The sequence below is a fragment of the Balneatrix alpica DSM 16621 genome (assembly GCF_000619885.1).
Classification (GTDB): domain Bacteria; phylum Pseudomonadota; class Gammaproteobacteria; order Pseudomonadales; family Balneatricaceae; genus Balneatrix; species Balneatrix alpica.
On sequence record NZ_JHUZ01000011.1, the window covers coordinates 115,344 to 173,014 of the forward strand.

General features: G+C 54.8%; 50 protein-coding genes (2 of these 50 cut by a window edge). 28 read left to right on the plus strand and 22 right to left on the minus strand.

Annotated elements, in window-relative coordinates; genetic code table 11:
• From bamA to rpsB, 8 genes are all read right to left on the minus strand, one after another.
• Positions 1-1,598, minus strand: the 5' portion of a protein-coding gene (bamA, locus tag Q334_RS0104605) for an outer membrane protein assembly factor BamA (protein WP_027312178.1). It extends 757 nt beyond the left edge of the window; the window shows 1,598 of its 2,355 coding nt (coding positions 1-1,598); the start codon lies at positions 1,596-1,598; the stop codon falls past the left edge of the window.
• A 42-nt stretch (positions 1,599-1,640) separates the two neighbouring features.
• Positions 1,641-2,981 carry an RIP metalloprotease RseP gene (rseP, locus tag Q334_RS0104610; RefSeq protein ID WP_027312179.1) on the minus strand — a complete coding sequence of 447 codons (1,341 nt, stop codon included), beginning with the start codon at positions 2,979-2,981 and terminating at the stop codon, positions 1,641-1,643.
• Positions 2,982-2,984: 3 nt separating this feature from the next.
• On the minus strand, positions 2,985-3,785 hold the full coding sequence (locus tag Q334_RS0104615; RefSeq protein ID WP_027312180.1) for a phosphatidate cytidylyltransferase: 801 nt from the start codon (positions 3,783-3,785) through the stop codon (positions 2,985-2,987).
• A gap of 19 nt (positions 3,786-3,804) precedes the next feature.
• Complete coding sequence (uppS, locus tag Q334_RS0104620) at positions 3,805-4,539, minus strand: polyprenyl diphosphate synthase (RefSeq protein ID WP_027312181.1); 735 nt, start codon at positions 4,537-4,539, stop codon at positions 3,805-3,807.
• An 85-nt stretch (positions 4,540-4,624) separates the two neighbouring features.
• The gene (gene frr / locus Q334_RS0104625) at positions 4,625-5,182 is read right to left on the minus strand and encodes a ribosome recycling factor (RefSeq protein ID WP_027312182.1); all 558 of its coding nucleotides are present in this window, start codon (positions 5,180-5,182) and stop codon (positions 4,625-4,627) included.
• 18 nt (positions 5,183-5,200) lie between these two features.
• Positions 5,201-5,935 carry a UMP kinase gene (pyrH, locus tag Q334_RS0104630; protein ID WP_027312183.1) on the minus strand — a complete coding sequence of 245 codons (735 nt, stop codon included), beginning with the start codon at positions 5,933-5,935 and terminating at the stop codon, positions 5,201-5,203.
• A gap of 81 nt (positions 5,936-6,016) precedes the next feature.
• Positions 6,017-6,871, minus strand: a complete 855-nt coding sequence (gene tsf / locus Q334_RS0104635) for a translation elongation factor Ts (RefSeq protein ID WP_027312184.1) — start codon at positions 6,869-6,871, stop codon at positions 6,017-6,019.
• 99 nt (positions 6,872-6,970) lie between these two features.
• Positions 6,971-7,714: a 30S ribosomal protein S2 gene (gene rpsB / locus Q334_RS0104640; RefSeq protein WP_027312185.1), complete on the minus strand. Its 744-nt coding sequence runs from the start codon at positions 7,712-7,714 to the stop codon at positions 6,971-6,973.
• Positions 7,715-7,933: 219 nt separating this feature from the next.
• On the opposite strand from rpsB, the gene map reads away from it, so the two are divergent.
• The 9 genes from map to Q334_RS0104685 all read left to right on the plus strand — a co-directional run bounded on the left by map (position 7,934) and on the right by Q334_RS0104685 (position 17,270).
• Positions 7,934-8,761: a type I methionyl aminopeptidase gene (map, locus tag Q334_RS0104645; protein ID WP_281172995.1), complete on the plus strand. Its 828-nt coding sequence runs from the start codon at positions 7,934-7,936 to the stop codon at positions 8,759-8,761.
• A 23-nt stretch (positions 8,762-8,784) separates the two neighbouring features.
• Positions 8,785-11,481, plus strand: a complete 2,697-nt coding sequence (locus tag Q334_RS0104650; protein ID WP_035460792.1) for a [protein-PII] uridylyltransferase — start codon at positions 8,785-8,787, stop codon at positions 11,479-11,481.
• Between the two features lie 17 nt (positions 11,482-11,498).
• Entirely contained in the window at positions 11,499-11,849 is a 351-nt protein-coding gene (locus Q334_RS0104655) for an ArsC family reductase (RefSeq protein WP_027312188.1), read from the plus strand.
• 24 nt (positions 11,850-11,873) lie between these two features.
• Positions 11,874-12,908: a 2,3,4,5-tetrahydropyridine-2,6-dicarboxylate N-succinyltransferase gene (gene dapD, locus Q334_RS0104660; RefSeq protein ID WP_027312189.1), complete on the plus strand. Its 1,035-nt coding sequence runs from the start codon at positions 11,874-11,876 to the stop codon at positions 12,906-12,908.
• Between the two features lie 125 nt (positions 12,909-13,033).
• Complete coding sequence (locus Q334_RS18015) at positions 13,034-14,626, plus strand: methyl-accepting chemotaxis protein (RefSeq protein ID WP_051527522.1); 1,593 nt, start codon at positions 13,034-13,036, stop codon at positions 14,624-14,626.
• A gap of 39 nt (positions 14,627-14,665) precedes the next feature.
• Complete coding sequence (locus tag Q334_RS0104670; protein ID WP_027312190.1) at positions 14,666-15,448, plus strand: ATP-binding protein; 783 nt, start codon at positions 14,666-14,668, stop codon at positions 15,446-15,448.
• A gap of 11 nt (positions 15,449-15,459) precedes the next feature.
• The gene (gene dapE, locus Q334_RS0104675; RefSeq protein ID WP_027312191.1) at positions 15,460-16,608 is read left to right on the plus strand and encodes a succinyl-diaminopimelate desuccinylase; all 1,149 of its coding nucleotides are present in this window, start codon (positions 15,460-15,462) and stop codon (positions 16,606-16,608) included.
• A 1-nt stretch (position 16,609) separates the two neighbouring features.
• Positions 16,610-16,876: a hypothetical protein gene (locus tag Q334_RS0104680; protein ID WP_027312192.1), complete on the plus strand. Its 267-nt coding sequence runs from the start codon at positions 16,610-16,612 to the stop codon at positions 16,874-16,876.
• Between the two features lie 28 nt (positions 16,877-16,904).
• Positions 16,905-17,270 carry a hypothetical protein gene (locus Q334_RS0104685; RefSeq protein ID WP_027312193.1) on the plus strand — a complete coding sequence of 122 codons (366 nt, stop codon included), beginning with the start codon at positions 16,905-16,907 and terminating at the stop codon, positions 17,268-17,270.
• A 255-nt stretch (positions 17,271-17,525) separates the two neighbouring features.
• On the opposite strand, the gene Q334_RS0104690 is transcribed toward Q334_RS0104685, so the two are convergent.
• Positions 17,526-17,945, minus strand: coding sequence for a DUF3010 family protein (locus tag Q334_RS0104690; protein ID WP_027312194.1), 420 nt, complete (start codon positions 17,943-17,945; stop codon positions 17,526-17,528).
• Positions 17,946-18,186: 241 nt separating this feature from the next.
• Here Q334_RS0104690 and Q334_RS18020 point away from each other — a divergent pair, with 241 nt between their 5' ends.
• Positions 18,187-18,609, plus strand: coding sequence for an acyl-CoA thioesterase (locus tag Q334_RS18020; protein ID WP_035460793.1), 423 nt, complete (start codon positions 18,187-18,189; stop codon positions 18,607-18,609).
• A gap of 55 nt (positions 18,610-18,664) precedes the next feature.
• Here Q334_RS18020 and Q334_RS0104700 read toward each other — a convergent pair whose 3' ends face one another.
• Both Q334_RS0104700 and Q334_RS0104705 read right to left on the minus strand, forming a co-directional pair.
• Positions 18,665-19,678: an AraC family transcriptional regulator gene (locus Q334_RS0104700; protein ID WP_027312195.1), complete on the minus strand. Its 1,014-nt coding sequence runs from the start codon at positions 19,676-19,678 to the stop codon at positions 18,665-18,667.
• A 120-nt stretch (positions 19,679-19,798) separates the two neighbouring features.
• A complete protein-coding gene (locus Q334_RS0104705) occupies positions 19,799-20,833 on the minus strand; it encodes a methyltransferase (protein ID WP_027312196.1) in 1,035 nt (344 codons plus the stop codon).
• 428 nt (positions 20,834-21,261) lie between these two features.
• On the opposite strand from Q334_RS0104705, the gene Q334_RS18025 reads away from it, so the two are divergent.
• The 4 genes from Q334_RS18025 to Q334_RS18035 all read left to right on the plus strand — a co-directional run bounded on the left by Q334_RS18025 (position 21,262) and on the right by Q334_RS18035 (position 24,927).
• Positions 21,262-21,498, plus strand: a complete 237-nt coding sequence (locus tag Q334_RS18025) for a hypothetical protein (protein ID WP_035460796.1) — start codon at positions 21,262-21,264, stop codon at positions 21,496-21,498.
• An 87-nt stretch (positions 21,499-21,585) separates the two neighbouring features.
• On the plus strand, positions 21,586-23,004 hold the full coding sequence (locus Q334_RS18030; RefSeq protein WP_155888954.1) for a sensor histidine kinase: 1,419 nt from the start codon (positions 21,586-21,588) through the stop codon (positions 23,002-23,004).
• Positions 22,997-23,557, plus strand: a complete 561-nt coding sequence (locus tag Q334_RS0104720; RefSeq protein ID WP_027312197.1) for a hypothetical protein — start codon at positions 22,997-22,999, stop codon at positions 23,555-23,557. Before Q334_RS18030 ends, Q334_RS0104720 begins: the two co-directional genes overlap by 8 nt.
• Positions 23,557-24,927, plus strand: a complete 1,371-nt coding sequence (locus Q334_RS18035) for a sigma 54-interacting transcriptional regulator (protein ID WP_035460801.1) — start codon at positions 23,557-23,559, stop codon at positions 24,925-24,927. The genes Q334_RS0104720 and Q334_RS18035 overlap by 1 nt, the downstream gene beginning before the upstream one ends.
• Before the next feature lie 82 nt (positions 24,928-25,009).
• On the opposite strand, the gene Q334_RS0104730 is transcribed toward Q334_RS18035, so the two are convergent.
• Positions 25,010-25,888, minus strand: a complete 879-nt coding sequence (locus Q334_RS0104730; RefSeq protein WP_027312198.1) for a MurR/RpiR family transcriptional regulator — start codon at positions 25,886-25,888, stop codon at positions 25,010-25,012.
• A gap of 208 nt (positions 25,889-26,096) precedes the next feature.
• Between Q334_RS0104730 and zwf the strand changes: the two genes are divergently transcribed.
• From zwf to Q334_RS0104745, 3 genes are read left to right on the plus strand one after another with little or no spacing between them, the layout of a single operon-like run.
• Entirely contained in the window at positions 26,097-27,575 is a 1,479-nt protein-coding gene (gene zwf / locus Q334_RS0104735; RefSeq protein WP_027312199.1) for a glucose-6-phosphate dehydrogenase, read from the plus strand.
• The gene (gene pgl / locus Q334_RS0104740; protein ID WP_027312200.1) at positions 27,562-28,269 is read left to right on the plus strand and encodes a 6-phosphogluconolactonase; all 708 of its coding nucleotides are present in this window, start codon (positions 27,562-27,564) and stop codon (positions 28,267-28,269) included. Before zwf ends, pgl begins: the two co-directional genes overlap by 14 nt.
• A gap of 29 nt (positions 28,270-28,298) precedes the next feature.
• Positions 28,299-28,955 (plus strand): bifunctional 4-hydroxy-2-oxoglutarate aldolase/2-dehydro-3-deoxy-phosphogluconate aldolase, encoded by a 657-nt coding sequence (locus Q334_RS0104745; protein WP_051527525.1) that lies wholly within the window; start codon positions 28,299-28,301, stop codon positions 28,953-28,955.
• Positions 28,956-29,030: 75 nt separating this feature from the next.
• Here the strand turns inward: Q334_RS0104745 and Q334_RS0104750 are convergent, their stop codons facing one another.
• Complete coding sequence (locus Q334_RS0104750) at positions 29,031-29,450, minus strand: organic hydroperoxide resistance protein (RefSeq protein ID WP_027312202.1); 420 nt, start codon at positions 29,448-29,450, stop codon at positions 29,031-29,033.
• A gap of 124 nt (positions 29,451-29,574) precedes the next feature.
• Between Q334_RS0104750 and Q334_RS0104755 the strand changes: the two genes are divergently transcribed.
• Positions 29,575-30,006, plus strand: coding sequence for a MarR family winged helix-turn-helix transcriptional regulator (locus tag Q334_RS0104755; protein WP_035460803.1), 432 nt, complete (start codon positions 29,575-29,577; stop codon positions 30,004-30,006).
• A 15-nt stretch (positions 30,007-30,021) separates the two neighbouring features.
• Here the strand turns inward: Q334_RS0104755 and Q334_RS0104760 are convergent, their stop codons facing one another.
• The 3 genes from Q334_RS0104760 to Q334_RS0104770 form a co-directional block, all read right to left on the minus strand.
• Positions 30,022-30,852, minus strand: a complete 831-nt coding sequence (locus Q334_RS0104760; protein WP_035460804.1) for a D-hexose-6-phosphate mutarotase — start codon at positions 30,850-30,852, stop codon at positions 30,022-30,024.
• A gap of 3 nt (positions 30,853-30,855) precedes the next feature.
• Positions 30,856-32,499, minus strand: coding sequence for a glucose-6-phosphate isomerase (gene pgi / locus Q334_RS0104765; protein ID WP_035460806.1), 1,644 nt, complete (start codon positions 32,497-32,499; stop codon positions 30,856-30,858).
• A 352-nt stretch (positions 32,500-32,851) separates the two neighbouring features.
• A complete protein-coding gene (locus tag Q334_RS0104770) occupies positions 32,852-33,613 on the minus strand; it encodes a GntR family transcriptional regulator (protein ID WP_027312206.1) in 762 nt (253 codons plus the stop codon).
• A gap of 156 nt (positions 33,614-33,769) precedes the next feature.
• On the opposite strand from Q334_RS0104770, the gene Q334_RS0104775 reads away from it, so the two are divergent.
• Positions 33,770-37,048: an ATP-binding protein gene (locus Q334_RS0104775; protein WP_027312207.1), complete on the plus strand. Its 3,279-nt coding sequence runs from the start codon at positions 33,770-33,772 to the stop codon at positions 37,046-37,048.
• A gap of 47 nt (positions 37,049-37,095) precedes the next feature.
• Here Q334_RS0104775 and nagZ read toward each other — a convergent pair whose 3' ends face one another.
• Positions 37,096-38,115: a beta-N-acetylhexosaminidase gene (gene nagZ / locus Q334_RS0104780; RefSeq protein WP_027312208.1), complete on the minus strand. Its 1,020-nt coding sequence runs from the start codon at positions 38,113-38,115 to the stop codon at positions 37,096-37,098.
• 348 nt (positions 38,116-38,463) lie between these two features.
• Here nagZ and Q334_RS0104785 point away from each other — a divergent pair, with 348 nt between their 5' ends.
• From Q334_RS0104785 to Q334_RS0104810, 6 genes are all read left to right on the plus strand, one after another.
• Complete coding sequence (locus Q334_RS0104785; RefSeq protein ID WP_035460808.1) at positions 38,464-40,143, plus strand: ABC transporter substrate-binding protein; 1,680 nt, start codon at positions 38,464-38,466, stop codon at positions 40,141-40,143.
• A 124-nt stretch (positions 40,144-40,267) separates the two neighbouring features.
• Complete coding sequence (locus Q334_RS0104790) at positions 40,268-41,257, plus strand: ABC transporter permease (RefSeq protein ID WP_027312210.1); 990 nt, start codon at positions 40,268-40,270, stop codon at positions 41,255-41,257.
• Complete coding sequence (locus tag Q334_RS0104795) at positions 41,254-42,147, plus strand: ABC transporter permease (protein WP_035460810.1); 894 nt, start codon at positions 41,254-41,256, stop codon at positions 42,145-42,147. The genes Q334_RS0104790 and Q334_RS0104795 overlap by 4 nt, the downstream gene beginning before the upstream one ends.
• Positions 42,144-43,175 (plus strand): ABC transporter ATP-binding protein, encoded by a 1,032-nt coding sequence (locus tag Q334_RS18040; protein ID WP_035460812.1) that lies wholly within the window; start codon positions 42,144-42,146, stop codon positions 43,173-43,175. Before Q334_RS0104795 ends, Q334_RS18040 begins: the two co-directional genes overlap by 4 nt.
• The gene (locus Q334_RS0104805) at positions 43,175-44,152 is read left to right on the plus strand and encodes an ABC transporter ATP-binding protein (protein ID WP_035460814.1); all 978 of its coding nucleotides are present in this window, start codon (positions 43,175-43,177) and stop codon (positions 44,150-44,152) included. The genes Q334_RS18040 and Q334_RS0104805 overlap by 1 nt, the downstream gene beginning before the upstream one ends.
• Positions 44,153-44,306: 154 nt before the next feature.
• Positions 44,307-45,680: an OprD family outer membrane porin gene (locus Q334_RS0104810; protein ID WP_027312213.1), complete on the plus strand. Its 1,374-nt coding sequence runs from the start codon at positions 44,307-44,309 to the stop codon at positions 45,678-45,680.
• A 151-nt stretch (positions 45,681-45,831) separates the two neighbouring features.
• On the opposite strand, the gene Q334_RS0104815 is transcribed toward Q334_RS0104810, so the two are convergent.
• From Q334_RS0104815 to edd, 3 genes are all read right to left on the minus strand, one after another.
• Positions 45,832-46,992 (minus strand): GGDEF domain-containing protein, encoded by a 1,161-nt coding sequence (locus Q334_RS0104815; protein ID WP_027312214.1) that lies wholly within the window; start codon positions 46,990-46,992, stop codon positions 45,832-45,834.
• A 179-nt stretch (positions 46,993-47,171) separates the two neighbouring features.
• Entirely contained in the window at positions 47,172-48,131 is a 960-nt protein-coding gene (locus Q334_RS0104820; RefSeq protein ID WP_027312215.1) for a glucokinase, read from the minus strand.
• Positions 48,124-49,953 carry a phosphogluconate dehydratase gene (gene edd, locus Q334_RS0104825; RefSeq protein ID WP_027312216.1) on the minus strand — a complete coding sequence of 610 codons (1,830 nt, stop codon included), beginning with the start codon at positions 49,951-49,953 and terminating at the stop codon, positions 48,124-48,126. The genes Q334_RS0104820 and edd overlap by 8 nt, the downstream gene beginning before the upstream one ends.
• A 160-nt stretch (positions 49,954-50,113) precedes the next feature.
• Here edd and gap point away from each other — a divergent pair, with 160 nt between their 5' ends.
• From gap to Q334_RS0104840, 3 genes are all read left to right on the plus strand, one after another.
• Entirely contained in the window at positions 50,114-51,127 is a 1,014-nt protein-coding gene (gap, locus tag Q334_RS0104830; RefSeq protein WP_027312217.1) for a type I glyceraldehyde-3-phosphate dehydrogenase, read from the plus strand.
• 68 nt (positions 51,128-51,195) lie between these two features.
• A complete protein-coding gene (pyk, locus tag Q334_RS0104835; protein WP_027312218.1) occupies positions 51,196-52,644 on the plus strand; it encodes a pyruvate kinase in 1,449 nt (482 codons plus the stop codon).
• A gap of 78 nt (positions 52,645-52,722) precedes the next feature.
• The gene (locus tag Q334_RS0104840; RefSeq protein WP_027312219.1) at positions 52,723-53,619 is read left to right on the plus strand and encodes an aldo/keto reductase; all 897 of its coding nucleotides are present in this window, start codon (positions 52,723-52,725) and stop codon (positions 53,617-53,619) included.
• Here Q334_RS0104840 and Q334_RS19840 read toward each other — a convergent pair.
• Both Q334_RS19840 and Q334_RS0104850 read right to left on the minus strand, forming a co-directional pair.
• The gene (locus tag Q334_RS19840; RefSeq protein ID WP_051527526.1) at positions 53,616-57,074 is read right to left on the minus strand and encodes a sensor domain-containing phosphodiesterase; all 3,459 of its coding nucleotides are present in this window, start codon (positions 57,072-57,074) and stop codon (positions 53,616-53,618) included. The two genes, Q334_RS0104840 and Q334_RS19840, sit on opposite strands and share 4 nt — an antisense overlap.
• A gap of 152 nt (positions 57,075-57,226) precedes the next feature.
• Positions 57,227-57,671: the 3' portion of an NnrS family protein gene (locus Q334_RS0104850; protein WP_051527527.1), read on the minus strand. 749 nt of this gene lie beyond the right edge of the window; the window shows 445 of its 1,194 coding nt (coding positions 750-1,194); its start codon lies beyond the right edge, outside the window; it ends in the stop codon at positions 57,227-57,229.

Sequence of the window (57,671 nt, forward strand, 5' to 3'; positions counted from 1 at the left end):
TTTTCGTATCCCAGGGTAGCTGCAATTTTTGCATCTTCAGAGACGGGATAACCAAAGGTCATATTAGCGCCATAGGAGTTACGCTGATAATCACTGACGTCCTCCTTGGCATAGTCCGTTTCACGGTAAAAGACCTCAAAGCCGCGGGAAACCCCATCTACCGTATAGAATGGATCAAGGTAAGAAACTGAATAATCCGTCCGCACAGCCGACTTGGTTAAAGACAAACCAACTTCATTGCCTGACCCCAAGAAGTTCTTTTGACTCACTTCAAAGCCAAAAATCAAACCTTCGCCCTGAGCAAAACCGACCGAAGCGGACAGGGAGCCAGAAGGTTGCTCCACGACTGAATAATTCAGATCTACCTGATCAGGCGCACCTGCAACTGGAACCATCTCCATATTTACTTCAGAGAAATAACCGAGTCGTTCCAGTCGCTCTTTCGACTTGTCAATCTTAGCGGTATCAACCACTGCCGCTTCCATTTGACGCATTTCACGGCGCAGCACTTCATCTGCGGTTACAGTGTTTCCAGTAAAGTTAATCCGGCGCACGTAAGAACGCGTCTGAGGATCTACAAAGAAGGTGATGTCTACCACCTTATCTTTTTCATGTAGAACGGGAATGGGGTTAACGTTGGCAAAAGCAAAGCCCAGGGTACCCAACTTGGCTTTGATTCGATCCGCATCATCATTCAATGACTTACGGGAGAACAACTCACCTTCTTTGCTTTCAATCAAAGACTGCAGTTCTTCTGCTGTAACAGGCAACGCGCCCTCTAGGCTCAATTTACCCAAGTTGTACTTTTCACCCTCAGTCACATTGACCGTGATAAAAATACTCTCTTTATCTGGACTGATGGCAACCTGAGTCGAGTCAACATTGAAATTAATATAGCCACGATCTTGATAGTAAGAGCGCAGACGCTCTAAATCACCCGCCAGCTTCTCGCGTGAATATTTGTCGTCATCGGTAATAAACGACAACCAGTTACTGGTACGCAAAGTAAACTGCTTTAGCAGGTCTTCTTTATCAAACGCTTTATTACCAACGATGTTCACATGAGCAATGGAAGCAACACTACCTTCCTTAACTTTGATATTGATCTTGACCCTGTTGTTGGCCATCGACTCAATACTGGTGTCTACTTTGGCACCATAACGGCCCTGCGAGACATATTGACGCTCCAGCTCTGCCTGGATGCGATCCAAGGTAGCACGCTGGAAAATTTCACCTTCACTCAGACCTTGCTTCTTCAACGCATCAAGTAGCTTATCTGTCTTGATAATCTTGTTGCCTTCAATGTTAAGCACACTGATCGCAGGGCGCTCTTGTAACCCCACCAGCAACACACCACCCTCACGGGCAATCGTCACATTTTGAAAGTTACCTGTTGCGAAAAGCTTACGAATAGCGGCAGCAACAGCTTGCTCATCCACTTGGTCGCCCACTGCAATACCGAGGGAACTGAATACATTGCCAGGCGCCAGACGCTGCAGGCCATCCACGCGTATGTCAGTGACTTGAAAGATTTCTGCGTGAGCGGCAGCGGCTGCTAGCCAGCTCCCCATCACCATTGCTTGGAGTAGTTGCTTCATGCTTTTCCGTGGCGTCATTGCTTGCACCAAATGTGCGCCATATTACAAACGCATCAAATCATTGTACAGAGCCAGCACCATCACCCCCATCAACACGGCCATTCCCAAACGCAGGAATAGTCCCTGAACAGCAGCAGATACCGGCTTTCCCCTAAGTATTTCAATGGTATAAAAAAGCAGGTGCCCACCATCTAACATTGGGATGGGCAATAGGTTCAATACTCCCAGACTAATACTGAGATAAGCAAGAAAGGCAACAAAACTCTCCAGGCCAGACGAGGCTGAGTGGCTTGCCGCCTTGGCAATCGTAATAGGCCCACCTAGGCTTTCAACTGAGATGAGCCCCTTTAGCATCTTGCCAACAGACTCAAATACAAGCCAGGTTAACCCACTGGTTTTTTGCCAAGCTTCCTGCAACGCAGCAATAGGACCAAATTGCTGAGTACGCAACATCGACTCCGGCCAGCTTGGCATTGCTACTGCAGCACCAATAAATCCTTGCTGTTGCCCATTGTGCTCACGTGCATCAGGAATCAACTGTAGTTCCAGTACCGCGCTCCCTCGCTGCACCTCAATCAGCATCAGTTGCTGAGGGTGGGCCTGCACCATTGCAACCCACTGCTGCCAACTGTCTATCGACGTACCATTAGCGCTCAGGATTAAATCACCAGCCAACAAACCAGCCCGCTGAGCAGCGCCATCACCAATCACTTCAGCAATGCGCGCCTCTAACTGTGGCCGCCAAGGCGCGACCCCTAACCCTGCCAGCAAATCTGGCTGACTTTCATTAAGTAACCAGCGATCAAACTTTAGCTGATAATAACGCTCACCACCTTGCTCAGTACGGGTTTTTAACCCCAAGAGCGCACTTTCACCTAGATGCGCAGCTAACTGCACGTTCAGCTCTTCCCAAGAACGGATAGGCTGCCCAGCCAGTTCAATAATTTCTTCCCCCACCTGCAGTCCTGCTTGCTCCGCCGGAGAGGAGGGATGCACTGCTCCAACTACAGGGGCAACAGTTTGTACCCCCCAGACAAAAATCGCCCAATATGCCAACAGGGCAAACAACAGATTAATAAGCGGTCCAGCAGCGACAATAGCAAAGCGCTGATATACAGATTTACGACTAAAAGCCTGCTCAAGCAGCTCTTCTGGCACCTGATCTTCACGTTCATCCAACATGCGCACATATCCCCCAAGGGGAATCGCCGCCACACAAAACTCGGTGCCCTGCCGATCCTTCCAACTAAAGAGCGGCTTGCCAAAACCAACCGAAAAGCGCAACACCTTTACGCCACAACGCCGAGCCACCCAAAAATGACCAAACTCGTGAATGGTAACCAGGATCCCCAGAGTCAGAATTAGCGCTAACACACTCTGCACAACTTAACTCCCAACCAACCAACCAAGCCAAATCAAGGCCGCGACAAAACAAGGCAAGGCTGCAGTCAAGCTATCGATACGATCCAATACTCCGCCATGCCCGGGCAGTAATGTACCACTATCTTTGACGCCAACCATGCGCTTACACATACTCTCCAGCAAATCGCCGAGGATCGAAACCAAAGTAATCAACCAACTCAGCAGCAACAACGCTCCTATGTTTGCAGATAGCACACCACTGCCAATAAAGATCAACACCAGTAGTGACACTGCCAACATAGCGCCCGCCACCCCTTCCCAGGTTTTGCCTGGACTCACCGCCGGAGCTAGCTTGCGCTTACCAAAACGTTTACCCGCAACATACGCGCCAGTATCAGCAAGCCATACCAGCAAGAGCAAAAATAGCAGCCACCAATGCCCACCGGACTGATTAAGATGCACTAACGCTGACCACATGGGCAACAACACCAACCCCCCCATCAACGCCAACCACCAGGGAGTAGACCATTGCTGTTGGGGATAACGGCATACCGCCCAAAATGCCCACCCCCAGAACACCACTGCGGCTGTCAGCACCCAAGTGGTCGGCATTAAGGCCACCAATAACAAAGACGAGGTCAACAAAGTCGCATAACTGTAGCGCCCCAACCATTGCCGCCACCCACAGAGCACAGCCCATTCACGCGCAGCCAGAAAAACCACGGCCGCGCCAAACAGCTTGAAGGCCACCCCCTCTAACACAAACAGTCCAAATAGCATCAAAGGCGCAAGCACCAAGGCGGTCAGAAAGCGGGCTTTAAACATTCGTTGTTATTCTCTTCAGTTATTGTTCTTTGAGTTGCTCGCTAGTACAGCCAAAACGCCGCTCACGACGGGCAAATGCTTGCAACGCCTCCTGCATAGCCTCTTCACGAAAGTCCGGCCACAGCAATGGAGAGAAATAAAACTCTGCATAAGCTAACTGCCACAGCATAAAATTACTGATGCGTTGCTCACCACTAGTACGAATACAGAGATCAGGCGCAGGCAGATCACTCAAACACAGATGCTGCGCAAGAGTTTGTTCAGTCACTTCTGCAGGCGTTATATGTCCTTGCGCGACCTTTTCCGCCAGCATACGACTAGCTTGGGCGATATCCCACTGCCCGCCATAGTTCACCGCGACAACCAACTGCATTTCCTGATTATCACGCGTATAAGCCTCCGCCGCCTCAATCAACTTAACCAGCTTCGGCTGCAATGGTGTACGATCACCGATCACACGCAATCGAATACCATGTCGATGTAGTTCTTCTACCTCACGCTGCAAGGCACTGATAAACAGCTCCATCAAGGCTCGCACTTCTGTTGCGGGGCGCTTCCAGTTCTCACTACTAAAAGCAAATAGCGTGAGCACTTCCACCTTGGCTCTAGCACAAACCTCAATCACTGCCCGTACCGACTTCACTCCCGCTTTATGCCCCGCCACCCCTGGCAGCAAGCGTTTTTTCGCCCAGCGGTTATTGCCATCCATAATGATGGCAACATGTCTAGGCACCACGTTCAGCATAGAGTCCATCTTTATCACTTGATTTGAGTGAACGCCCGCTCACCAGAAAAACAAGGGCAGCCTTACGGCTACCCCCTCAGTACATCCTGGCGGATCAAATGACCATCAGGTCAGCTTCTTTTGCTTCCAGACGCTTATCAACCTGACCTACATAGGTATCAGTTAACTTCTGAATCTGGTCTTCTGCACGACGCAGATCATCTTCAGAAATTTCCTTTTCTTTCAGCATATCCTTAAACATCGCATTAGCATCACGCCGGATGTTACGGATAGCGACTCGTGCATTTTCCGCTTCTTGGCGAGCCTGCTTAATATAGCCCTTACGGGTTTCTTCCGTCAGCGGCGGCATGGGTACACGAATCCAGTCGCCACTTGTATTGGGGTTAAGACCCAAGTCTGACTTGAGAATAGCCTTCTCAATCTCAGTGACCATTTTCTTTTCCCAGGGAGAGATCAACAAGGTTCGCGCATCTTCAACCGTGACGTTTGCCACCTGATTCAGCGGCATATCACTACCGTAATAATTCACACGAATGCTATCGAGAATGGCAGGCGTTGCACGTCCGGTACGGATTTTATTGAATTGCTGATCCAGCGCTTCAATACTCTTCTGCATGCGCTGTTCAGCATCCTGTTTAATGTCATTGATCATTAGAGTCTCCCAAAATTCTTAACAGCTACGAGTGATCAAAGTACCTTCATTACCACCTGTAACGATAGCAGCCAAGGCACCAGGACGATTCATATTAAACACTCGCACTGGCATATCATGGTCGCGAGTCAGGCAAATAGCCGTCAAATCCATTACCCCAAGCTGACGCTCCAACACTTCATCATAGGTCAGGTGGTCATACTTGGTTGCATTCGGGTCTTTCACCGGGTCGGCAGTATATACACCATCCACTTTGGTGGCTTTTAGCACAACGTCCGCTTCAATCTCAATAGCGCGCAAGCAGGCGGCCGAGTCAGTAGTAAAGAAAGGATTGCCGGTACCCGCTGCAAAAATCACAACGTCTCCCTGCTTAAGGGAACGAATCGCTCCGCGGCGATCATAGTGATCCACCACCCCACTCATTGGGATAGCAGACATCACTCGAGTAGCAATATTCGAACGCTCCAGCGCATCACGCATGGCCAACGCATTCATGACGGTAGCCAACATTCCCATGTGGTCGCCTGTTACACGATCCATCCCCGCTGCATCCAACGCCGCCCCCCGGAAAAGGTTACCACCACCGATAACCAAACCGACCTGCACGCCAATTCCGACCAGCTGCCCAATCTCCAGCGCCATTCGATTCAACACCTTGGGGTCAATCCCAAAGCTCTCATCTCCCATCAGGGCCTCGCCTGACAGCTTGAGCAATATACGCTTATATTTGGCTTGATTTTTCTCGGTCGGCATCTGCGGACTCCAGACTCAGTTGGACGGACTTTATCGGGGAGGGGGACCACCACGGCATAACCGTGGTGGTCAATAGCAGGATTACTGCTTGAGCTGCTCAGCAACTTCCTGAGCGAAGTCTTTCTTCTCGACCTCGATACCTTCGCCTACTTCAAAGCGAACGAAGGATACAACGGTAGCGCCAGCTTGCTTAGCCAGATCACCAACCTTGATCTCGGGATTCTTAACGAAAGGCTGCTCGACCAGGCTGTTTTCTGCCAGGTATTTCTGGATGCGGCCCTGAACCATCTTCTCGATAATTTCAGCAGGCTTACCAGACTCTTGCGCCTGAGCGATAAAAATTTCCTTCTCTTTCTCGATAACCTCAGCAGGCATCTCAGAGGGATTAGCAACCTGAGGGTTGTTAGCAGCAACGTGCATAGCGATATCTTTCGCCAGCTCTTCAGTACCGCCCTGCAAAGCAACCAATACCGCAATACGGTTGTTGCTGTGTACGTAGCTACCTACTACATCAGCCTCAATCTGGCTCAAACGACGAACACCAATGTTCTCACCGATTTTCTGTACCAGTGCCTGACGAGCAGTTTCCAGCTCGCCCGCCATCAGTTCAGCCACGTCAGTCGCCTTGCTGGCGAAAGCTTGCTCAACAACAGACTGAGTGAACGCCAGGAAGTTGTCGTCACGCGCAACGAAATCAGTTTCAGAGTTAACTTCAACTACTACGCCACGATTGCCTTCAACTTTCACTGCAACCACACCGTCAGCGGCGGTGCGGCCAGCTTTTTTGGCGGCCTTCAGGGAGCTGGATTTACGCAGGTTTTCAATGGCCAGATCGATGTCGCCATTTGCTTCAACCAGCGCAGCCTTACACTCCATCATGCCCAGGCCAGTACGCTCACGCAGGTCTTTCACCATTGAAGCAGAAATAGCTGCCATGTCGGATTCCTCTCTTACTTGATATTGAATTCAGGATCAGGGGTTTGAAAAAGGGGAGCCTTGCTCCCCCTTCCTAACACACCTACTCAGTAAAACGTATTACTGAGCAGCCGCTTCTGCGTCTTCGCTGACTTCAACGAACTCGCTCTTTTCGCCGCCAGCTGCTTCTGCACCTTCCAGAACCGCATCGGCCATGGACTTGGTGTAGATTTCGATAGCGCGCAGAGCGTCATCGTTACCGGGGATCACATAATCCACACCAGCAGGATCGCTGTTGGTATCAACTACTGCGATAACCGGAATACCCAGCTTGTTGGCTTCCAGAATTGCGTTGCGCTCATGCTCAACGTCGATGATGAACAGTGCATCGGGCAGACCACCCATATCCTTGATACCGCCGATGGACAGCTCCAGCTTTTCCATCTCACGCTTACGCATCAGGGCTTCTTTCTTGGTCAGCTTGTCGAAGGTACCGTCGGTCATCTGAGCTTCGAGCTCACGGAAACGGCGGATAGACTGACGAATGGTCTTGTAGTTAGTCAGCATGCCACCCAACCAGCGATGGTTAACGTAAGGCATACCGGCACGCACGGCTTCTTGCTTGATCACTTCAGAAGCAGCACGCTTAGTACCAACAAACAGAACCTTGTTCTTCTTGCTGGCAAGATTCTTGGCCACATCCAATGCCTCATTCATCATGGGCAGGGTGTGTTCCAGGTTAATAATGTGAATCTTGTTGCGAGCACCGAAGATGTACTTGGACATCTTGGGGTTCCAGTAGCGAGTCTGGTGACCGAAGTGAACACCTGCTTTCAGCAGGTCGCGCATGGTAACTTTAGCCATGTTTATTCCTTAAAAGGGTTAGGCCTCCATGTACCCCTTTTACCGACCCTTACGGGCACCCTCGGCAAAGGTTGCAGTACATGTGTGATCTATAAGGTTTAGGTTTAATGTTTAAGCCGCAAGGCGGACCGAGCCAACTTAAGCGCCGGAGTTATACCACATTTCCCTGCCAAGCAAAAGTTAGCAGACGGTTTTTCCCCATCCTGGAATCTGTGTACAATGCCGTCAGCAGCTGCCTGGCAGCCCCCTTTTCCGGAGCCAAGATTCTCAACAATGAGCGTTATCATCAAAACCACGGAAGACATCGCCAAGATGCGCGTGGCCGGTCGTTTGGCCGCCGAAGTGCTGGAAATGATCGAACCCCACATTCAGCCTGGGGTGACGACTAACGAGCTAAATCAAATTTGCCATGACTATATTGTCAATGTGCAGAAAGCTATTCCCGCACCTTTGAACTACCACGGTTTCCCCAAGTCCATCTGCACCTCTGTTAATCAGGTGGTATGTCACGGCATCCCTAATGACAAGCCCCTTAAACAAGGTGACATCATTAACGTGGATATCACCGTCATCAAAGATGGCTACCATGGTGATACCAGCAAGATGTTCCATGTTGGCAAGCCCCTACCTCACGCCCAGCGTCTGGTGGAAATCACTCAAGAGTGCCTTTACCTGGGGATTCGCATGGTCAAACCCGGTGTGCGCCTGGGGGATATCGGTCATGCCATTCAACAACACGCCGAAAGCAACCACTATTCCGTGGTACGTGAATATTGCGGCCATGGCATTGGCCAAGAGTTTCATGAAGAGCCCCAGGTGCTGCATTACGGTAAACCTGGTACTGGCTTAGAGTTACAGGCGGGCATGATTTTCACCATTGAGCCGATGATTAATGCTGGCAAGCGCCACGTCAAACTATCCAAACGTGATGGCTGGACAGTGGAAACCGTTGATCGCCGTCTGTCGGCCCAATGGGAACATACCCTGCTGGTCACTGCAGATGGTTATGAAGTACTCACCCGCCGCCAGGAAGAAACCAACATCTAATCGTTTGATCGATTGAGGCGAGCATGACCCTGCCCGTGGCTGTATACCCGGAGGATCCGGAGTTATTCGACCCTGCCAGCTTCCAGCAACAGTTGCTGGGTGCTCGCCACGCTGTTCCCGTTTTCCGCCAGGCCCTGGCCAATGCCAGACAAGTGCTGGATCAGCGCTTCCGTGACCAGATTAATATCCGTTCGCTGATCAACGGCCGCGCCTGGTTCCTCGACCAACTGCTTCTGCAAGCCTGGCGCCTTCACCGCCTCCCGGAAGACGGGCCGATGAGTCTGATTGCCGTTGGCGGTTATGGTCGCGGCGAACTACATCCTCACTCAGATATCGACTTACTGGTTCTGCAAGCCGATGGTGTAGATTGCCAACCCTATGAAGAAGCGCTGTCAGCATTCCTGACCTTCTTATGGGATTTACGTCTTGCCGTTGGCAGTAGCGTCCGCAGTCAAAGCGAATGCTACCAACAGGCCAAAAATGACCTCACCATTGCCACCAATTTGCTCGAAGCCCGTACTCTGATTGGCGATGATCAGCTCAGACAGTGTATGCAGACCCGAGTCACCTCAGCCGATGCCTGGAGCTCCAAGGCCTTTTTCCTGGCCAAGTGTGAAGAGCAGCGCCAGCGTTACGACCGCGCCCAGCAGGTTGGCTCCAATCTTGAGCCCAATGTCAAAAATGCCCCAGGCGGGCTGCGCGACATTCATACCATTGGCTGGGTAGCTAAACGTCACTTTGGCGCTGAGTCCCTGGCCGAGCTGGTTGATCACGGCTTTCTCACCGATGCTGAGCTGGAGTCGATTCAGCAAGGCCTGGAATATCTGTGGACGGTTCGCTACGCCCTGCACATGCTGACCAATCGGGAAGAAGATCGCCTGCTGTTTGATTACCAACAAGAACTGGCTGACCTTTTTGGTTATCAGAATCAGCCTGGCGCTCTGGCTGTTGAGCAGTTTATGAGCAAGTACTACCGCATTGCCGGCTACTTCGCTGAGCTCAACGACATGCTGTTGCAGTACTTCCAGGAAGCCATTCTGGAAGACGGCGACAACCGGCACATTGTGCCAATCAACAATCGCTTCCAACTCTGTAACGGTCGTTTACAGGTCACCAACGACAAGGTATTTCAGCGCTACCCCTTTGCCTTGATGGAACTGTTCGTGCTGCGTGCCCAGCACCCTGAAGCCCAAGGCGTGCGTGCCTCCACGATTCGCCTGCTACGCCAGCATCGCCACCTGATTGACGATAAGTTCCGCCATGATCTGCGCAACACCAGCCTGTTTATGGAGCTGCTGCGCACTCCGGAAGGAGTATCTACCGAACTCAACCGAATGCGTCGCTACGGTGTATTAGGGCGTTATATTCCCGCTTTTGCCCATGTTATCGGGCAGATGCAGCATGACCTGTTCCACATCTACACCGTCGATGCCCATACCATGAAGACGATCCTGATCATGCGCCAGTTCCGCCATGCGGAAGTCGCCGATCGTTTCCCGGTAGTCGCCTCGATTATTCATCGCCTGCCTAAAATCGAATTACTCTACCTGACTGGTCTCTTTCACGATATCGCCAAGGGCCGTGGCGGCGATCACTCCGAGCTGGGCGCAGAGGAAGTACAGGAGTTTTGTCAGCTACACCGCCTCCCCAAATGGGATACCGCCCTGGTGGTCTGGCTGGTGCGCAATCACCTGCTGATGTCGATGACCGCACAGCGCAAAGATATTTCCGATCCCCAGGTGATTAAAGCCTTTGCCTTACAGGTCAAAGATCCGACCCAGCTGGATTACCTGTATGTGCTGACGGTGGCAGACATTAACGCCACCAACCCCAGCCTATGGAACTCCTGGCGTGCCGCCCTGCTGCGCCAGCTTTATACCTCAACCAAGGCTCTGCTGCGCCGTGGCCTGGATGAACCCCTGAATATTCAGGAATGGATTCAGGACATTCAAAAAGATGCGCTGGATCTACTGGAACAGCAGGGCTTTGCCAAAGAGCAGGTCGAGCGTCACTGGCAGCTCCTGCCGGATGATTACTTTCTACGCGAAAGCGTCCGCGACATCGTCTGGCACACAGCCAGCATCCTGCAGCACCAGGACCCAACCCGCCCATTGATCCTGGTACGGGAAACCACCGAGCGCAACCACGAGGGCGGCACCCAGATCTTTATCTACACCCTCGACCAGGATGACCTCTTCGCCGCTACCACGGCAGCCTTAAGCCAGCTCAACCTGAATATCCACGATGCCCGCATTATCACCTCCAAAGATGGCTTTGGTCTGGATACCTTCATTGTTCTCAATGAAGACAATCAGCCCCTTGGTGATCATCCGGAACGCATCGCTGCGATCTGCGCCTACCTTGAGGAGGTGCTCTGTGCCCCCGATGATTTCCCTGAGATAGTGCGCAAGCGCGTCCCGCGCCAGTACAAACACTTCACCCTGCCCACCCAGGTCAATATCAGTGACGATCCCTTCCACCATCGTACGGTGTTAGAGGTCATCTCCCCCGACCGACCAGGCCTGCTCGCCACCCTCGGGCGGATTTTTTACGAGTTTGATGTGTTTGTCCAAAACGCCAAAATCGCCAGCATGGGTGAGCGGGTAGAGGACGTATTCTTTATCACCGATCAAGAAGGGCAACCCTTACGAGACCCGGCGCTACGTGACAACCTGCGCCAGGAAATCTGCAAACAACTGGATGAGTTAGCCCAGAGTTAACCGGCACAGGAGCAAGCATGCTGACGCTTTACGGCATCCCTAACTGCGACACCGTGAAAAAAGCCCGCAAGTGGCTAGAAGGCCAACAACTGGACTACCGCTTTCATGACTTCCGCAAAGACGGCTTAGACAACGCACAACTGCAGCAGTGGTGTAAGCAACTCGGCTGGGAAGCTCTGATCAACACCCGCGGCACCACCTGGCGCAAGCTCAGTGACAGCGAACGCCAAGTCAGTAATAGCGAGCAAGCCATTGCCCTGATGCTGGCCAACCCCAGCCTGATCAAGCGTCCCGTGCTGGACACCGGCACCACCCTGCACCTTGGCTTTAAGCCCGAACTCTACCAGAGCTGGTTACAACCAGCCTGACCTCTTTGAAGACAGGAGATCCACATGAGCACTTCTTACCTGGCCCTGGGTATTGGCGTTGCCAGTTATTCCCAAGCTGGCACCCTGCTGGAAGCCTTTTTTCCACAACCGCTACTGCACCCCGCCGCAGAGCTGGTGCAGGTGATCAGCAGCCACCTCGACTTTAGTGACAGCAACACCCAAACCCTGAGCGAAGCCCAGCTGCCCGCGCTGGCCACCGCGCTAGCCCAGGCAGGATTTGAACACCAGGCCGAACTGATTGCCCTGGGCCAAGGAGCCCAGCGTCCGCTCTTGATCACCCTGCTACAACAGGATCAGGCACCCAGCCACACTGCTGAGGTTTATCTGAAGCTACATCTGCTGTCTCACCGCCTGGCACAACCCCATCAGCTCAATCTGACTGGCATGTTTGCCCTGCTGCCCAACGTTGCCTGGACCAACCAGGGGCCGATCGCCATTGATGAACTGCCCGCCCGCCAACTACAGGCCCGCCTGCAGGGCGAGTGGCTGACGGTAATCTCCGTCGATAAATTCCCCCGCATGGCTGACTACGTTGTGCCAACAGGCGTGCGCATTGCCGATGCAGACCGAGTCCGCCTGGGAGCTCACCTCAGCCAGGGCACCACCATCATGCATGAAGGCTTTGTCAACTTTAACGCCGGCACCCTGGGCAACAGCATGGTAGAAGGCCGCATCTCCGCAGGCGTCGTGGTTGGCAATGGCTCCGACCTCGGTGGCGGCTGCTCCACCATGGGCACCCTGTCCGGTGGCAATAATGTGGTGATCTCCGTCGGTGAAAACTGCCTGCTGGGTGCCAATGCCGGCCTCGGCATCCCCCTAGGTGATCGTTGCACCCTGGAAGCCGGCCTGTACATTACCGGCGGTTCCAAAGTCAGCCTGCTGGATGACCAGGGGCAGGAAGTCAAAGTGGTTAAGGCCGCAGAACTGGCCGGCCAGTCCGACTTACTGTTCCGCCGCAACTCCCAAAGCGGACGCATCGAGTGCAAGACTAACAAAAGCGCCATTGCACTAAACGAAGCCCTGCACAGCCATAACTAATATTTCGCTGACAATTTTGCTCACAACGGGGCCAAATGTGCCCCGTTTTGTTATTTACACCCCAGCACACTTTGCCTAGTTTTTAGTAGCTTCCGCCACCAACAATAAATAGAGAACGGCTCAGCATGAAACTCGCACGCAAAGTTGGCTTAAGTTACTTCTTTATTGCCCTCACCCTCGTGACTGCCACCCTGATGGGCCTCTGGGTTGAACGTCAGCTCAGCCAGGCACTGGACTATCTGACTGGCCCAGCCAAAACCAGTGCCGATGGAATTATGAACACCAGCCTGGCGATTCAGCGGGAAACCATCTCGTTATACCGACTGTTATTGGAGCCCGACGATCCCGATGCTTTGGCCAAACTGGAAGAGGCCGGACAGCTGGCACAACAAGGGATGGACGCGGTAGTGCAGGCAGGTCTGATCCAGGGCGATGAAATCAGCAAGCTGCAGGAGCTGCTCAGCACCTATGCTGAAGCACGCCAAGGTTGGCTGGATCAACGCTTTATGGGAGCCGTTGCCGATGGTCTGTTCAACACCCTATCGGATAATTCTGTTGTGCTGCTGACCTACCTGCAGCAACTGCAGGGTAGTAGCCAGGATCGCGTCAACACCTACATGGCCAAACTCCCCGCCATCAAGGCGTTAGGCCAGCAAACCCTATGGCTAACCGCACTACTCGGCATCCTCATCATTGCCATCAGTTACTGGCTGGTACAGAAATGGATTGTAGCCCCCGTTATCGCTACCGCCGCCAGCTTGCAAAAACTCAGTCAGGGTAATGCTGATCTGAGTGTACGTCTTGAAGTACGCTCCAACGATGAAACCGGCCAGCTGGCCAAAGGCTTCAACAGCTTTATCGAACGTATCCGCAACCTGATCCAGCACATGCAGGAAACCATGCAAGATGCGGTCAGCGCCAACCATGAACTCAGCCGCCAGGCCCAGGCCACCAGCACCCAGGTAGAACAGCAATATGAAGAGATTGCCCAGGCCTCCCTTGCGGTAAAAGAGATGTCTGACTCCATTCAAAGCGTCGCCTCCCATACTGCCGATGCCTCCCAGGCTTCCAATGCCGCCAAGAGCGCTGCAGACAAGGTGGAAACCAGCACCCAGCAAACTCTCGCCACCCTCAATACTCTGGATCGGGAGATGCAGCAGGCGGTGGCGGAAAGCCAAAAGCTGGCGCAAGAGAGCGATGCGATCCGTTCTGTGCTGGATGTGATTCGTGGCATTGCCGAACAAACTAACCTGCTGGCGCTCAATGCGGCGATTGAAGCCGCCCGCGCCGGTGAGTCCGGTCGCGGTTTTGCTGTGGTGGCCGATGAGGTCCGTACCCTGGCCCAGCGCACCGCCGACTCTACCCAGGAGATTGAGCAGATCATCGAGCGACTATTGAGCGGTGTACGCAATACCCGTCACGCCATGGAAAGCAGTCGCGAGTTTGCCCAAACCAGCGTCCGGGATGTACACCTCAACACCCAGAGTATTGAAACCATTCTCAGCGCCATCGCTAATATGCGTGACATGAATTACCAAATTGCCAGTGCCAGTGAGCAGCAGAGCCAGGTAGCCCATGGTGTCAGCGACCAATTGGCGCAAATTCAGCAGCTCTCGGCCCGTACCCGGCAGCAGATGCAACAGGCACGGGATGCCGAAGCCTCTGCCTCTGAACGACTCAAACTGCTCCAGCAGGAACTAAGTCAGTTTATTGTCTAAAGCTGAATCAGTATGATGGCCCCTCACAGGAGGGGCCCTATGCATAGCAATTCCCACAGCATTGATTGGCAACACACCCTGGCCGCGATCTGGCGGCCACAGCGTCAGGCCTTACGCCCTGTACGCCGTCTTGATCCCATTCGCCTGGAACAGTTACTTGGTATTGAACGCCAGAAGCAGGCCATGCTCGACAATACCGCGCGCTTTCTGCGCGGACAGGAATCCAATCACGCCCTACTCTGGGGGGCAAGAGGTACAGGCAAGTCCTCGTTATTAAAAGCCCTGCTCAATCACTTTGCCGCCGAAGGACTACGGATGATCCAGGTCGATAAGGATGACCTGCTCTGGCTACCGGAGATAGTCGACCAACTGGAAGACGCTACCCCCTATCGCTTCATCATCTTTTGTGATGATCTGTCCTTTGAAGCCGGTGATGCCAGCTACAAGCCACTGAAAACCTTACTGGATGGCAGTCTGGAACTGCCGCCCGAGCACATCCGCATTTATGCCAGCTCCAATCGTCGCCACCTGGTGCCGGAGCAGCAAAGTGACAACCTTGGCACCCAGGTGGTCGACACTGAACTCCACTACGGTGACGCGGTTGAGGATAAACTCGCCCTCTCCGATCGCTTTGGCTTATGGCTATCGTTTTATCCACCGAGCTGGGACGCTTATCTCGCGATCGTGGATCAACTCTTTCACGACTACCAGGGTGATCGCGCCGAACTGCATGCCGCCGCCAAGCGTTTTGCCATGGGCCGTGCCAGCCATAGCGGCCGCACTGCCCGCCAGTTTTTTCAGTCTTACCGAACCCATAACTAAGAAACCTGATGATGACTAGCCACTCCCCTACCCTTGAGCTCGCCATGGAGCTAATTCGCCGCCCTTCTGTCACTCCAGAGGATTTTGGCTGCCAGGAACTGATGATTGAACGCCTGCAGGCGCTCGGCTTTAGTATTGAACGTCTGCGCTTTGAAGATACCGATAACTTCTGGGCCCGACGTGGCACCGATGGCCCCTTGCTCTGCTTTGCCGGCCATACCGATGTGGTGCCCCCCGGCCCACTCGACAAATGGGATAGCCCTCCCTTCGAGCCCAGTATCCGTGAAGGTTATCTCTATGGCCGAGGTGCCGCTGACATGAAAGGCAGTCTGGCGGCTATGGTGGTTGCAGTAGAACGCTTTGTGAAACATCATCCCGATCACCAGGGATCGATTGCTTTTTTAATCACCAGTGACGAAGAAGGCCCCTTTATTAACGGCACCGTCCGGGTAGTCGACACCTTAGAGGCACGGCAGGAAAAGATTACCTGGTGTATCGTGGGTGAACCCTCCAGCAGCCATAAAGTCGGCGACATTATTAAGAATGGTCGCCGCGGCTCCCTCAGCGGCCACTTAAAAGTGAAGGGTATTCAAGGTCATGTGGCCTACCCCGAGCAGGTCAGCAACCCGATCCACCGCCTTGCCCCGGCACTGGCGGAGCTAGCCAACACCGAGTGGGATCAGGGCAATGCCTTCTTCCCGCCGACCAGCTTCCAGGTCTCCAATATCCATGCCGGCACCGGCGCGACCAACGTCGTTCCCGGCGAGGTCGAACTACACTTCAACTTCCGTTACTCCACAGAGCTGGATGCCGATACCCTGCAGCACCGAGTACACCAGTGCCTGGATCAACATGGGCTGGAATACAGTCTCGACTGGACCCGCAATGGTCAGCCCTTCCTCACGGCTGAGGGCGAACTGGTGCAGGCCGCCCAGGCCAGTATCCAAGCTGTGACCGGCTATGCAACGGAGCTATCCACCGCCGGCGGTACCTCAGATGGGCGTTTTATTGCGCCTACTGGCGCCCAGGTAGTAGAGCTTGGCCCAGTCAACGCCACCATTCATAAGCTGAATGAATGTACCAAGGTGGAGGAACTGGAGCTGCTCACCGATATCTATGAAAATATCCTGGCCCGTTTGCTGGCCCCCAGCCGGAACTAATATGGCCAACCGCCTGCCTTGGTTAAATTCGGTGCGGCGTCGCTCGGAGCATGCCATCCGCTATCTGCTCTGGCTGATGTGCGCCGTACTGGCATTTTTTCTCGGCACCGCGCTAGTAATGGTATACGACTGGTTTGCCCTGCCCCCTTTGGGGCAGGAGCTACTGCATCTATTGGGTATGCTGTTGCTTGGTGGGGGTGGCCTCGCCGGCCTCTATGCCTATATCATGATCCTATTGATTTGGCTGGTTCGTTTTCTCGATAGCTGAGTATTTTTAACGCCTGCGGATACCCTAGATGGCAAGACATCCCGATATTGAAGTCTACTTAAAAGACGTCGACACTCCCCGCATCCTCGACTGGCTTAGCCAGCGCCTGGGTGATATAGAAGCCGTTCAGCAGCGTGGACTGAGCCAGCAACTCAGGGTGGCAGGCATGACGGTAGTCTTAGTGGAACAAGCCGCTGGCAAGCGCTTTACCAGTCTGTTTTTTGACTCTGCCCATACCCCTTGGGAAACCGATCAAGCCTGCGCCGAAGAGATCAGCCAAGCACTTGATTGCCAAGTACGCTGTATTGCCGGAAGTTGGGCCGAAGAACAAGACCCGGATGAATGGCTACATATCGAAAAAGGGCAGTGCAAAAAAATTATCTGGCGCAGTTAAGCTGAATCAGCAAACGCCACGCCACCTTCACTACAGCCTTTGCAGCATTAGCGTAAAACACTGCAACCTAACTCGTTTATCCCCAGCCCAGGCCATGCCCGGGCTACATCCTTTGCCATCAACCAATTTGAGCAATCCTTGTTACAGGCACAGAAGTTACCCCCAAAAAGCCTGAACACTCCTGTGGATAACCTCTTCACAACAATCGTAAAACTGCTGCCAGCCCAGTCAGCACAAGGGTTCTACGGCTACTGGTTATTTTTTATGTAATCCTAACCAGGCATAGGCACTCAGGAATGCTTGACGCTGAAATGCCTTCAAGCCCACTTCAGGCAGGGGATGCTCATCAACAAAGTTATTCACATCTGCATGGCTGATTAAAGCGGTGGGCACCTCCTTGATCAGCTGAATCGCCGCTTCCAGCTTAAAGCTCATGGCCGACCCCATAAAACGTCCTTTATGGGGACGCTCTAATACCACGACCTGCTCAATCTGGTAATCATGTAACAGCTTGCTGAAGGCATATTGGAACTTACGAATTTCATCGACCTGGTTATCTACCCGCAGTGTGAACTTATTAGTACGGCAGGGCAGCCAGTGATAGAGGCCACGGTCCAGGGCCACCATAGCCACCACCGCCTCATTACCTTTTAATTCCACACCACAAACTCGCATAACCACCTCCAAAACTAACAGGGGCGCCATTGTAACTGGCCACCCCAAGGCAATCCATCCACATAAACCCTGTATAGCTTTGTGGATAAGATGACGATAATCCAGCTTAAGCCAGTAATGCCCTTTTATCGCCAAACATGTTCATTTTTTAATCAATCACATCCCATCAATGGATGAGCCAAAGTGCAAAGCCTGCTAGGCTAGCCGCTAAGCCAACTTATTCTTTATTAAGGTTTTTCTTATGCATGAAGAAGCCTATTCTCTCCACTTTGGCGTCCGCGATTATGAATGCGATATGCAAGGTATCGTCAATAACGCGGTCTACCAAAACTATTTTGAGCACACTCGCCATGAGTACATTAAAACCCTGGGGCTCGACTTTGCTGCACTCACCCAGGCAGGTATCCATGTGGTGGTAGCCCGGGCAGAACTCGACTATCTGCGCCCCCTTAAAAGTGGCGATCAGTTTCAAGTACAGCTGCGCCCTTTCCGCCTCGGCAAGGTACGAGTGGTATTTGACATGGGGATTTACCAAGAGGGAGAACTGCATGTCCGTGGGCGCTTTTTCTGTGCCGCCATGCAAGAGAATGGTCGCCCCTGCCGGGATCTGAGCGCACTGGCGCCACTACTGGAACAATGTCAGCCCTGGCCTGCCAACAGCTAAACCAGCTGATGCCGATGCGCCAAACAACAACCCCGTGCAAGCACGGGGTTGGAGCTTAATGCAGTTCTCGATCTGCCAGACTACGTTGAGGTGTCCACTTGCGTCTTAACTCCCGTGGACTCATTTCCATCCAAGCACGGGTAAAACGACTTAGGCCATTCTGGCTTTGGAAGCCCAGCTGGCTGCTTACTTTGATCAGCGGAATGTCTGGATTAGAGAACAACACTCTGGCTCGGTGACGCCGTACATTCTCCAACACATCCTGGAATAACAAATCCTCTTCTGACAGCTTTCGCTGCAGAGAACGTGGACTCATATACAACTGCGACGCCACATATTCGAGAGTGACTTTCTTCTGTCCCAGGGATTTGGCGATGATCAGCTTCACCTTTTGCCCTAAAGCAACCGGAGTGGAGTCGCTGAGAAAACGCTTCAGCTCTTCGCCTTGTCCATCAAACATCGCCTGCAATGGCTTTTGCACATCCTCCTTACGCAGGCAGAACGCATACTTAAAGCCTTCACTCACTACCGGAGCGTTAAAGAATTGTTGATAACGCTCCCCACGCTGCTCCGCCAAAGGATGGATGACTCTTACCGGCTTCACCGGTGCAGCCTGAATAAAGCGGCACAGGGTCAACAGGGTTGCCATACCTGCATCGAGAATACTGGTTACCACAGCATCATAGTTAAGCGCTGGCACCAGGCTCACCTCAAGCTCTTTATCCTTCATTTCCAGCTGTACCATGCCCACATTAGAAATACGATGATAACTATCCGCATAGGTCTGTAAGGCACGCGCCAGATTGGGCTGCGACATCATTTCCAGTGACAAACTATTAAAACTCATGGGGTGCAGATGCAAACCCACCTGCAAACCAAAGTCGGGGTAGTCCCGTTCCAACTCTTTGAATAAAGAGCGCACCTTCTCCGCATCCATCAATGCGGTCGAATGATTAAGATCGTCCAGATTAAGGTTAAAACGCTTAAACATAGCCTCAGCATCCAAACCCAGGCTTTGCAGGGTTCGGAAGGCACAGGCAACCCAGGCTGCATTGATATATTCACGCATATTAGAGAGTTCCCACTCTGTCACAGTGCTGGGGAGTTATCCGCTAAAGCGGATATAACTGAAACTAATCCTAGCACAGTGGCACGATAGTGGTAGCAAAAGACGTCAAAACCCCACCCACTAGCGCCAAGCCCGGTAGATACGGAATTGGCTAGTCTCAGCATCCACCTGTACCTTACTAAAGTGCTGCCGCAACCATTCCAAATAAGGCAAGTGACTATTCGCCACCAACTGCAACACGCCTCCAGGATTGAGATGAGCCTGGGCCTGGGAGATCAATGCCAAAGCTGGGGCATAATCGGTGTGAATGCCCGTGTGGAACGGGGGATTACTCAGAATAAAATCAAAGCGCCCCCCCACCCCCGACCAGGCATCACTAGCGAGAACAGTGGCATCCAGCTGATTAGCCGCCAGGGTACGTTTGCTGGCCTCCAGCGCCAATGCGCTAACATCCAGCATCACAACCTCTGCGGACGGACACTTGGTTTTCAGGTAGGCCCCCAGCACTCCAGCCCCGCAGCCAAAGTCCAATACTCGTCCCTGTTGCGGTAAAAACAAATGGTCCAGCAATAACTGGCTGCCCTTATCCAGACTCTGCTCGCTAAATACCCCAGGCAAGCGAGCAACTTGCAGAGACTGATCGGCTAACTGCCATGCATCCAGACGCCAGTACTCTTCCAATGAAAACGGTTGCGCAACAGGTAACTCTAGCTGGAATAGTGAACAACGCCGGGCATTGTCCTGCTTGTAGCAACTTCCCCCGAGGGCTTCGACCAGTTTAGGTGTACTCTTAACCCCGGCCTGATGCTCACCTACTACCCAGATCGGTAATTCACGGGGCAAACTGGTAAGTAAGCCTAATAGCCACTGAGCCAACTCCTTAGCTTTTGGCCAAAACAGTAAAACCGCCTCCGCCATTTGCCACTGCTCCGGCGAAGGGAGTACAGCAAACTCAATCTCCAGACCTTGCTGCCTAAACGCCTGACTCACGCGATAGTCCTGGCTAAAAAAAAGACAGGGCACGCTTTCATTCAATTCCGCCCAGCCTGCTAATTCGGGCGGATTCATTACCAACAACGGCTGCGCTTGACTCAACACATCAAGGTTACGCCACACTACCTGGGTACTGGGTTGCCACGCTGCAGATGCCTGCATGTCATACTCCTGAAAACTTTTCTATAAAAATACGACTACCGCTCAGCCGAGGCGCTCACTATACACTAGCCCACCCCCAGAGCATGCCCCACGTCTATTGCCTCCTTTCTTTGCCATGACTGTCTGCCTTTTGCGACAAGCCATTAACTAAATCGCCGCAGTTGTCGCCATTAAGAGACAGCAATAAGCCTGACAATACGGCTTTTGTTGTCTCATCCTTCCGGTTGGCACCATAGGGTGTCTCCAAAAAGAGACAGACCCACTATCCAGCCGAGCGCCAACCCTGATAACTCTTACCAAAAAAACATGGCATGCTTTATGCTTGCACCAGTTAAGAATCCTGCCCACCTCGTCTAGCGCACCCCCTTCGTCGCTGGCGAGGCGTGGCACTCTGCTCCATTTCACCCTCTCAGTTAAGTAAGGCAATCATGGCCAGGTTGGCTATTCTCGCAGCTTTTGTCACTCCCGTGTTGTTTGCTCCCATGGCCTACGCCGATGGTGTTTTTGAAGATCTGTTTGAACAACTCGACGCCAATCAGGACACTCACATCAGCAGCAATGAAGCGGAATTACTCCCCGTAGTAGAACGTTTTTTTGATCGCCTTGATCTTGATCGTGATGGCAAACTAGACGCCCAAGAGTTTGCACAACTACAAGGCATCTAAGCGCTCTAGCTTTTTAATTAAGCCGATTGCTTTGCAACTGACACGCCAGCTTTTATCCTGAGCGCTTTGGCAACGGAACCTGTTACCTTGGCAAGCTGGCGTCCCCGCTCACTCTTACAAATGGTTGTCCTGGGCTTCATCCTGGTGATGACCCCCCTGGTGTATTTACTCTACCAAGCCAGTGCTGCCCTGACCTTACTCAGCGAGCGCACCGAAACCTATACCCAGGACGCGTTACAATCTACCCGCTACCTGCAGCAGTTAGGCAATCAATCCCAGGAGATGGCCCGCAGCGCACGCCAATACCTGATTCTGGAAGATGAGCGCCTACTCAGTCGCTACCTGCAACAGCGCCAACAATTCCAACAGTTGCTGGAAACCCCCAACCAACCACAGCTACAGGCCATTGCCCAAGCCCTGCTGCCTTACCTGCGCCAACTGAGCCTGGATCCGGTGGCCCAGAGCTGGAGTGCCGAACAACTCAACGAAAGCTTTCAACGCTTGCAGGAAGCCTTACAACAAGCCAGGCAACGCATTCAGCAGGAAACCGACCACTACCTGGATCAGCTCAACAATGACAGCCACGAGCAACAGCGGCAGTTATTAGGCATGACCGCCATCCTATTGACCCTCGCCCTGCTACTGATGGGGCTCTCGGTGATGCTGATTACCCGCCCGGTACGCCATCTTGAGCAGTTGATCCTGATGCTGGGGGAAGGCAAACCACTGCCCAGCCGCCCGATCCAAGGCCCTGCCGAACTGGCTGCCTTAGGCCAGCGGTTAAGCTGGCTCCATCAACAACTCAATTCATTAGAGCAACAGAAAAAGCAGTTCCTGCGGCATATGTCCCATGAGCTCAAAACCCCCTTGAGCAGCCTGCGCGAAGGCGCTGACCTCCTGGCCGAAGAAATAGCCGGCCCTTTAAGCCCGATGCAAAGGGAAATCAGCCAACTTCTGCAACAGAACAGCTTGCAACTACAGCGCCTGATTGAGCAATTACTCGACTACAACATGCTGCACCAAGCCATTCCCCTGGCCATCCAAGAACACGAAATCAGTCAACTGATTGAAGAGTCCCTAGGACGCCACCAGCTCAGTCTGCGCCAGAAAGGCATTCAACTGGAGCACCAAGGGCAAGCACTACACTGGTGGCTGGATAGCAGTAAGTTTCAACGCTGCCTGGACAACCTGATTACCAATGCGCTGTTTTATGGACACCCACAGGGTAAGCTGTTGCTCAGTTGGCAGGCTACGCAAGACAGTCTCGAAGTCTTGGTTGCCAATACCGGCCCAACAATCGCCGCAGAAGATGCCCAGCGTATCTTTGACCCCTTCTACCAAGGTCAATCCCGACGCCACGGCCCCTTGAAAGGCTCCGGCATCGGCCTTAGCATTGCCCGAGACTGCATTGAGGCACATGGCGGTAGCCTGACCCTCACCACTCACCCGGAGTACGATGTCTGTTTCAGCATTCGTCTACCCAAACCAGCCTATGTGCATGGATAGTCACGACTCATCCCGATCACTTAACCTACGCAGCCTGGCCCTGCTCACCCTGAGCAGTCTGCTAAGCGCCTGCATGGTCAAACCTCAGCCTCCTGCCCCTAGCGTGGAGCAATGCCTGTTGGAGCATGCCGATCTGCAACCTCCGCCAGCGCTGGTGGCAGAACCACTGCACGCCATTTTAAGCGTACAGGCAGCCCTGGCAGATTTACCTCAGACACAGCGTTTAGCCGCCCTGCCACTGCGTGATGATCTTGATCCGCAGCTGCAAGAGTTTCTTGCCCTGAGCGCAGTCCCCAGCTCCCTGGAGCAACGGCGTAAAGCCGATCGACTTGCCAGCCGCTTGCAACTTGCCGAGCCCGCCAGCCAACAGCTGCTTAAACTCATGCACAGCTATAACCAGCAACTGATGCTGCTGACCCAGCAACTGCTCGCCGAGCGCGAAGACCTCAGCCTGCTGGAGGAGACCATTGAACAACAGCAGCAGTTGATCGAGCAGCAGCAACAACAGATTCGCGCCCTCACCGGGCTGGACAGCCAAGAAGGGGAAGATTGATGAGCCTGGGCCGCTTACTGCTGGTTGACGACGACACCAGCCTGCTCACCCTCTTGTCCATGCGCCTGCAAGCCAGTGGTTATGAGGTGTACTGCAGCGAGCGACCACTGCAAGCACTGGAGCTGATTAATCGCCATCACCCCCATGTGGTGATTACTGACCTGCGCATGGACGAGTTAGATGGCATGAGCCTGTTTCGTCAGGTACAGCAGCACTATCCCGAGCTGCCAGTGATCGTCCTCACCGCCCACGGCTCGATCCCCGAAGCCGTTAGCGCCACTCAGGAAGGGGTATTCAGCTTCCTGACCAAGCCCATTGATAAAGATGAGCTGCTTAATACCCTGGCTAAAGCCCGTAAGCGCTACGCCCCTGCCAGCAGCGACCAAGAGTGGCGACGGGAAATCATCACCCAAAACGGCACCATGCTCACCCTGCTGGATCAGGCCAAACGCATTGCCGAGGCGGATGCCAGCGTCCTCATCAGTGGTGCCAGTGGCACCGGCAAAGAGCTATTGGCCCAGGCGATTCACCGTGCCAGTCCCCGCGCCCAAGGCCCCTTCATCGCCATCAACTGCGGCGCACTGCCGGAACCCTTACTGGAGTCAGAGCTGTTCGGCCATGTCAAAGGCGCCTTTACCGGTGCAGTGAATCACCACGAAGGGCTCTTTATCGCCGCCAATGGCGGCACCCTGTTTCTTGATGAGATTGGAGATATGCCCTACCCCCTGCAGGTTAAACTGCTGCGGGTATTGCAAGAAAAGAAAGTCCGCCCACTGGGCAGCACCCAGAGCCTGGATACCAATGTCCGCATTCTCTCGGCCACCCATCGCAACCTAAAGGCCGCCATTACCGCCAAAGAGTTTCGCGAAGACCTGTTCTACCGCCTGAACGTCATTAACCTACGCTTGCCCAGCCTGCGCGAACGTGCCGAAGATATCCCGCTACTGGCCCGTCACCTGCTGAAAAAAGCTGCTGTGGGTCAGCGCAGTTACGTGAAGAGTTTTTCTGCTGAGGCGATGGGAGTACTCTGTGCCGCTTCCTGGCCCGGCAATGTACGGCAACTGGTCAACGTGGTTGAACACTGCGTTGCCCTCTGTACCGGCCCGGTGATTGCCGAAGGACTGGTGTTGCAGGCCCTGGCCGAGCAGGCCGAGTCTTACCCCTCTTTTATGGAGGCGCGCAATAACTTCGAACGTTCCTACCTCACTAAAGTCCTGCAGATGACAGAGGGCTCCGCCAGTCAGGCTGCCAAGATTGCCAAGCGCAACCGCACCGACTTTTACAAACTCCTGGCCCGCCACGGTCTTGAACCCTCAGACTTCAAACCCGGTGGCAACCTTTATCAACCTAATTTGGATCAACCCAACTAAACCAGCACAGCTCTCAGCCGGCGCTGGTTTAGCGAATGCATGAAACAACTGGACTAACCCAGCTATCCTCTTTATACCTGCCTTAGTCCACTTCCCCTTCAAGCGGAAAACGCGTTGCTTTCAATGAGTCCTTAATCTTCTTTAAGTGACCATGAAAATCCACCCCACGGCGCAGAATCACCCCAGTGGACAACACATCAATTAGAGCCAAATGAACAATGCGGGAGCTCATCGGCATATAGATATCGGTGTTTTCATCCGCACTGACACTGATCGACAGCGTGCACTCATGGGCCAGGGGGGAATCAGGAGCGGTTATACCCAGCACAGTCGCCCCGGCATCACGCGCCACCCTGGCCACCTCAACCAGCTCACGGGTGCGACCGGTATAAGAGATAATCACCACCACATCACCGGTATGTGCAGCCGCCGCCACCATCCGCATCATCAGCACATCATCGTACGCCGTCACCGGAATATTAAAGCGGAAGAACTTATGCTGGGCATCAAACGCCACCGGCCCCGAAGCGCCCAAACCAAAAAACGCCACCTGCTTGGCCTGAATCAGGTAGTCCACCACGCGATTGATCAGACTGGGGTCGAGGCTCTGACGGGTATGCTCCAATGCCTGCATTGTGGCAGCAAAAATTTTATTCACATATTCATTGGGGCCATCTTCAGACTGCACATTCTGGCCAACATAGGGGGTACCACTGGCCAGACTCTGCGCCAACTGCAATTTAAAGTCAGGAAAACCCTTGGCGCTAAAGCTACGGCAAAAACGATTAACCGTTGGCTCACTCACCCCCGCACTCTGTGCCAGTGCAGCAATGCTAGCCCGGGTGGCCGACTGCGGATCCTTCAGGATGACCTCCGCCACCTTGCGCTCGGAGCGATTCAGGGTGTCTAGACGCTCGGCAATAGCCTGGAGCAGATTATTCGCGTTAAGGGGTGTATGCATGCGTCCCGCACCTAATGACGTAGTGAATTAACTACCTGTTGCCAGGCTGCTAAATGATAGCCCGAGGCATCATTGAGAGCCAGCCAGCAACAGTCTCAGCTAGCTTTTCTGGTCTTTTTTAGTAAAATTACTAAAAATTAACCTGTGCAGGGTGGGTTTAGTGAGCTAAACCCTTAATAAAAGATAAAGATTACTACCTGAAGCCATCATGACCATGACCACATTACAAGCCTGCAATCTGGTGTTATTTGGGGCCTTGGGCGATCTGTCCAGACGCAAACTACTACCAGCCCTTTACCAACTCGACCGTGCCGGCTTATTGCACGCCGACACTGAAATCATTGGCATGGCCCGCGACAGCCTGGATGACCAGAGCTTCCGTCAAGTCATGCTGGAGAACTTCCAACGTTTCGTCAGCAAAGATGACCTGGCCGACCAACAGGCACTGGAACGCTTCTGCGCTCGGGTTCATTACATCGGCACTGACCTGACCAAGGTGGAAGGTTACCTCCCCCTGGCGGAGCGTCTGCAACAAAGCGGTCGCACCAGTGTCTGCTATCTGGCCACCCCTCCCGGTATTTTTGGCGCGATTTGCGAGTGCCTGCAGGGTAGCGGCGCGATCAATAGCGATACCCGCATCGTGCTGGAAAAACCCCTGGGCAAAGATCTCGCCTCCTCCAAGGTGATTAATGACCAGGTTGCGCGCTTCTTCCAGGAAAGCCAGATTTACCGCATTGACCACTACCTGGGCAAAGAAACCGTACAGAACCTGATTGCCCTGCGTTTTGCCAATAACCTGTTTGGCTCACAGTGGAACCAGAACCACATCGACCATGTGCAGATCACCGTCGCGGAAGAAGTGGGTGCCGAAGGCCGCTGGAGCTACTACGACAAGTCTGGCCAGATGCGTGACATGGTGCAGAATCACCTGCTCCAACTGCTGTGCCTGATTGCCATGGACCCTCCTTCGGAGCTGTCCGCCGACAGTATCCGCGATGAAAAGCTCAAGGTCCTCCGAGCCCTCAAGCCCATCACCGCTGACAGACTCTCCCAGCAAGTGGTACGCGGCCAATATGTGGCAGGCAATATTCAGGGCAAAGCCGTGCCTGGCTATCTGGAGGAAGATGGAGCCAACCCTCACTCCACCACCGAGACCTTTGTTGCGATCAAGGCCGAAATCGCCAACTGGCGCTGGGCAGGGGTGCCCTTCTACCTGCGTACCGGCAAACGCATGCCCACTAAGTGGTCAGAAATCATCATCCACTTCAAGCAGCAACCGCACTACATTTTTGCCCCGGAGCAACGCAACCTGGCCAGCAACAAGCTGATCATCCGCCTGCAACCTGATGAAGGCATTTCCCTGCAGGTCGCCACCAAAGACCAAGGCCTGGATAAAGGCATGCGTCTGCGCAGCGGCCCCTTGTCGCTGAACTTCTCCGAAGCCTTCCACCAGGATCGCATTCCGGACGCCTACGAACGTTTGTTGCTGGAAGTACTGCAAGGCAATCAGGCACTGTTTGTGCGCCGTGATGAGGTGGAATACGCCTGGAAATGGGTGGACACCATTATCAAAGGCTGGGATGAACTGAACGAGCCACCGAAGAAATACCAGGCCGGCACCTGGGGCCCGGTTTCCTCTATTGCCTTAATCAGTCGTGATGGGAGGGCATGGCATGAAGACGCCTGATAACTTACCTGACAACTTACCCGGGCGCTTCCACGGCTTTGACTCCCCCGCCAGCCTGAGTCAGGCATTGGCGCAGCACATTAGCCGTGAACTGGCAGATGCCAGCGCAGAGCGTCGTGCCAGTTTGGCGGTGTCAGGAGGGCGCACCCCCATCCAACTGTTTGAGCAGCTCAGTCCACTCCCGCTGTCCTGGCAACAGATTGATATCACCCTGATTGATGAGCGCTGCGTCCCTGCCGATCACAACGATAGCAACGCAGGCTTAGTCCAGCGTCACCTGCTCCAGCAGCACGCGCAGCAAGCTCGCTTCCTGCCACTGTATCAACAGGAGGAGAGCACAGAAGCGCTCAACCAGCGTCTCAGTCAACTCCATTGGCCTCTGGATGTCGCCATCCTCGGCATGGGTAACGATGGCCATACCGCCTCGTTATTCCCAGCAGCGGCAGAACTAGAGGCGGGGCTCGATCCTACCCAAAGCCAATTTTGCCTCTCTCTCACGCCACCCTCGGCACCTCATCGTCGCTTGACCCTGAGCCGCCGTGCGATCAGCGCGAGCAAGACCCTGATCCTGCATCTGCAGGGCGATGACAAGCTTGCCACCTTAGAGCAAGCCCTGGCTGGTGACGATATTCGCGCCATGCCAATACGGGCCTTCTTGGCCCTGCCACAACTCCATATTTACTGGTGCCCCTAATCACCGGAACACCACGTCAGGAAGCCATTATGTCGATTCAAACTGCACTTAGCATCAGCGCCCAAATCGATGCGCTCTGCGACAACAACCCCATCATTCCGGTGATTACCGTTGACCAGGCTGAGGATATTTTGCCCCTCGCCCGTGCCCTGCAAGCCGGCGGTGTCAGCGTGCTGGAGATCACCCTGCGCTCCGCTGCCGCACTGGATGCCATTCGTCTGGCTAAACAGGAGCTGGAAGGCATTCATATCGGCGCCGGCACCGTGGTAAACACCGCTCAGCTGGATGAAGTCCTGGCCGCCGGTGCCGAATTTATCGTCACCCCAGGCCTGTCCCACGAGCTGCTGCGTGCCGCCAAAGAACGCAACATCCCCTTCCTACCTGGTGTCGCTACCGTGTCTGAGATCATCATGGGACTGGATGCCGGCTTTGACCGCTTTAAGTTCTTCCCTGCGGAAGCCGCCGGCGGCCTGCCCTTTGTCAAATCCCTGCAGGGACCCTTCAGTCAGGTTCGCTTCTGCCCCACCGGCGGCATTGGCCTGCACAACTTCCAGGATTATCTCAAGCAAGCCAATGTCATGGCGGTGGGTGGAAGCTGGATCGTGCCCAATGACGCAGTCAAAAATCACGACTGGCAGCGTATCACGACCCTGACCCAGGAGACGGTCGCCTTACTGGGCCGCTAAGCCTCTCGCTTGCTCAGTCAGGTAAAACGCCCCGCCCAGGGGCGTTTTCATTACGACTCAGTCGCAGACAGCCACTTACAGCGGCTGACCATTGACCCACACCTCAACGCTGATATTACCGCGGGTAGCATTGGAATAAGGACAAACCTGATGGGCCGTGGCGATCAGCTCTCGTGCCTGCTCCTGGGGCAAATCCACTTGAGCCTCTAACTTTACCGACAAGCCAAAGCCTACTTCCTGCTTGTGCAACCCCACCTCGGCAGTGACCGGAATCGCCCCTACCTGCAGTTTCTGCATCCCCGCGACAAATTGCGCCGCACTGGAAAAGCAAGCGGCATAACCAGCAGCAAATAATTGTTCAGGGTTAGTCGCAGCTCCCTGGCCACCCAGAGCAGTCGGCATCGCTATCGCTAACTGCAACAAACCATCATCACTACGCACCTGACCATTACGACCATTATCGGCACTGACTCGAGCACGGTATAACGCTGACATAAACACCTCATTCATTTATCTTTTAAACAAAATATTTGCGCGCAAAATTATTATTCATAGGTACCACTAGCCCGTCAATTAGTTTGCGTGCAAAATAAAACACCCAGCTCGATTGAGGCCCACCATGCCCCCCAAGCTCCGCCTGAATGAACAAATTTGCTTTGCCCTCTATAGCGCCAGCAATGCGGTGGTCAGACGCTATCGTCCCATCCTGGAGCCCCTGGGCCTCACCTATCCGCAGTATTTGGTCATGCTGTGCTTATGGGAGAATGATCAGGTCAATATCCGCCATATCAGCGAACACACCCTGTTAGATGCCGGCACCCTGACCCCCATTCTGAAACGGCTGGAAGAGAAGGGCCTATTAGCGCGCCAGCGTAGTGGCGAAGATGAGCGACAAAAAGTGATTTGCCTGACCACCGCAGGCCAAGCGCTGGCCGAGGAAGTCGAGTGTGCGGTAAGCAGTCTGTTTGCCGACCGTCCTTTAGAAGAACAACAAGCCTGGCTGCAACTGCGCGATCTTTGTCAGCAGCTGCGCGCCAAGCTTGATGAATAACAGCAAAGAAGAGGGTTACAACCCCTCCACTTCCAACACGGTTTGCAGAGTCCATTCCTGCCCAGGCTGCAGCACCACCGGATCAAGCAGGGTGTTCGCCGCTTCGACACAGACGAAATGGGCCGCCTCGGCTGCATTCACATCCTTGAAACTGGCCAGATTGTCACCCGGCTGCCACACCACGGTGGAACCACTGCCGGCTTTACGCACCGTTAGCAAGCGCTGCAACTGAGGATCCCGTATCTGCACCGCTCCCTGATGCTGAAAAATAGCATCTATGGCCGCTGCTAGATGGAGCGCGCCGGACTGCCGCCGCTCCGTGCCTGCCGCCAGTTTGTTCAGCCACAGACAACCATCCAAGCCATGTAGGCTGATCTGGCGCCAATCCCCTACCCGCAAATAGCTATGCAGAGCCTGGGTCAGGCTGAGGGGAACCTCATCCAGATTGCGGGTGGTCAAACTGACACTTAGCCTGGCGCCAAACTCCAGCTGTAAGCGCACAGCCTTATCCTCGTCCTGCTGCACCGGCACCAGACTCAGACTTGCCCCCACATCCAATAGCTGCGCGTGCTCCAACTGCCATAGCCGGGTACGGGCGGTACCGTGGAAAGGCTCCCCAGCGTCGGCAAAATTGGGCCAACACAGGGGAATACCACCCCGAATGGGTTTACCCTGCTGGCACAGGCTGGTGCTCGACCACCACAGCAGATCCTGCTGTCCCTGGGGCACAAAGCTCAACACCTGCGCCCCCGACAAACTTAATACCAGCGTAGCCGCCTCGGTTTGCACCTCCAGCAACTCATGCTCGCCCCAGCGACGGGACTGAATCCAGGCCGGTAGCGCCATCACTTACTCCTGATGCTGACGGAAGTAGCCCATCAAGCCCTTGGTGGAGGCATCGTAGTAGCTACTGGTTTCACCACTGCACAGCTCCTCATACATACGCTTGGACAGCTGCTTACCCAACTCCACCCCCCACTGATCGAAGGGGTTGATATCCCAGATCATGCTCTGGGTGAAAACTTTGTGCTCATACAGCGCCAACAGCATCCCCAGGGTTTTCGGCGTCAACTCATCCAACACGATGGTCGAACTGGGACGATTGCCGGGATACATGCGGTGTGGCAGTAACTTCTCGATCTTATTGGGGTCCACCCCTTCACGTTGCAGTTGCGCCCGCACTTCCTCTTCGGACTTGCCGGTCATCAACGCCTGGGACTGAGCAATACAGTTGGCCGTGGCAAGCAGATGCTGATCATGGTTATCACCACGAGGCGCCTTGCACACCATAATAAAATCAGCCGGCACAATCTGGTTACCCTGGTGCAACGACTGGTAGAAGGCATGCTGGCCGTTCGGGCCAAACTCACCCCAGATCACCGCCGAGGTTTCCACCGAGACGGTTTCACCTTCATTGGTCACACTCTTACCACAGGATTCCATTTCCAGCTGTTGCAAGTAATCAGGCAAGTATTTCAAGCAACTGGTGTAAGGCAGCACCACTCGGGTACCACACTTACAGAAGTTGAGGTACCACACATGCAGCAACGCCATAATCACCGGAATATTCTGCTCCAGGGGGGCTGTACGGAAATGCTGGTCTGCAATAAAAGCCCCGTGTAGCAACCCTTCAAAGGTATGCATGCCCAGATACAGCGCCACGGACAAGCCCACGGATGACCACAGGGAGTAGCGCCCGCCAACCCAATGCCAAAACTCAAATTGTTGACTGGCCGGCACGCCATAAGCAGTCATCGCTGCTTTATTAACCGACACCCCAATCAGCTGCTTGCAGGCCTTGGCCTCATCCGGGCAGGCCGCCACCAGCCAAGCCCGCGCCTTATCGGCATTAGCCATGGTATCGCTGGTGGTAAAGGTCTTGGAGGTCACGATAAAGGCGGTGGTTTCCGGCTTTAACTGCTTGAGAATATCGACGATCTGCACCCCATCCATTGCCGAAACAAAGTGCATATTGATCGGCCCGGGCTCACCGGGATCAAGGGCATGGCAAGCCAGACCCGGGCCCAAATCCGACCCCCCCACGCCAATGTGGACAAAGTCACGGATGGTTTCCCCAGTAAAACCCTTAAACTGACCAGAGCGCACCTTATCGACAAAAGGTCGCATCTGATCCATCACACGCTGCACCTGGGAGCTGACCGCTTCACCATCCTCATTTACGGAATAAATCGAACGATCCCGTAACAGGGTATGCAAGGCCGGACGATCTTCGGTGATGTTCAGTTTTTTACCGCCAAACAAATCCTCAATACGCTCAGGCAAACGCTGCTGACGTGCCAGGGCCACCAAACGGCGCAGGGTTTCTTCCGTCACCAACTGCTTGGAGAAATCAAACAACAACCCATTCAGACTCAAGCTAAAGCGCTCAAAGCGATCCGGTTGTTGGGCAAACAGCGTATTGAGATTCAGCTCCCGCGTCGCATCACGATGCTGTTGCAAGGCTTGCCAGGCAGGCGTGGCAGTTAAAGGCATGAACATATCCCCCGAAAAAACATCAACAGGACAACACCCAAAGACAGCCGCAAAGCACGCTGGGACTGGACCCAACCAAGCCTTGCGGATGCCCTTTAAGGCAATCCATCATGTAGGTTAATTAACAACAAATCAAATACAAAAACCGTTAAAAACTGACTCATTTAGCGCTCAAGGCCATTATAACCAAGCAAAATGTTATAAAAATTACATATATTTCACTTGCACCGCCTCGATCAGCTCGCTACATTAAGCAGCGTGAGCAGGCAGTCGGCCATCAGGCTTTCGGGTGTTCTTTCAATGATCGGCTGGTCGGCTGTCTTGCACACTCTTCAACATTTCCCCCCTCCTTCTATCGCGCCAATAACGGACTATCCGTATCCCGTATCTCCGCGACGAAGTCATAGGCATCCCCCGGGAAGTACGAGCGGGTAAACTCCACCGGCACCCCTTCTGCACTTAAACCTAAACGCTCGATGTAAAGCACGGCACTCTCGACTGGAATCTGCAAGTAGCCCGCCCGCGCCTTATCAATATTGATTGCCCGGATGCGCTGCAGTGCCCGCACCGGCCGTTGCCCTGCCGCTGCCAAGGCTTCATAAAGCGAGCCTTGTAACGAAAACGGATTATCAATCACCGCTGCCGGCACCGAGGCCAACTCCAGCCCCATCGGCTTATCATCGGCCAGACGCAGGCGATACAGGCGCACCACCTCACTGCCCACCGGTAAGCGTAACATCCGCAACTCTTCTTCATTGGCCAGGCTTAAAGAGCGATCTATCCAACGTGAAGCCGGGCTACGTCCTCGCTCACGCATAATCTCGGTAAAACTCTTCAGATAATTAAGCGGCTGCTCAACCCGTTCACTAACAAAGGTACCCGCCCCCTGGCGTTGGGTCAGTAGACCCTCTTCCACCAGGTCATCAATGGCACGCCGCACCGTGACCCGCGATACGCCAAGGCCAGTGGCCAGCTCCCGCTCTGCTGGCAAAGCGGTGCCAGGCTGCAATAAACCAGACTCCACCGCCTCCCGCAGACGCTGCTGCAACTGGCGATAAAGGGGCCCTGGGTACTGCTTTAAGCGCTCTACATCGCCAAAAATCTGCTCGATCATCGCTTACTCCAGCCTCGGCTAAAAAATTGGATATAAATTGGTAGTGTCGGAGATACTACCAATTTGCTATGTTGTTACCAAGCCCAGCGTTCTAAGCTGGCTCATACAATAATGATAAAACGCCCTTACCCGGCACTCAGGATAACCGCACTCGGCATGATGACCTTGCTTAACCTGCACAACTGGCCCCTGCGCACCCGGTTAATCTGGGGCTTTTTACTACTTAGTCTGGGCCCTTTTGTACTCAGCGCCATTTGGCTGGTGAACTCCTTTACCCAGCACAGCGAAGAACAGGTACTCAACCACCTGGTATCGGTGCGCAACATCAAGCACACCCAGATTGAGGACTACCTCAATACCACCCTGCATAGCGCCCGCCAGTTTGCCAGCACCGAATTTGCGCAAAACTCCATTGGCCGTTTTTATGGTTTCTCCCGTGCCTGGCAACAGCTGGGGCTATTACAGGCACAGCTGCCAAGCTGGGCGGGCCTGCTCAATCGCCGCCAGTATGCCGAGCTGAGCAGCCGCTTAGGGGCCGCCGATGCTGCTGGCACCAGTGATTTCAGCCAAGGGGCATTCTTTTATCTACAGGTGCATGAGCGCTTCCATGACGGTTATCTGAAATTTATCGAAGACACCGATTTTGACGATATCCTGCTCCTCAATCTGGAGGGGCAGGTACTCTACAGCCCCCGCAAAGACGCCTACTTTGGCCGCCACCTGCAAACCCTGAAAAGTCCCCTCTGGCCTGCCTTCAACGAGATGCGCGAGCAGCTGAAACAGCAACCGGTCGAGCAGGTACAGCGCCTGATCGACTTCCGCTATGACCCCATCAGCGAGCAGATTCGTGCCTGGGTGCTACTGCCTATTCATCAGTATGGCCACCTCTCCGGCATCCTTGCCTTCTCTCTCCCTCACACCCACCTCAATGCCCTAATGGGAGCACGCCAAGGGCTGGGAGAAAAAGGAGAAACCTACCTGGTCGGGCCAGACAAACTGATGCGTTCGGACTCCTACTTACAGCCCGGCAGCTTCAGCGTGCAGGCCTCCTTGCGTCAGCAACAGCACCTCGACTCCGCCGCTATCCGCGCCGGTCTGGCGGGACAAAGCGGCACCGCCACCACCCTGTCCTACCTCAACCAGCAGGTGCTAAGCGCCTGGGCTCCGCTGCAAGTGGAGGGATTACACTGGGTGCTGGTCGCGGATATGGATCTCAACGAAGCGCATCAGAAAGCCAATGAGCTACGCCGTCTTACTCTGGCGATTGCACTGCTTATCGCCTTGGTGCTGATTCTGATTGCCTTCTGGTTATCCGCCTCGATCAGCGAGCCCATTGATCGACTGATTCATGCCTCCGAACAGCTGGCCCAGGGGCGACTGGATTACCCCTTACTAGTCAGCCACCAGCCGGCGGAAATGGCCCGTTTGGCACGTAGCTTTGCCCACATGCGTGATGCCATTCGCAACAACATCGCCCTGATCCGTCAGCAAAACCAGGAACTGGCCGAGCAACTGCAGGTGATTGATCAACAAAATCAGGAGCTGCAGGAAAGTAACCGTCTGAAGGACAACTTTCTCGCCATTACCTCCCATGAACTGCGCACCCCGTTGCACGCCATCATTGGCCTCGCGGATAGCCTGGAAAAAGGCGGCGCCGGACCCACCACCGATGCTCAGCGCCATAACCTCAGCCTGATCAGCAGCAGCGCCCGCCGCCTGGCCCGTCTGGTGAATGACCTGCTTGACCTGCACCGTCTTAAACAACAGGGACTGCAGGTACAACCCGAGTCACTGGAAATCCAGGCGGTGATCCAGTCCGTGCTGAGTCAATGCCAGCCGTTACTGGTCAACAAGCCCCTGCAGCTGGATTGCCAGTTCCCTTCCTCCCCCTTACGGGTGTTAGCCGACCCCGCGCGGCTGGAGCAAATCCTCTACAACCTGCTGGGCAACGCGATCAAATTCACGCCGCAGGGACAGATTGGCATTCGCCTCGAAGCACAGCAGCAACAGGTAGTAGTCCATATCAGTGATACCGGCCCCGGCTTAACGGCCTCAGAGCAGGAACGCATTTTTGAACCCCTGGTGCAGCTGGAAGCAGTGATGACCCGCACCCAGGCAGGCAGCGGCCTGGGGCTGCCCATCGCCCGTCAGCTGGTGGAACTGCAAGGAGGCAAACTCTGGCTCAGCAGTGCACCGGGCCAGGGCTCTACCTTTAGCTTTAGCCTGCCTCTCAGCCAAGCCCCCAGCCAGGCATGGAGCCCACAACTATTTCAGCATGAGATCGAACCCCAGCTGCTACCCCCGCCTGTCAGCTGCCACCAGGGCCCCTGCATTCTGGTGGTGGATGACGAGGTACTAAACCTGCAGGTGCTGCATAACTTCCTTGCCCCGCATTTTCAGGTGCATAGCCGTCAGGCCCTGGCCGAGGTGCAGCGGCTCCAGCCACAACTGGTGATCCTGGATGTGATGATGCCCCACCTTGATGGCATCGCCCTCTGCCGCCTGTTACGCCAACACTACGATGCCGCTGAGCTGAGCATCCTGTTGCTCACCGCCCTGCCGCAATTAGAGCATCGCCTCCAGGGCTTTGCCGCCGGCGCCAATGACTACCTGCTGAAACCGCTGGAGCAGGCCGAGCTACTGGCCCGCATCCAGGCTCAGCTCAGTTATCAGGACGCCGCCAGCCAAAAACAGATCAACCAGCAACTCGCCGCCGAGATCGAACAGCGCAAAGCCGCACAACAGCGGCTACAACAGAGCCGCGATCAACTGCTCAGCTTGCTGGAAAGCAGTGGCGAAGCCTTTATCTGTCTCGATCAAAGCGGCCAGATTCAACTCTATGCCGCGCGCAGCCAAGCCTTACTGGGGGGAGAGCTGAGCGACAACCAGATCGACGACTGGCTGCTCCAGCCGAGCTGGAGTGAACTGCAAAGCAGCCTGCAACAGGGCCCACAACTGAGCCAACTATGCTGGCGCACCGCCAGTGGAGAACAAAGCCTGCCCACCTGGCTGGAGGCCCAAGACCAGGGTTATACCCTGATCCTCAACCCCGGCAGTCAGGAAGCCCGTCAGCTGCTGCGCCATACCCTGGCCGCCCTGCCTGACGAACCCGCAGCGGATCCGCAACAGGACTATCGCCTGCAGGTCGTTGAGGTCATGCGCCTCAGCCTGGAACTGTGGATTCAAGCAGGGGGGAAAAACAAACTGGAACTGGCTGAACAGAGCGGTATCTGGAAGGTCTATCTGGATCGCAGCAGTCTGCAAACCCGTACCCTGGATAAGTACTTTAGCCTCGATACCCTGCCCACCCATCCGCGCTGGCGCGATGTGCTGGCCACCGCTGAATTTGTACAGAAACGCTGCGCCGAGCGGCTCGACTGCCAAGCCCTGCTCGTTGCCATGCAGCGACTGCGAGAGCTATTACCCAGGCGCTAAAAAGCCACCCGTAGGTGGCTTCTTCATCTTCGCAATACAAGCGGGGCTTAGCCCAACAAACTCGCCCGTTCTTCGCTCAATGCCTGCTTATCCAGCGCCAAGGCCTGGCTGTTAGCAATACGCTGCAGCGAGGCCTGTACCCGCCGTGAGGCTTCACCCGCCAATGGAGGTAAAACCTTTGCCACGGCTTCCATCTCCGCCACGCTACCATGGGAATTCAGCACCAAGTCCACCCCTGCTACCAGCGCCTGCTGTGCCCGTTCTGGGTGGCTGCCATAGAGGGCATTCATGTGGATACAGTCAGAAATCAGCACCCCATCAAAACCCATCTCCCCCCGAATCAGCTCCTGCAGCACCTTGCTGGAATGGGTGCCAGGCCATTGCGCATCCAGCGCGCTATAGACCACATGGGCGGTCATGGCCCAGGGCATATCTGCTAACGCCTTAAAGGGCGCAAAGTCACTTTGCCAGAGTTCGGCCAGGGCAGTGGTCACGGTGGGACGTTCAATATGGCTATCAGCATTGGCACGGCCATGGCCCGGCATATGCTTGATAATCGGCAACACTCCCACGCTGATAAAGCCTTCACAGGCAGCGCGGCCCAGAGCCGCGACAATGGCAGGGTCGGCGGAAAAAGCACGCGAGCCGATCACCTCATTGGCACCCGCCACCAGCGTATCCAGTACGGGAGCCGCATCAACATTAATACCCAGCTCCATCAGGCTTAAGCCGATCAGTTGGGCATTAAGGTAAGCCGCACGCTCGCCAGCCGCCAGATCACGCTCAGCCAGCAAACCGAGCTCCCGCGCCGCTGGATGAGGCTGCCAGGCCGGTGGCGTTAAGCGCTGCACCTTGCCACCCTCTTCATCGATTAATACCGGCGCATCGGCACGCCCTACAGCCTGGCGAAAATCTTCCACCAAGGCTTTTACCTGGGCAGGGTTAGCGCAGTTGCGCTTGAACAAAATCAGCCCGAGCGGATTAGCCTCACGATAAAAGGCACGTTCATCAGCACTCAGTTGTAGATCGCTACAGCCGAAAATCCCGGCCAGAGGGGTATTGCTCATATTCTTGTCCTAATGCAATAAAGAAGGGTCTTTGAAGCTAAACCTGGCTCTGGCCCAGTCCAAAGGAATTGATCGTCATTATCGTTAATTTCCCAAGCCAGGTCAGGTGCCCTTTTTCAGCTCGTCAAAATCGTTAAAACCCTGGTTTTCAACGGCGCATAAGCCATTGAAAATTAAGAAAAAAATGAATTAACGATATTAACACCCGACAAGCTTGAGTGAAGTGGCTCTGGTTTGCTTCATTGATGCTTACCCAAGCACCTGCTGGGTGCCGCCCCCTCGGGCAAGTTGCTTTGTTATGGCTAACCGGCAACTACCCTGCGGCAGTCACCAAACTGGAGGCAAGCAATGACAATAAAAACAAGGACCCTGGTAAAAACCGCGCTGGCAAGCGCCCTGGCTGCCAGCCTAAGCCTGCCGGCTCAGGCTGCTGAGCCCAATACTCTGACCATCGTGGCACAACAGGCGACCACCTGGGTAAAAAACTTTAACCCCTTCAACGTCGTCAGTGGCCTGCATACCACCCGCCACTTTATGTTTGAACCCCTGGTGGTCTTCAATGACATGAAAGGCGGTACTCCGCACTTCCGCCTGGCCACCGATTATCAGTACAGCGATGATCTAAAAAGCCTGACCTTTACCCTGCGCCAAGGGGTGAAGTGGTCTGACGGCGAAGCCTTTAATGCCGATGATGTGGTGTACAGCTTTAACCTGCTTAACCAACACCAGGAACTGGATGAACTGGCGGTATGGAGCAAAATCAGCAAGGTTGAGAAATTGAATGACCACCAGGTCAAAGTCTCGATTAATCAGGTGGATACCAACCTGATTTATGATCTGGTGCTGGTACCCATTGTGCCCGAGCATCAGTGGAAAAATGTGGAGGACCCGGTTTCGTTCACTAATGCTGAACCCGTAGGTTCTGGCCCCTTCACCGAGGTAGAGCGCTTCACCGCTCAGGTGTATACCCAGTGCCGCAACCCCCATTACTGGGATGCCGATAACTTAGGCGTGGATTGCCTGCGGATGCCGCAGCTCGCCAATAATGACCAGGTTCTGGCGGCTGCGGTGGCCGGTCAATTGGACTGGTTTGGCTCCTTTATTCCCGATGTGGATAAGATCTATGTCGGTGCCAACCCTGATCACCACAAATACTGGTATCCGCCTAGTGGCACCGTGGCTTTTAACATCAACTTTGAAAGCCCCAACCCCAATAACCGCATGGCCTTCCAGGATGTTAACTTCCGCCGTGCCTTCAGCATGGCGATGGATCGTCAAGCGATGGTGGATGTCGCCGGTTACGGCTATCCCACGGTTAACGAATACCCCAGCGGCCTGGGCGCCACCTTCCATAGCTGGAACAACCCGGATGTGGATGCCAAGTACGGCCAGTTCAACAAGTTCAACCTGGATGAAGCGAAGAAACTGCTCGATCAAAGCGGTTACCTGGACAAGGACGGCGATGGCTTCCGCGACAATCCCGATGGCAGCCCGATTGAGTTCAGCGTCCTCGTGCCCAATGGCTGGACCGACTGGGTCAATACCGTACAAATCGGTGTCGAGGGACTACAAGCCATGGGGATTAATGCCAAGGTTTCCACCCCCGAAGCACCGGTCTGGACCGACAAGCTGAAAAATGGCGACTTTGATGCGGCGCTGCAAGGCTACTTTGCCGGGGCGAATCCGCATAAGTACTTCGAAACGGCCTTTCACTCCCGCAATATGGGGCCAGTAGGCAACCGTTTTGCTGCCAACCGCTTTATCGATATTGATCTGGATAGACTGCTGGATGCTTTTGCCAGCACAGCCGATGATGCCAAACGCCGCGAGTTGCTCAACCAGGCGCAGGAAAGAGTCGGCGCCAACCAGACCATTATTCCGGTGTTCAACAACCCCTCCTGGTACCAATACAACGATGCCCGCTTCGTTGGTTGGTTCAACGCGGAAAATGCCCAGGCCAAGCCTCAGCTACACCCGGATACCCCGGAGCGTCTGCTGCATGTGCTGAACCTGCGCCCGCGCAGCTAAGCCCCAGCTCTAGCTGACACCTCGCTCCGGCACTGCCGGAGCCTTCCCGAATGACCTGTAAGGAGGCCGTTGCCACGGCCGCGGCCTCCTCTTGTCTGTAACTTTGTCTGTAAAAAGGTGCACTGTGGGATACGTATTAAGACGCCTCGGTTTTTACAGCATCGCCTTTCTGGTAGCGGCCTGTATTAACTTTATGCTGCCACGGATGATGCCGGGCGACCCGGTGACAGTGATGTTTTCCCAGGCGGGCTCCGTAATGGACCCCGCTGCCATGGCCGCGCTCAAAGCCACCTTTGGTTTTGTCGATGGGCCCTTGCATGAACAATTCTTCGCTTATCTGCAAAGCGTTTTTAGCTGGGATCTCGGCACCTCGGTGCGTTACTACCCCCAGCCGGTCAATGATGTACTCGGTCGCGCCCTGGGCTGGACCCTGTTTCTGGTGGGCAGCGCTACCCTGTTGGCCTTTGTCGTCGGCAGTTTGCTGGGGATTCTGGCGGCCTGGTATCGCGGCAGTCGCTTTGACTCGATTCTGTCACCGACTGCCCTGATTTTGCAGTCGATCCCGGCAGTGGTGATCTCGCTGCTGACTCTCTTTGTGTTTGGTATTCAGCTTGGCTGGCTGCCGGTGGGCTATGCCTATAACCCGGCCCTTGACCCAGGTTGGGACCTCGACTTTATCAGCAGCGTTGCCGTCCACGCGGTGATGCCGGTGGGCACCCTGGCCCTGATTCAACTGGCCGGGTTCCTGATGCCGATGCGCAACAACATGATCAACCTGCTCGGTGAAGACTACCTGACCATGGGCCGCGCCAAGGGTCTGAGCAACCTGCGGGTGATGCTCAACTACGGCGCCCGCAATGCCATCCTGCCCAGTGTGACGGCCCTGTCGATGGCGATAGGTTTTGTCATGGGTGGCTCGTTAATCACCGAGGTGGTGTTCAACTATCCCGGCCTCGGCCTAACCCTGTACCAGGCCATTCTGGCCCGCGACTACCCGCTGATTCAGGGGCAATTGCTGATCATGACCCTGGCCATGCTCAGCGCCAACCTGATTGCCGACCTGCTCTATGTCTACCTAGATCCCCGCTTACGTACTGGAGGCCGTGACGCATGAGCCTGCTCAAACTATTAACCAATAATCCCAAGGCTTTGCTAGGGGTCGTGCTGGTGAGCTTCTTCATCCTCGCCAGTGCGGCTGCCCCGCTGCTAACCGACTATGACCCCCAGCGCCGGGTGGGCAAACCCCACCAGCCGCCCTCCGAGCAACACCTGCTTGGCACCTCGCGGATGGGTTATGACATCTACTCGCAACTGCTCTACGGCGGTCGCACTTCCCTGGCGGTAGGCATCGGCGCCGGCACCCTGGTCACTCTGTTGGCCGTGGTGCTGGGTATCAGTTCCGGCTACTTCGGCGGTAAAGCCGATGAGATCATCACCTTCTTCACCAATGTGGTGCTGGTGATCCCCAACCTGCCCCTGTTGCTGGTATTGGCTGCCTTCCTGGGGGAAGTCGGCCCCTGGATTATCGGCCTGATTATCGGCCTGACCTCCTGGGCCTGGGGCTGTCGCATTATTCGTGCCCAAACCCTGGCGCTGCGGGAAAAGGAATTTGTCCGCGCCGCCGAACTGATTGGTGAACCGGCCTGGCGCATTCTGTTCTGTGAACTGTTGCCCAACCTGGTCTCCATCATTGGCATTACCTTCATCGGCTCGGTGATCTACGCCATCATGACCGAAGCCACCCTGGAGTTTATTGGCCTCGGCGACCCTCTGGCGGTGACCTGGGGCACCATGCTCTACCACGCGCAAAACAGCTCGGCCCTGTTAGTAGGTGCCTGGTGGGAAATCCTCACCCCCTGTATTGCCATCGCCACCCTGGGGGCAGGCCTGTCGCTGCTCAACTTTGCCGTCGATGAAATTGCCAACCCAGCCCTGCGCAATGGTCGCGCCCTGAAACGCTGGCAACAAATGCAGCTGGCGATCCGTCAGGAGGCCCAGGCATGAGTACTCCGCCCTTACTGCAGGTCGAAAATCTCTGTGTGGATTACATCACCGAGCAGGGTGATGTCCGGGCGGTGGAGCAGGTCAGCTTCAATATTGCCCCCGGCGAAGTCTTTGGTTTGGCCGGTGAGTCCGGCTGCGGCAAGAGCACCGTGGCCTTTGCGGTGGCGGGACTGCATCGTCCCCCCGCCTTTGTCAGCGGTGGTCGCATTCTGTTTGAGGGAGAAGATATCGCCCGTGCCAGCGAGCAACGTCTCAACCACTACCGCTGGCGTCAGGTCAGTGTGGTGTTCCAGAGCGCGATGAATGCGCTCAACCCGGTGCTGCGACTCTCTGAACAATTCCGCGATGTGCTGATGCGCCATGGTGCTTGCCGCAACAAGGCCGAAGCCCTGGCCAGGGCGGAAGAATTGCTGAAGATTGTCGATATCCACCCCTCACGCCTGCATGACTACCCCCACCAGTTCAGTGGTGGCATGCGCCAGCGGCTGGTGATTGCCATTGCCCTGGCCCTTAATCCCCGTCTGATTGTAATGGATGAGCCCACCACCGCCCTGGATGTGGTGGTACAGCGTGAGATCCTGCAGAAAATCTGGGAATTAAAAGAGCGTTTTGGCTTTGCCGTACTCTTTATCACCCATGACCTGAGCCTGATGGTGGAGTTCTCCGACCGCATCGGCATCATGTACGCCGGTCAACTGGTGGAGCTGGGTCAGGCTAAAGCCATTTTCGAACAGCCCCAACACCCCTATACCCAGGGCCTGGCCAATTCCTTCCCTGCCCTGCACGGGGAGCACAAGCGCATGTCCGGTATTGCCGGCAGCCCCTTGAGTCTGCTCAACATCCCACCGGGTTGCCGCTTTCAAGCACGCTGCCAGCAAGTACATGAGCTCTGCCGTCAGGTGGCGCCTGAGCTGCACAATCTGAGTCAAGCCCGTGCCAGCCGCTGCCATCTGCACCTGCACCCCCTGGTGCAACCTGCCCACGCCATTCCTTTGCGTTCCCTTGCTCATCAACAGGAGGCGAGCTGATGCATCCCGCTATGCCTTTATTAGAAGTCGATAATCTCTGTCAGGATTTTAAGCTCAGTGGCAAAGCCGCCAGCATGCGCGCCCTCAATCAGGTCAGCTTTGACCTCTACCCAGGCCGCGCCCTGGCCATGGTGGGGGAATCCGGCAGTGGCAAGAGCACCAGCGCACGCCTGATTACCCTGATGTATCCGCCAAGTAGCGGCGAAATTCGCTACCGCGGCCAGGATATTGCGCCTTTACGCCACGGCAGCCGCACCGAACAACTCGCCTATCGCCGTGCCGTGCAGATGATCTTTCAGGACCCCTTCGGCTCCTTGAATCCGACCCATACCATTCGCTATCACCTGGCGCGCCCGCTGCAATTGCACCGTCGTTTAAAAGGAGCGGCGCTGGAGCAGGAAGTCCTCCACCTACTGGAGCGGGTCGGCCTAACCCCGGCACAGGCAACAGCAGAGAAATTTCCCCATCAGCTCTCCGGGGGACAGCGCCAACGGGTCAATATTGCCCGCATCCTGGCGGTGGGCGCCAAGGTCATTCTGGCCGATGAACCCACCTCCATGCTGGATGTATCCCTGCGTCTGGGCATTCTGAATTTGCTGGAAGATCTCAAACAGCAAGAAAAATTAGCCTTTCTCTACATCACCCATGACCTGGCCACGGCGCGCTACTTCGCTGAAGACACCGCAGTGATGTATGTCGGCCACATGGTCGAATGGGGCGACACCGCCAGCCTGATTGATCACCCCGCCCACCCCTACACCCAGTTGCTGCTTTCCGCCGTGCCTGAGGCCGGCCGCTCCATCATGCAACCCCTGGAAGGGGGACGTAAGGGTGACATCCCCCTGTGGACAGCTGCCAGCGAAGGCTGCCCCTTTGCCAGCCGCTGTCTGCATGCCGGTGAAGCCTGCAGGCGGCACTTACCAGACGCTAAACAGTTGGCGGAGAACCACTATGTGCGCTGCCACCTGCACAGTTAATTCGCTTCCCCCGGTGTTGCCGGGGGCGACTGCCACGGCAGTCAACCCTTGCCTGCTGCCATCCGGCAGTGGGTTGTACCACGAGTGCTTGGCTTCCTTCGGGGAGCCCTTTTTCCCATTCCTTTAACCTAAGCTTCATGCGGAGAAAGCTTCGATGCATAACAACAATAAAGTGCTTTTCACCCTGTCCCCCTTGGCACTGGCAACCCTGGTAGCGCTCGGCGCCCCAGTACAGGCCCAGGCCGAAAGCGGCAATCCTTTTATCGATGACAGCCACCTAAGCGGCAGTCTGAACTGGTTCCACCGCAACCGCACCCAGAAGGATGCCAGTGGCCAATACAAACCCAACCTTAATCATGACACCCTTAGCCTGGGGTTGGATTTCAGCTCGGGCTACATTGCCGATACGATCGGTTTTGACGCCTCCCTCTATTCCGGCACCCCTATCACCGAAGACGGCAACTGCTCGGAAATGGCGCTCTGCGGCGCCAAGGGCGACTGGAAACCCGACGCCAGCTACGCCTTGCTCGGTCGTGCTTATTTAAAGGCCAAGTTTGGTGAGGGGGACTATCAGGCCAACGTCAAAGCCGGTTATGTCGGCATGGGCGGCATCGGTGTACTCGGCGATGTCTGGAGTATTTTCCCCGGCACCTATCAAGGCTTTAACATCACTGGCAAAGTGAAAAACCTGGATCTCGCCTATGGCTGGGCCAACGAGTTCCGTGAGCCCTGGGCGCGGGATTACCATAAATTTACCGCTGGCAGCAAAGAGATCGACTACGTCCATAGCTTTGGTGCCAAGTACAGCCTGGACAATGGCTTCTACGTAGAGGGCGGTTTTGGTCAATCCAAAGACTTTATGGACCGCTATATGGCAAAAGTAGGCCACAGCTTCCAGATCGATGATCAAACCAAGCTGGATATCAACGGCCAGTACTATGCCGGTAAAAAAGGCGGCGATCTGTGGGAAAGCTCTGGCGCCAAACCCTGGGAAGGCACCGGCCATCAGGAAGTGCTCAGTGCTGCCCTGAATCACGGCCCCTGGACCTTCAGTGCCGAATACATTCAAACCACCGCCAAGGCTGACAATGGCGGCGTAGGGGTATTTATCCCCCGTATGCTGGGGGATGGCTCCTACGGCAAAGTGGGCGGCCGCCTGGATTACTGGTGGAACTCCATCAGCGACTGGGCCTATGACGGTGAGCGTGCCTACAACCTTGGGGTGAAATATGACTTTGCCAGCCTCGGTTATCCCGGTTTGACTGCTGGCACCAATCTGATGAAAGGCAGCAATATCACCTATCGTAATGCCGATGGATCGGTAGCCTCGAAAGATGGCAAAGAGTGGGCCCTGAACCTCGACCTCGGCTACACCCTGCAGGATGGTCCGCTCAAAGGCCTGGGGATTAATGCCCACTACACCAACTACAACATCGTCAGCCCCAGCGCAGGTAACAGCGGTATTTGGCCGAATAAAGACCGCCGCGATCTGAAGGTGATGATGTCCTACAGCAAACAGTTCTTTTAAGACGAAATAAAGGAGATGTCAGGCGCTTAACCGCGCCTGTACTGCCACCTCAGTGATGGGCACCGAGGTGGACTGGCTTAAACCCATGGGTACCTCTTCAGTTTGCGCAACCTGGCTCTGCCAGTGCGAGGGTCAGGTTGCGCCTTTTACCTCATCCATTATCCATTTCCACCCATTGCACCTGACTTTGCGCACGCTCCGCCTGCTTATGCAGCCGGCTTGCTTCCTCCAGACGCATGATCAGCTGAGGCCAACTGTGCTTCTCCGTTACGATCAGTAGCGCTGCCCGAATCGAGACACTCACTGGCTGACTGCCAGCATGGTAGTTCATTGCGACAATTGATTGCTGCAGCTGCTGGGCACGCAACTGCGCCTGTGTTTCTGAAGCATTGGGTAACACCACCAGGAACTTGTCATCCCCCAGACGACCGATATATTCCGAGGCCTGCAAACAGCTGGACAGGGTCTGCCCTACCTTGGCCAATACCGCATCACCGGTGGCATTGCCATACACCAGGTTCAGCTCGGCAAAGCTATTAATATCGCAGTACACCAGGGCCGTGCGATTACGCTGCTCAATCAAGCGCTCAGTGATTTGCTGAATCACTGCCCGATGCAGGGTGCCCGTCAGCACATCCACTCGCTCCAGTTGATTTAGCTTTTTCTGCAGACGACTGGACACCACCCACACCACGGTAAAGCTGACCCCCGCCACCAAGGAGATCATGGTTAAAAATGCCAGGGCCTGCATTAGTCCGGCACTCATAAAGTCCTGAATGCCCTCCCCCGCCAAGGTCCAGATCACTCTTAGCAACATGAAAGCAGCAAATAACACCAAAATACTAGCGAGACAACGCTGGGCCAAATCGCCACCATGCTGCCACAACAACCACGCGGCCATAGCGGTAAAGGCACCCAACGCCAGTGAAATCACCACAATGCGCGCCACTACGTTTTCATTACCGTAGGTGAAGTAAGCAAACAGCACTAATCCCACCCCAATCAACGTCAGCCCCGCATAGCGCCAACGCAGTGGCTCAATATTGGCTAGACGCACCGCCATCTCCAGCAGGAGGTGCCCCCCTAAAAACAACAGGCCATTAGCGAGCAAGATTGAAAAGAAATGGGGAATCAGATGGCGTAGTCCTAATAGGAAAAAACCTAAGGCAATACTGGAGCAGGCCAGGGCTGCCATTCCTACCCCTGCAATACCAGCATGGCGCTGTGCCCAAAACACTGTGATCAATCCAAGCGCAAATAAAGCCGAGAAAAGCGTGGTGACAAATGCCAGTGTGCGGATATCAAGTTCCATATTGTTAGCCTTTTAGGTTGCAATCCAGCTACCGCTCGTTGGCGAAGCAGTAAACACCTGCCAGTACTCTGGCCGGTAGTCTTATACATAAGCGCTAAAACGACCAAAAAAAAGCCGAAGGTCGTAACCTTCGGCATAAGGCACAGGGGATCCCTCCCCTCCAGTCAACACAAGCTAAATCAGGATACGGCCTGGTTGGCCAAACCGGCGGCAGCCCCTAACAAACCGGGGTATTCCGCATTGACTAACCATACCGGCATGGCCTCCATATAGGATTGCATCCGTCCTTTCGCCTCAAAGGCCTGACGGAAACCACTCTTGGCAAAAAACTCGGGGAAACGCGGCACAATACCACCGCAAATGTACACGCCTCCCAGGGTACCGATGGTCAGGGCGGCATTACCCGCCACTTCCCCCAGCACCCGACAAAAATGCTCCAGCACCTCTACCGCCAACTGATCCGTGGCCGCTAATGCTGCCTCCGTCACCTTAGCAGGGGAATCCAAATGACAGGGTTGCTGACGCAGTGCAGCATAAGCCTGATACAGCAGCAACAGACCTGCGCCGCTGAGCAGACGCTCAGCAGAGATACGACTGTGCAGGCTTTTCAGGTGCTGCCATAGCTGTAGCTCCCACTCGCTGGTAATCGGCCAACTGACATGACCACCTTCCGCCGCCAGGGGAATCCAGCCCAGCGCCGAAGGCACCAATGCGGAGACACCAAGCCCGGTACCCGGCCCGATCACCAAACGGGGACGCCCAGCCATGCCCTCACCGCCACCAACCTGCAGCAGACCACTGGCGTCAACCTGGGGCATACCCAGCGCCATGGCAGTGAAGTCGTTCAGTACTTTAAAGGTGCGCAGTTGCAGCTTGCTTTGCATCTCCGCCTTGCTAAAGCACCAATGGTTATTGGTCATCTGAATCCAATCCGCATGCACCGGACAGGCAAAGGCCAAACAGGCTTCCTCTACCTGCTCCCCCACTTGGGCCAGGTAAGCCACTACCGCTGAATCCAGATTGCTGTAGTCGGCGCAGGCTAGCACCCGCACCTGCTGCAATTGGGTACTGCCGGACTGCACTAAGGCAAAACGGGCGTTGGTACCACCAATGTCACCCACAAGTGCATACTTAGCCACGATAGGCCTCCAACTGGGTAAAGACCGTTGCCCCTTGTTCCGCCGCGCTGACGGACTGACGCATCCAGCCAAAGAGCTCACGTCCGGTACCCTGCTGCACGTCACTCAGATCAGCCACTACCGGCTCACGAGCAGCCAAGGTGGCATCATCCACCAATAGCTGTAAGTCACCGCTACGGGCATCCAGACGAATCACATCCCCTTCCTGCACCCGTGCCAGAGGGCCGCCTTGGCTGGCCTCCGGGCAAACATGAATCGCGGCGGGCACCTTACCGGATGCACCGGACATCCGCCCGTCGGTGACCAGTGCCACCTTAAAGCCTTTATCCTGCAGTACTCCCAGATAGGGCGTCAGTTTGTGCAGCTCCGGCATGCCACAAGCCGCCGGCCCCTGGAAACGCACCACCGCGATGAAGTCACATTCCAATTCACCACGCTTAAAGGCATCCGCCAGGGCTTGCTGACTGTGGAAGATTTTGGCAGGCGCTTCAACCACTTGATGTTCAGGAGCGACCGCAGAAATTTTGATCACGCCACGGCCCAAGTTCCCCTGCAACAGTTTCAACCCCCCATCGGCGCTAAAAGGCTGGGTGGCAGGGCGTAACACCGCTTCATCGTGGCTATGTGTGGGAGCAGGCTTCCAAATCAACTTGCCTTCCTGCAGGAAAGCCTCGCGGGCGTAATCCCGTAGAGAATCCCCAACCACAGTTTTCACGTCTTCATGCAATAAGCCGGCATCAAGCAGTTCACGAATCAGGTAAGGCGTGCCACCAGCAGCATGGAAGTGGTTCACATCCGCCTGACCATTAGGATAGATACGGCACAACAGCGGGGTGATATCGGACAGTTCGTCGAAGTCCTGCCAGTTGATCTGCACACCCGCAGCGGCGGCAATGGCAATTAAATGCAGGGTGTGGTTGGTCGAACCACCGGTCGCCATTAAGGCCACCATGGAGTTGACGATAACTTTCTCATCAACGATTTCATACAGGGGACGGAAGCGCCCATTCAGTGCCGTATTGCGAATAGCCTGACGGGTCGCCTCAGCGGTCAGCTCATCACGCAGGGGCTGACCAGGATTAACAAAGGCCGCTCCCGGCAGGTGCAGCCCCATCACCTCAACCAGCAGCTGGTTGGAGTTGGCAGTGCCATAAAAGGTGCAGGTACCGGCACTGTGATAGGAGGCAGACTCTGCTTCTAACAGCTCATCCCGACCAATCTTGCCCTCGGCATAGAGCTGGCGAATCCGCGCTTTTTCTTTATTCGGCAAGCCTGAAGGCATAGGACCTGCCGGCACAAACACACCCGGCAAATGACCAAAACGCAGGGCGCCGATTAATAAACCCGGCACAATCTTATCGCACACCCCTAAATAAAGGGCAGCATCAAACATGTTGTGCGACAGCGCTATAGCGGTCGACATGGCAATCACATCACGGGAAAACAGCGACAGCTCCATCCCGGCTTCACCCTGAGTCACCCCATCACACATTGCCGGTACCCCACCAGCAAACTGGGCGACGCAGCCCATCTCATGGGCTGCCTGACGAATCAGCGCGGGATAATGCTCAAAGGGCTGGTGTGCCGACAACATGTCGTTATAAGCAGAAACAATCGCCAGGTTGGCCTGATTCATCATACGCAGGGTGTTCTTATCACCCTGATTGCAGGCCGCAAAACCATGGGCCAAATTGCCACACCCCAACTGCCCACGGTGCGGGCCCTGACGCTCCTGGGCCTGCATGGTGGCGAGATAGGCGGCACGGCTGGCCTGACTGCGCTGGCGAATGCGCTCGGTGATGGCGACTAAGCTAGGATGCATAGGGGTACTCCAGATCTGGCAGCAGCAAATTTTTGGTAATATTACTAAAAAAATTGATCTTGGTCTGCTCCAAAAGTAGAAAAAAAGCTTATTAAGATGTAATGTTCTTACAAAACCAAGAACAACACCTACTACTAGATGCAAGTGCGAGGATTCAGCAGTGACTATTCGTGTAGCTATCAACGGTTATGGTCGTATTGGCCGCAATGTTCTGCGTGCCCTCTACGAAAACAACTATCGCAAAGACATCCAGATTGTTGCCATCAATGACCTGGGCGACGCCAAAATCAATGCGCACCTGACTCAATATGACACCGTCCACGGCCGCTTTAATGCCGATGTAAAAGTGGAAGACAACGCCTTGATCGTCAACGGCGACCGCATTGTGGTTTCCAGTGAGCGTGACCCCGCCAAACTGAACTGGAAAGAACTGGATGTGGATGTGGTCTACGAATGTACCGGCCTGTTCACCAAGCGCGAAAAAGCCGCACTGCATCTGGAAGCGGGGGCGAAAAAAGTCATTATTTCTGCCCCTGGCACCGACGTGGATGCCACCGTGGTATACGGCGTCAACCATCAGGTACTGAAATCTTCCGATACCATTATTTCCAATGCCTCCTGCACCACCAACTGTTTGGCGCCGGTGGCCCAGGCGCTGCACAACAGTATCGGCATCGAAAATGGTCTGATGACCACCATCCACGCCTATACCAATGACCAGAACCTGAGCGATGTGTACCACACCGATATGTACCGTGCCCGCTCGGCCACTCAATCCATGATTCCCACCAAAACCGGTGCCGCAGCAGCGGTAGGTTTGGTACTGCCAGAGCTAAATGGCCGTCTGGATGGTTTCGCCGTCCGCGTACCAACCATTAACGTTTCTCTGGTGGACTTGTCTTTTGTTGCCAGCCGCCCCACCAGCAAACAGGAAGTCAATGATATTATGCGCGCCGCTGCCGAAGGCGAGATGGGTAAGCTAGGCGTACTGGACTATAACGAACTGCCGCTGGTTTCTGTCGATTTTAACCACTGCTCACGTTCTTCCACCTTTGACTCCACCCAGACCCGTGTCAACGGCAATCTGGTTAAGGTACTGGCCTGGTATGACAACGAGTGGGGCTTCTCCAACCGCATGCTGGATAACACCCTGGCCCTGATGGCAGCCAAATAAGGGATCGACGGGCAGTAGCATACTGCCCTGTTTGATTGCCAGACCGTAGTTTTGAGAGGAAAGCTTGAATGCGTCGTACCAAGATTGTTGCCACCCTGGGCCCCGCCAGTGAAAAACCCGAAGTGTTACGCCGCCTGCTCAGCGCAGGGGTGAACGTTGTACGCCTGAACTTCTCCCACGGCAGCCCCGAGGAGCACCGTCAGCGTACTGAACTGGTGCGGCAGCTCTCTGCCGAACTCGGTTGTCACGTGGCCATCTTGGGCGACCTGCAAGGCCCTAAAATCCGCATCGCCCGTTTTGCTAACGGCCCAATTGAGCTGCAAAACGGCGACAAGTTTATCCTTGATACCAGCCTTGAGCGTGACGCCGGCAACCAGCAACAGGTCGGGGTGGATTATAAAGCCCTGGCCAGTGACTGCCGCCCAGGCGATCGCCTGCTGCTGGACGACGGTCGCGTGGTGTTGGTGGTGGAAGAGGTCAAGGGCTCAGCCCTGCACTGCCGTACGGAGATTGGCGGCAAACTGTCGAACAACAAGGGCATTAACCGTGAAGGCGGTGGCCTGTCTGCCCCTGCGCTGACCGACAAAGACCGCGTAGATATCAAACTGGCAGCCAGTCTGGGGCTGGACTACATCGCCGTATCCTTCCCCCGCTGCGCCGAAGATATCGAAGAGGCCCGTCGCCTGCTGCAACAGGAAGACTGTCAGGCCGGTATCGTTGCCAAAATTGAACGCGCCGATGCGGTGAATGACTTTGAAGTACTGGATCAAATCATCCTCGCTTCTGATGCCGTGATGGTGGCCCGTGGCGATCTCGGCGTGGAAATTGGCGATGCGCGCCTGGTCGGGGTGCAAAAACACCTGATTTCCCGCGCCCGCACTCTGGATCGGATGGTCATCACCGCGACCCAGATGATGGAGTCAATGATTCAAAGCCCGATGCCCACCCGCGCAGAAGTGATGGACGTGGCCAACGCAGTACTGGACGGTACCGATGCGGTGATGCTGTCGGCAGAATCCGCCGCAGGCTCCTTCCCGGTAGAAGCAGTACAAGCCATGGCCCGTGCCTGTGTAGGGGCTGAGCAGCACCCCAGCGCCTACCGCTCCAAGCATCGGGTCAATACCACGTTCAAGCGCAAAGACGAAGCCATTGCCATGGCGGCCATGTATACCGCTAACCACCTGCGCGGCGTGAAGGCCATCGTCACCCTGACCGAAAGCGGCTCCACACCGCAGTGGATGTCCCGCATCAGCTCCGGCTTACCGATTTTTGGCCTGTCCCACCACGACAAGGCCCTGCGCCGCATGGCGCTGTTCCGTGGCGTGATGCCCGTCTTCTATGACTCTACAGACCAGAGCGAAGAAGCCATTTTGCGCGACGTTGCTGAACTCCTGGTTAAGAAGGGTGCTGTTGCGATGGATGACATCGTCATCCTGACTAAAGGCAACATTATGTGGCAACAAGGCTGCACCAATACCCTGAAGATTTTTTCACCTCGCGATGTGCTTTCCCAGTAGCATGGTGAGACTCCTGTAGGCGGCGCAAGCCGCCTTTTTTTTCGCATTCTTAATGACAACGTGAGTGAACCCAACAGCATGACACCACGCACTCTCCCCTTTACCGATCTAAACCTGGCACCCGTAATTCTCGGCATGATGCGTCTGTGCGAGCAGCCAGAGCTGGCCAATACCCAAGCATTAAGCCATTGGCTAATGCAACGCCTGGAAGAGGGCTTTACCACCTTTGACCATGCCGATATTTACGGCAGCAATGAGGTAGAGCGACGCTTTGGTGAGGTACTAAAAAGCCAGCCGCAATTACGTCAGCAAATGCAGCTGATTAGCAAGTGCGGCATTCGTCACCAGTGGCAGGCCCCCAGTGACAGGGTCAAACACTACAACAATGAGGCAGGCTATATCCTCGACTCGGTCGATGGCATTCTGCAGCGGCTAGGCTGTGAACAACTTGACCTGCTGTTGCTCCATCGCCCTGACCCGCTGCAACAACCCGAGGAAGTCGCCCAGGCATTTACCCAGCTGCTCCAACAGGGCAAGGTACGCTACTTCGGGGTATCCAATTATTTGCCCGCGCAGTTTGAGCTGTTGCAGCAAGCCCTGCCGATGCCGCTGGTCACCAATCAGATCGAGTTCTCTTTGCTTGCCCGCGCACCCCTCGATAACGGCCAGCTCAGCCAGATGCAGCTACGTGGCATTACCCCGATGTATTGGTCACCCTTGGGTGGTGCGCAGTTATTCAAACAGCCTGAGCATCCTTTACTACAAAGCCTGACCCGCATGGCAAAAGAGTTGGGTTGTACCCTTGATGCGGTGGCTCTGGCCTGGGTCATGCATCATCCAGCCGCCGGCCTCCCCTTGGTGGGCAGTTTTAAAGAAGAGCGCCTCCAAGGCTATCGGCAGGCCTGTGAGCTAAGGTTGTCTCGTTTGGATTGGTATGAACTCTGGGAAAAAGCCCAGGGAGAAGAAGTCGCTTAAACCCCTTCTTCGCTAGATGCGCCAGGTAAACGCCAGGCAGCCACTTGATGGCGCTGTGCCAACGCCAGCAGCTCCTCCGCTGCCAGTGGTTTGGCAAACCAATAGCCCTGGATTTGACCACAGCCCAGACTGAGCAAGCGCTCGGCCTGGGCTTGCTCCTCCACCCCTTCCGCAATCACTGCCATACCCAGGTTATGGCCCAAAGTCAGGATGGTACGCACCAGGGTTTCCCCCGCTTCTGACACCAACAACAGGTCAATAAAGGACTTATCGACCTTGAGCTGATCCAGTGGAAAACGATGCAAATAGCTAAGGGAGGAGTATCCGGTACCAAAATCATCTACCGAAATAGCAAAACCAAACTCACGTAAATCCTGCAACACCCGGCTAGTCTCTTCCACATTCTGAATCAGGCTGCCTTCCGTTACCTCAAGCTTAAACAGCGATGCTGGCAGACCAGTCTGACGCAACAGCCGTTGCAGTAGTGAACTTAACGCCTGCGGACGACGCAATTGCATCCCCGAGATATTCACCGCCACGGGCACCCCCGCCAACGGCCCCTGTTGCCATTGACGTACCTGGGAAAACACCTGGAGCAATACCCACTCAGACAAAGGATGAATCATGCCTGTCTCTTCGGCTAAGGGGATAAACTCTGCCGGACTCACCCATCCACGCTCAGGGTGACGCCAGCGCAATAAGGCCTCCACCCCCACCCACTGACCAGTCTGGATGCTGAGCTGGGGTTGATAGACCAGCGACAACTCATCCGCGGCCAGGGCATGCTTGAGATCACGCTCCAGCTCAATGCGGCGCTGCCGCACCTGCATTAACTCTTCACTGTAGGCACTCCAGTGTTGCCGTCCTTGTTGTTTAACATGCAACAGCGCAATGTCTGCTCGCTTAAACAGCACTTCAAAGTCACGACCATGTTCTGGAATCAGGCTGACGCCAGCCGATGCCGTTACCCTCAGTTCATGCTCTTCAATCCAGTACGCTTCACTCAGCAACGCCAAGAGTGCATTCAGCTGGGCCTCATAGTTAGCCTGTAACAGCAGTACAAATTCATCGCCGCCCAATCGCGCCATCGGCAGGTCTTTAGGCAGCAACTGTTGCATACGCTGGGCAACCTGCTGCAAGACGGCATCCCCCAGAGGATGACCATAACTATCATTAACCTGTTTAAAGCCATCCAAATCCAGCAAAGCCAGCGCACGATACTCCCCACCCTGCTGCAACACCTCCTGAAAGCCCGTTCGGTTTAACAGACCCGTCAACATATCGTGCTGAGCCTGATAGGCGAGGGCCTGCTCCTGCGCTTTTCGCGTACTAATGTCAGCGAACACCCCAGCAAAATGGGTAATATGTCCGTAACTATCCTTAATTGCCGAAATAGTCAGCCATTCTGGATAGACCTCACCATTCTTACGGCGGTTATAGATTTCCCCCTGCCAGAGGCCATCACTAAACAGATCGCGCCACATCCGCGCATAGAACTCTGCATCGTGCTGATGCGAACTTAACACCCGCGGCGACTCGCCTAACACCTCATCGCTGCTATAACCAGTAATGGCCGTAAAGGCTTGATTAACATAGATAATCTTCAGGTTTTTATCGGCGATCATGATGCCATCCGAGGCGTGCTCTACCACCCAGGCCAATAGTTTCTGCTGACGATCCTGGCTGCGTTTCTCGGTTACATCCTGCACGATGCCGCGTTTGCGTACTAAGAGGCCATCCTGATCCTGCTCGACATTGACCCGCTCATGCACCACTAACACCTGTTGGCGCACTTTAATGCGATATTCGGTTTCAAAACTTTGCTCGCTGGCATGTAACTGCTCAATCCGCTGCCGATCCTGGGGCAACACCCGCAGTAACAAGTCTGACAAATGAGCAGGTAATTGTTCCGGACACATCAGTTTTAGCCAATGATCGGAGCACAACAGGCGGCCCTGGGCATAGTCATATTCCCAACTACCGACCCGGGCTAAGCTCTGCGCCTCCTCCAGATTAATCCGCTCCTGCGCCAGACGCTGCTGGGTGCGAATACGCTCTACGCCAAGTCCCAGCACCTGCGCCAATGCCACCAAATGCTCAAATTCATTGGCCTGGGGTTGCTGACTACTAGCAAACAAAATACTCAAACAGCCTTGTGGGGTATCACCACTGCCCAGCAACGGAAACACCCACAGGCATTGCCAACCATGCTGTTTGGCCCAGCGTTGAGTTTTGGCATCAGGTTCTAATTGCAAGTCTTGAATCAGCTCCGGACGCTTGAAATAGAGCGCGCGCTCCGTGGGAATACGCTGCCCCGCCTCCCCTATTTGCGGGTAGCTATCAATGCCAGGCAAGGCTTCGCTACAAATCGGTGACAGCAACTTGGCTCCGGCAGAGTCGAGCAACTCCACCAGCACCAAAGCACCCGGCAGCAATACTTGTAACTGCCGTGCAATACTGGCCATCGCCAGATCCAGCTCTTGATGTTGTGACAGCTCCGCCGTGCTTTGATGCCTTAGCTGCAACCACTGGGCATGAAACTTACGCTGCTGAACTTCGCGATATAAACGCCGCACCAACTGCCATAAGCGGTAGAGCAAAAAGAATACGAGGGGCACCACCACCAAGAGCACATAACTGATTTGGTCGATGAGCTGGGTAAAAATCTCCTGTCCATGACTACCAAAGCGCCAACTGATCATGACTCCCTGACCAACAGGCTGCCCCGGCAACAGTAGCTGCAAACTCTCTGAGCCCCAGTCAGCACTGGCCTTGCCCAACACTGCACTATTCAGCCCCACCCGTTCACGAATATCACTGAGATAGGCCTGTTTAAGATCAATAAAAGAAAACAGTAATGCCCCCTCAGGCGCTTCAATAGCCGATGTCGGCAACACTGGCGCAACCACTAACAAAAAGGGTTGTTCCGCCAGTAACAACACACGGCTATAGCTCCAGATGGCCGCAACACGTGACTCTAACGCTGCCTGTAGGCGGGGAAAAACATACCAAAACTCCTGCCGTAACCGAGCCTCAACCGATTCGGCGTGAGTCACTAATGCGGGAGGTAAACGAGAAAAACGGGGTTGTCCCTGGGCAGACATCAGCATGAGGCCATGACTGCCCATGCTCTGTAAGTTGGGCCACAGCACCGTATCAATCCAGGCATGATCAATACGCCCTAACAGTTTCTGCTGACTTTCACTGATACGAACCTGACTTTTCAGACCCGCTTCTTGATTGGCAACAAAGCCCTGGTGATAAGACTCAAAGAGAGCCTGTTCATGAATGCGTTCAATCTGACGCAGATCCTGCTGATGGGTGTGCAGCAAAAACAGTAACAGTGCTGCCAAACCAAGCAAGAGCAACGAGAAGGGTAAAATAACGCTCAGCAGATGGCGGCGATAACGCCCTTGCAGGCTGGAGCGTACATCTTGGAGTTGCCCTCTGCTCATGCATCATTACTCAGTTAACAGCGATAACCCTGCCAATCTTGAGGACAAACACCTTTAATTTCCAGTGGTTATATTAGCTTTTCAGCAAAAAGGTAGAGAAGGTGCCGATTTTGCAGCTCACCGCAGACCCCCTCTCTCCTGCACCGCTGGATTTAGCCTTTTTGCATCAAGGGTAAGGGTGAGTATTTCGGTGGTCCGAGCAGAATAGGCAGATAGGACCAGGCAAAGCTGAGCATAGCCATACACCAAAGTAGCCCTGCCCCCAGCAGCAGATAGGGATAAGTCCCCCCGCTAAAAGGAGCGAACAAACGCAATAACGCGGCACCATTTAGCAACAGCAGCGCCAGAGTTAAACCGAATGGCGCTTGCAAAATTCGTCCCGTATGGCCCAGAGCAGCCCGACCAGCCACCGCCAGGATCAATCCCATCATGCCGCCGATGGTAAGCGCATGCAGACCCGCATTAACATAAGCCGGCTGCCACCAGAGTGCGACCCCCATCGCCAACACCCCTAGCGCGACCCAGGCAAAACCCAAATGCAATGACCACATCAAGGGGTCTTTAAGGGTGCGCCACCCCTGCCAACGCAGCAACCGT

Bases quoted from the DNA above. Each gene is read 5' to 3' on its own strand.
- Q334_RS0104795 (WP_035460810.1), top strand. From the start codon at position 41,254: ATGAGCCTGCTCAAACTATTAACCAATAATCCCAAGGCTTTGCTAGGG.
- dapE (WP_027312191.1), top strand. From the start codon at position 15,460: ATGACTAGCCACTCCCCTACCCTTGAGCTCGCCATGGAGCTAATTCGC.
- Q334_RS0104775 (WP_027312207.1), top strand. From the start codon at position 33,770: ATGATGACCTTGCTTAACCTGCACAACTGGCCCCTGCGCACCCGGTTA.
- tsf (WP_027312184.1), bottom strand. From the start codon at position 6,871: ATGGCAGCTATTTCTGCTTCAATGGTGAAAGACCTGCGTGAGCGTACT.
- Q334_RS0104760 (WP_035460804.1), bottom strand. From the start codon at position 30,852: ATGGCGCTACCGGCCTGGATTCAGTCCCGTCGCTGGGGCGAGCATGAG.
- Q334_RS0104700 (WP_027312195.1), bottom strand. From the start codon at position 19,678: ATGCGTGAATATATCAATGCAGCCTGGGTTGCCTGTGCCTTCCGAACC.
- Q334_RS0104840 (WP_027312219.1), top strand. From the start codon at position 52,723: ATGACACCACGCACTCTCCCCTTTACCGATCTAAACCTGGCACCCGTA.
- Q334_RS19840 (WP_051527526.1), bottom strand. From the start codon at position 57,074: ATGAGCAGAGGGCAACTCCAAGATGTACGCTCCAGCCTGCAAGGGCGT.
- pgl (WP_027312200.1), top strand. From the start codon at position 27,562: ATGAAGACGCCTGATAACTTACCTGACAACTTACCCGGGCGCTTCCAC.
- Q334_RS0104805 (WP_035460814.1), top strand. From the start codon at position 43,175: ATGCATCCCGCTATGCCTTTATTAGAAGTCGATAATCTCTGTCAGGAT.
- pyrH (WP_027312183.1), bottom strand. From the start codon at position 5,935: ATGCCGACCGAGAAAAATCAAGCCAAATATAAGCGTATATTGCTCAAG.
- Q334_RS0104685 (WP_027312193.1), top strand. From the start codon at position 16,905: ATGGCAAGACATCCCGATATTGAAGTCTACTTAAAAGACGTCGACACT.
- Q334_RS0104655 (WP_027312188.1), top strand. From the start codon at position 11,499: ATGCTGACGCTTTACGGCATCCCTAACTGCGACACCGTGAAAAAAGCC.
- Q334_RS0104755 (WP_035460803.1), top strand. From the start codon at position 29,575: ATGCCCCCCAAGCTCCGCCTGAATGAACAAATTTGCTTTGCCCTCTAT.
- Q334_RS18035 (WP_035460801.1), top strand. From the start codon at position 23,557: ATGAGCCTGGGCCGCTTACTGCTGGTTGACGACGACACCAGCCTGCTC.
- rpsB (WP_027312185.1), bottom strand. From the start codon at position 7,714: ATGGCTAAAGTTACCATGCGCGACCTGCTGAAAGCAGGTGTTCACTTC.
- Q334_RS0104705 (WP_027312196.1), bottom strand. From the start codon at position 20,833: ATGCAGGCATCTGCAGCGTGGCAACCCAGTACCCAGGTAGTGTGGCGT.
- Q334_RS0104730 (WP_027312198.1), bottom strand. From the start codon at position 25,888: ATGCATACACCCCTTAACGCGAATAATCTGCTCCAGGCTATTGCCGAG.
- Q334_RS18040 (WP_035460812.1), top strand. From the start codon at position 42,144: ATGAGTACTCCGCCCTTACTGCAGGTCGAAAATCTCTGTGTGGATTAC.
- frr (WP_027312182.1), bottom strand. From the start codon at position 5,182: ATGATCAATGACATTAAACAGGATGCTGAACAGCGCATGCAGAAGAGT.
- dapD (WP_027312189.1), top strand. From the start codon at position 11,874: ATGAGCACTTCTTACCTGGCCCTGGGTATTGGCGTTGCCAGTTATTCC.
- Q334_RS0104785 (WP_035460808.1), top strand. From the start codon at position 38,464: ATGACAATAAAAACAAGGACCCTGGTAAAAACCGCGCTGGCAAGCGCC.
- Q334_RS0104670 (WP_027312190.1), top strand. From the start codon at position 14,666: ATGCATAGCAATTCCCACAGCATTGATTGGCAACACACCCTGGCCGCG.
- zwf (WP_027312199.1), top strand. From the start codon at position 26,097: ATGACCATGACCACATTACAAGCCTGCAATCTGGTGTTATTTGGGGCC.
- Q334_RS18020 (WP_035460793.1), top strand. From the start codon at position 18,187: ATGCATGAAGAAGCCTATTCTCTCCACTTTGGCGTCCGCGATTATGAA.
- map (WP_281172995.1), top strand. From the start codon at position 7,934: ATGCCGTCAGCAGCTGCCTGGCAGCCCCCTTTTCCGGAGCCAAGATTC.
- Q334_RS0104815 (WP_027312214.1), bottom strand. From the start codon at position 46,992: ATGGAACTTGATATCCGCACACTGGCATTTGTCACCACGCTTTTCTCG.
- pyk (WP_027312218.1), top strand. From the start codon at position 51,196: ATGCGTCGTACCAAGATTGTTGCCACCCTGGGCCCCGCCAGTGAAAAA.
- nagZ (WP_027312208.1), bottom strand. From the start codon at position 38,115: ATGAGCAATACCCCTCTGGCCGGGATTTTCGGCTGTAGCGATCTACAA.
- pgi (WP_035460806.1), bottom strand. From the start codon at position 32,499: ATGCCTTTAACTGCCACGCCTGCCTGGCAAGCCTTGCAACAGCATCGT.
- Q334_RS18015 (WP_051527522.1), top strand. From the start codon at position 13,034: ATGAAACTCGCACGCAAAGTTGGCTTAAGTTACTTCTTTATTGCCCTC.
- edd (WP_027312216.1), bottom strand. From the start codon at position 49,953: ATGCATCCTAGCTTAGTCGCCATCACCGAGCGCATTCGCCAGCGCAGT.
- Q334_RS0104650 (WP_035460792.1), top strand. From the start codon at position 8,785: ATGACCCTGCCCGTGGCTGTATACCCGGAGGATCCGGAGTTATTCGAC.
- Q334_RS0104745 (WP_051527525.1), top strand. From the start codon at position 28,299: ATGTCGATTCAAACTGCACTTAGCATCAGCGCCCAAATCGATGCGCTC.
- Q334_RS0104690 (WP_027312194.1), bottom strand. From the start codon at position 17,945: ATGCGAGTTTGTGGTGTGGAATTAAAAGGTAATGAGGCGGTGGTGGCT.
- uppS (WP_027312181.1), bottom strand. From the start codon at position 4,539: ATGGACTCTATGCTGAACGTGGTGCCTAGACATGTTGCCATCATTATG.
- Q334_RS0104810 (WP_027312213.1), top strand. From the start codon at position 44,307: ATGCATAACAACAATAAAGTGCTTTTCACCCTGTCCCCCTTGGCACTG.
- Q334_RS0104750 (WP_027312202.1), bottom strand. From the start codon at position 29,450: ATGTCAGCGTTATACCGTGCTCGAGTCAGTGCCGATAATGGTCGTAAT.
- Q334_RS0104770 (WP_027312206.1), bottom strand. From the start codon at position 33,613: ATGATCGAGCAGATTTTTGGCGATGTAGAGCGCTTAAAGCAGTACCCA.
- Q334_RS18025 (WP_035460796.1), top strand. From the start codon at position 21,262: ATGGCCAGGTTGGCTATTCTCGCAGCTTTTGTCACTCCCGTGTTGTTT.
- Q334_RS0104615 (WP_027312180.1), bottom strand. From the start codon at position 3,785: ATGTTTAAAGCCCGCTTTCTGACCGCCTTGGTGCTTGCGCCTTTGATG.
- Q334_RS0104720 (WP_027312197.1), top strand. From the start codon at position 22,997: ATGGATAGTCACGACTCATCCCGATCACTTAACCTACGCAGCCTGGCC.
- Q334_RS0104680 (WP_027312192.1), top strand. From the start codon at position 16,610: ATGGCCAACCGCCTGCCTTGGTTAAATTCGGTGCGGCGTCGCTCGGAG.